Origin of the sequence: Chryseobacterium paludis (assembly GCF_025403485.1) — a bacterium.
Classification (GTDB): domain Bacteria; phylum Bacteroidota; class Bacteroidia; order Flavobacteriales; family Weeksellaceae; genus Chryseobacterium; species Chryseobacterium paludis.
In genome coordinates, this window is record NZ_CP099966.1 from 2,998,917 (window position 1) to 3,056,587 (window position 57,671).

At 34.2% G+C, this 57,671-nt stretch carries 50 protein-coding genes (2 of these 50 cut by a window edge); 32 read left to right on the top strand and 18 right to left on the bottom strand.

Going from position 1 to position 57,671, the window contains the following annotated elements; genetic code table 11:
• The 5 genes from NG806_RS13585 to NG806_RS13605 all read left to right on the top strand — a co-directional run.
• Positions 1-155: the 3' end of a hypothetical protein gene (locus NG806_RS13585; RefSeq protein ID WP_214831743.1), read on the top strand. It extends 634 nt beyond the left edge of the window; 155 of the gene's 789 nt are visible here — the last part of the coding sequence; its start codon lies beyond the left edge, outside the window; its stop codon occupies positions 153-155.
• Between the two features lie 179 nt (positions 156-334).
• A complete protein-coding gene (locus NG806_RS13590) occupies positions 335-1,111 on the top strand; it encodes a DUF6759 domain-containing protein (protein WP_214831744.1) in 777 nt (258 codons plus the stop codon).
• A gap of 85 nt (positions 1,112-1,196) precedes the next feature.
• Entirely contained in the window at positions 1,197-1,874 is a 678-nt protein-coding gene (gene trmB, locus NG806_RS13595; RefSeq protein WP_261510090.1) for a tRNA (guanosine(46)-N7)-methyltransferase TrmB, read from the top strand.
• Positions 1,875-1,894: 20 nt separating this feature from the next.
• Positions 1,895-2,491 (top strand): DUF6759 domain-containing protein, encoded by a 597-nt coding sequence (locus tag NG806_RS13600; protein ID WP_214831746.1) that lies wholly within the window; start codon positions 1,895-1,897, stop codon positions 2,489-2,491.
• Positions 2,492-2,557: 66 nt separating this feature from the next.
• Positions 2,558-3,001 carry a DUF6759 domain-containing protein gene (locus tag NG806_RS13605; RefSeq protein ID WP_214831747.1) on the top strand — a complete coding sequence of 148 codons (444 nt, stop codon included), beginning with the start codon at positions 2,558-2,560 and terminating at the stop codon, positions 2,999-3,001.
• A gap of 74 nt (positions 3,002-3,075) precedes the next feature.
• Here the strand turns inward: NG806_RS13605 and rpsB are convergent, their stop codons facing one another.
• From rpsB to rplM, 3 genes are all read right to left on the bottom strand, one after another.
• The gene (rpsB, locus tag NG806_RS13610) at positions 3,076-3,837 is read right to left on the bottom strand and encodes a 30S ribosomal protein S2 (RefSeq protein WP_214831748.1); all 762 of its coding nucleotides are present in this window, start codon (positions 3,835-3,837) and stop codon (positions 3,076-3,078) included.
• Positions 3,838-4,020: 183 nt separating this feature from the next.
• Positions 4,021-4,407, bottom strand: a complete 387-nt coding sequence (rpsI, locus tag NG806_RS13615; protein WP_072883409.1) for a 30S ribosomal protein S9 — start codon at positions 4,405-4,407, stop codon at positions 4,021-4,023.
• A 5-nt stretch (positions 4,408-4,412) separates the two neighbouring features.
• Positions 4,413-4,868 carry a 50S ribosomal protein L13 gene (gene rplM / locus NG806_RS13620; RefSeq protein WP_214831749.1) on the bottom strand — a complete coding sequence of 152 codons (456 nt, stop codon included), beginning with the start codon at positions 4,866-4,868 and terminating at the stop codon, positions 4,413-4,415.
• 389 nt (positions 4,869-5,257) lie between these two features.
• On the opposite strand from rplM, the gene NG806_RS13625 reads away from it, so the two are divergent.
• Positions 5,258-6,361 (top strand): DUF3667 domain-containing protein, encoded by a 1,104-nt coding sequence (locus NG806_RS13625; protein WP_214831750.1) that lies wholly within the window; start codon positions 5,258-5,260, stop codon positions 6,359-6,361.
• Here NG806_RS13625 and NG806_RS13630 read toward each other — a convergent pair.
• On the bottom strand, positions 6,358-6,690 hold the full coding sequence (locus NG806_RS13630) for a hypothetical protein (protein ID WP_261510095.1): 333 nt from the start codon (positions 6,688-6,690) through the stop codon (positions 6,358-6,360). The two genes, NG806_RS13625 and NG806_RS13630, sit on opposite strands and share 4 nt — an antisense overlap.
• A 182-nt stretch (positions 6,691-6,872) precedes the next feature.
• Between NG806_RS13630 and NG806_RS13635 the strand changes: the two genes are divergently transcribed.
• Positions 6,873-10,220: a methylmalonyl-CoA mutase family protein gene (locus tag NG806_RS13635; RefSeq protein WP_214831752.1), complete on the top strand. Its 3,348-nt coding sequence runs from the start codon at positions 6,873-6,875 to the stop codon at positions 10,218-10,220.
• 81 nt (positions 10,221-10,301) lie between these two features.
• Here NG806_RS13635 and NG806_RS13640 read toward each other — a convergent pair whose 3' ends face one another.
• Positions 10,302-13,034 carry a M16 family metallopeptidase gene (locus NG806_RS13640; RefSeq protein WP_261510096.1) on the bottom strand — a complete coding sequence of 911 codons (2,733 nt, stop codon included), beginning with the start codon at positions 13,032-13,034 and terminating at the stop codon, positions 10,302-10,304.
• A 109-nt stretch (positions 13,035-13,143) separates the two neighbouring features.
• Here NG806_RS13640 and NG806_RS13645 point away from each other — a divergent pair, with 109 nt between their 5' ends.
• Positions 13,144-13,857 (top strand): Dph6-related ATP pyrophosphatase, encoded by a 714-nt coding sequence (locus tag NG806_RS13645; protein ID WP_261510098.1) that lies wholly within the window; start codon positions 13,144-13,146, stop codon positions 13,855-13,857.
• A gap of 41 nt (positions 13,858-13,898) precedes the next feature.
• Here NG806_RS13645 and NG806_RS13650 read toward each other — a convergent pair whose 3' ends face one another.
• Complete coding sequence (locus NG806_RS13650; protein ID WP_261510099.1) at positions 13,899-15,308, bottom strand: pyridoxal phosphate-dependent decarboxylase family protein; 1,410 nt, start codon at positions 15,306-15,308, stop codon at positions 13,899-13,901.
• Between the two features lie 206 nt (positions 15,309-15,514).
• On the opposite strand from NG806_RS13650, the gene NG806_RS13655 reads away from it, so the two are divergent.
• Positions 15,515-16,663 carry a serine hydrolase domain-containing protein gene (locus tag NG806_RS13655; RefSeq protein WP_261510100.1) on the top strand — a complete coding sequence of 383 codons (1,149 nt, stop codon included), beginning with the start codon at positions 15,515-15,517 and terminating at the stop codon, positions 16,661-16,663.
• Positions 16,663-17,184: a 2'-5' RNA ligase family protein gene (locus tag NG806_RS13660; RefSeq protein ID WP_261510101.1), complete on the top strand. Its 522-nt coding sequence runs from the start codon at positions 16,663-16,665 to the stop codon at positions 17,182-17,184. The genes NG806_RS13655 and NG806_RS13660 overlap by 1 nt, the downstream gene beginning before the upstream one ends.
• Positions 17,185-17,232: 48 nt before the next feature.
• Here NG806_RS13660 and NG806_RS13665 read toward each other — a convergent pair whose 3' ends face one another.
• Both NG806_RS13665 and NG806_RS13670 read right to left on the bottom strand, forming a co-directional pair.
• Positions 17,233-18,597, bottom strand: coding sequence for a T9SS type A sorting domain-containing protein (locus NG806_RS13665; protein WP_261510102.1), 1,365 nt, complete (start codon positions 18,595-18,597; stop codon positions 17,233-17,235).
• Positions 18,598-18,599: 2 nt separating this feature from the next.
• Complete coding sequence (locus NG806_RS13670) at positions 18,600-19,091, bottom strand: hypothetical protein (RefSeq protein WP_261510103.1); 492 nt, start codon at positions 19,089-19,091, stop codon at positions 18,600-18,602.
• A 103-nt stretch (positions 19,092-19,194) separates the two neighbouring features.
• Between NG806_RS13670 and ruvC the strand changes: the two genes are divergently transcribed.
• A complete protein-coding gene (gene ruvC / locus NG806_RS13675; RefSeq protein WP_214831760.1) occupies positions 19,195-19,749 on the top strand; it encodes a crossover junction endodeoxyribonuclease RuvC in 555 nt (184 codons plus the stop codon).
• 8 nt (positions 19,750-19,757) lie between these two features.
• Here ruvC and NG806_RS13680 read toward each other — a convergent pair whose 3' ends face one another.
• Positions 19,758-20,204 (bottom strand): hypothetical protein, encoded by a 447-nt coding sequence (locus NG806_RS13680; RefSeq protein ID WP_261510105.1) that lies wholly within the window; start codon positions 20,202-20,204, stop codon positions 19,758-19,760.
• Between the two features lie 56 nt (positions 20,205-20,260).
• The gene (locus NG806_RS13685; protein WP_261510107.1) at positions 20,261-22,171 is read right to left on the bottom strand and encodes a zinc-dependent metalloprotease; all 1,911 of its coding nucleotides are present in this window, start codon (positions 22,169-22,171) and stop codon (positions 20,261-20,263) included.
• A 227-nt stretch (positions 22,172-22,398) separates the two neighbouring features.
• Here NG806_RS13685 and NG806_RS13690 point away from each other — a divergent pair, with 227 nt between their 5' ends.
• From NG806_RS13690 to NG806_RS13740, 11 genes are all read left to right on the top strand, one after another.
• Positions 22,399-23,469, top strand: coding sequence for a DUF4407 domain-containing protein (locus NG806_RS13690; protein ID WP_214831764.1), 1,071 nt, complete (start codon positions 22,399-22,401; stop codon positions 23,467-23,469).
• Positions 23,470-23,699: 230 nt separating this feature from the next.
• Positions 23,700-25,271 (top strand): T9SS type A sorting domain-containing protein, encoded by a 1,572-nt coding sequence (locus NG806_RS13695; RefSeq protein WP_261510109.1) that lies wholly within the window; start codon positions 23,700-23,702, stop codon positions 25,269-25,271.
• Between the two features lie 7 nt (positions 25,272-25,278).
• The gene (locus tag NG806_RS13700) at positions 25,279-28,032 is read left to right on the top strand and encodes a hypothetical protein (RefSeq protein WP_261510110.1); all 2,754 of its coding nucleotides are present in this window, start codon (positions 25,279-25,281) and stop codon (positions 28,030-28,032) included.
• Between the two features lie 80 nt (positions 28,033-28,112).
• Entirely contained in the window at positions 28,113-31,682 is a 3,570-nt protein-coding gene (locus NG806_RS13705) for a DUF6443 domain-containing protein (RefSeq protein WP_261510111.1), read from the top strand.
• A gap of 10 nt (positions 31,683-31,692) precedes the next feature.
• Positions 31,693-32,355 (top strand): hypothetical protein, encoded by a 663-nt coding sequence (locus NG806_RS13710; protein ID WP_261510112.1) that lies wholly within the window; start codon positions 31,693-31,695, stop codon positions 32,353-32,355.
• Positions 32,356-32,563: 208 nt separating this feature from the next.
• On the top strand, positions 32,564-32,938 hold the full coding sequence (locus NG806_RS13715; protein ID WP_261510113.1) for a helix-turn-helix domain-containing protein: 375 nt from the start codon (positions 32,564-32,566) through the stop codon (positions 32,936-32,938).
• A 116-nt stretch (positions 32,939-33,054) separates the two neighbouring features.
• A complete protein-coding gene (locus NG806_RS13720) occupies positions 33,055-33,366 on the top strand; it encodes a hypothetical protein (protein ID WP_261510114.1) in 312 nt (103 codons plus the stop codon).
• A 57-nt stretch (positions 33,367-33,423) separates the two neighbouring features.
• Positions 33,424-33,735, top strand: coding sequence for a hypothetical protein (locus NG806_RS13725; protein ID WP_261510115.1), 312 nt, complete (start codon positions 33,424-33,426; stop codon positions 33,733-33,735).
• Positions 33,736-34,382: 647 nt separating this feature from the next.
• Complete coding sequence (locus NG806_RS13730; protein WP_261510117.1) at positions 34,383-34,580, top strand: KTSC domain-containing protein; 198 nt, start codon at positions 34,383-34,385, stop codon at positions 34,578-34,580.
• Positions 34,581-34,692: 112 nt separating this feature from the next.
• Positions 34,693-35,157, top strand: a complete 465-nt coding sequence (locus NG806_RS13735) for a redoxin domain-containing protein (RefSeq protein ID WP_261510118.1) — start codon at positions 34,693-34,695, stop codon at positions 35,155-35,157.
• A 5-nt stretch (positions 35,158-35,162) separates the two neighbouring features.
• Entirely contained in the window at positions 35,163-35,681 is a 519-nt protein-coding gene (locus tag NG806_RS13740; RefSeq protein ID WP_214831818.1) for a DsbA family protein, read from the top strand.
• A 233-nt stretch (positions 35,682-35,914) separates the two neighbouring features.
• Here the strand turns inward: NG806_RS13740 and guaB are convergent, their stop codons facing one another.
• From guaB to NG806_RS13780, 8 genes are all read right to left on the bottom strand, one after another.
• On the bottom strand, positions 35,915-37,375 hold the full coding sequence (guaB, locus tag NG806_RS13745) for an IMP dehydrogenase (protein WP_214831828.1): 1,461 nt from the start codon (positions 37,373-37,375) through the stop codon (positions 35,915-35,917).
• Between the two features lie 169 nt (positions 37,376-37,544).
• The gene (locus tag NG806_RS13750; RefSeq protein WP_261510121.1) at positions 37,545-38,258 is read right to left on the bottom strand and encodes a protein kinase family protein; all 714 of its coding nucleotides are present in this window, start codon (positions 38,256-38,258) and stop codon (positions 37,545-37,547) included.
• A gap of 30 nt (positions 38,259-38,288) precedes the next feature.
• Entirely contained in the window at positions 38,289-38,789 is a 501-nt protein-coding gene (locus NG806_RS13755; protein ID WP_261510122.1) for a DUF4252 domain-containing protein, read from the bottom strand.
• An 11-nt stretch (positions 38,790-38,800) separates the two neighbouring features.
• Entirely contained in the window at positions 38,801-40,084 is a 1,284-nt protein-coding gene (locus NG806_RS13760; protein ID WP_261510123.1) for a DUF4252 domain-containing protein, read from the bottom strand.
• 64 nt (positions 40,085-40,148) lie between these two features.
• Positions 40,149-40,820: a hypothetical protein gene (locus NG806_RS13765; protein ID WP_214831837.1), complete on the bottom strand. Its 672-nt coding sequence runs from the start codon at positions 40,818-40,820 to the stop codon at positions 40,149-40,151.
• On the bottom strand, positions 40,795-41,304 hold the full coding sequence (locus tag NG806_RS13770) for an RNA polymerase sigma factor (protein ID WP_214831839.1): 510 nt from the start codon (positions 41,302-41,304) through the stop codon (positions 40,795-40,797). Before NG806_RS13770 ends, NG806_RS13765 begins: the two co-directional genes overlap by 26 nt.
• A gap of 93 nt (positions 41,305-41,397) precedes the next feature.
• A complete protein-coding gene (locus NG806_RS13775) occupies positions 41,398-42,564 on the bottom strand; it encodes a GlmU family protein (RefSeq protein ID WP_214831841.1) in 1,167 nt (388 codons plus the stop codon).
• 231 nt (positions 42,565-42,795) lie between these two features.
• The gene (locus tag NG806_RS13780; protein WP_002976190.1) at positions 42,796-43,047 is read right to left on the bottom strand and encodes a type B 50S ribosomal protein L31; all 252 of its coding nucleotides are present in this window, start codon (positions 43,045-43,047) and stop codon (positions 42,796-42,798) included.
• A gap of 186 nt (positions 43,048-43,233) precedes the next feature.
• Between NG806_RS13780 and NG806_RS13785 the strand changes: the two genes are divergently transcribed.
• From NG806_RS13785 to NG806_RS13830, 10 genes are all read left to right on the top strand, one after another.
• A complete protein-coding gene (locus NG806_RS13785) occupies positions 43,234-44,640 on the top strand; it encodes a hypothetical protein (RefSeq protein ID WP_261510129.1) in 1,407 nt (468 codons plus the stop codon).
• Positions 44,640-44,966, top strand: a complete 327-nt coding sequence (locus NG806_RS13790; RefSeq protein ID WP_089852986.1) for a nucleotide pyrophosphohydrolase — start codon at positions 44,640-44,642, stop codon at positions 44,964-44,966. The genes NG806_RS13785 and NG806_RS13790 overlap by 1 nt, the downstream gene beginning before the upstream one ends.
• Positions 44,967-45,060: 94 nt before the next feature.
• Positions 45,061-46,281 carry a 3-phosphoshikimate 1-carboxyvinyltransferase gene (locus NG806_RS13795; RefSeq protein ID WP_261510131.1) on the top strand — a complete coding sequence of 407 codons (1,221 nt, stop codon included), beginning with the start codon at positions 45,061-45,063 and terminating at the stop codon, positions 46,279-46,281.
• Positions 46,282-46,283: 2 nt separating this feature from the next.
• Positions 46,284-47,084, top strand: a complete 801-nt coding sequence (locus NG806_RS13800) for an SDR family oxidoreductase (RefSeq protein WP_261510133.1) — start codon at positions 46,284-46,286, stop codon at positions 47,082-47,084.
• 46 nt (positions 47,085-47,130) lie between these two features.
• The gene (locus NG806_RS13805) at positions 47,131-48,708 is read left to right on the top strand and encodes a BamA/TamA family outer membrane protein (RefSeq protein WP_261510135.1); all 1,578 of its coding nucleotides are present in this window, start codon (positions 47,131-47,133) and stop codon (positions 48,706-48,708) included.
• Between the two features lie 187 nt (positions 48,709-48,895).
• Positions 48,896-52,036 (top strand): SusC/RagA family TonB-linked outer membrane protein, encoded by a 3,141-nt coding sequence (locus tag NG806_RS13810; protein ID WP_261510137.1) that lies wholly within the window; start codon positions 48,896-48,898, stop codon positions 52,034-52,036.
• A 21-nt stretch (positions 52,037-52,057) separates the two neighbouring features.
• Complete coding sequence (locus tag NG806_RS13815; RefSeq protein ID WP_261510139.1) at positions 52,058-53,533, top strand: SusD/RagB family nutrient-binding outer membrane lipoprotein; 1,476 nt, start codon at positions 52,058-52,060, stop codon at positions 53,531-53,533.
• A gap of 77 nt (positions 53,534-53,610) precedes the next feature.
• On the top strand, positions 53,611-55,956 hold the full coding sequence (locus NG806_RS13820) for a phosphocholine-specific phospholipase C (protein WP_261510140.1): 2,346 nt from the start codon (positions 53,611-53,613) through the stop codon (positions 55,954-55,956).
• A 274-nt stretch (positions 55,957-56,230) separates the two neighbouring features.
• Complete coding sequence (locus NG806_RS13825) at positions 56,231-56,809, top strand: hypothetical protein (RefSeq protein ID WP_261510142.1); 579 nt, start codon at positions 56,231-56,233, stop codon at positions 56,807-56,809.
• Between the two features lie 99 nt (positions 56,810-56,908).
• Positions 56,909-57,671, top strand: partial view of a DUF916 and DUF3324 domain-containing protein gene (locus tag NG806_RS13830; protein ID WP_261510143.1) — the 5' portion only. 38 nt of this gene lie beyond the right edge of the window; the window shows 763 of its 801 coding nt (coding positions 1-763); its start codon is at positions 56,909-56,911; the stop codon falls past the right edge of the window.

A 57,671-nucleotide genomic window follows, 5' to 3' on the forward strand; every position in this document is an offset into this window, starting at 1 on the left:
TTGATAACTTCTTGCAATTCGTTTATTCTTCTGAAAATATACAGCCATATATACAGGCTGGAAATTTTGAAGCTGTAAAAATTCCAATTGAAAAGTATTTACCTATCTATCAGAGAAGACTGAGAAACTCTCATCTTCAGGATATTATAAAATAAAAGGCATATTTTTTAGAGATTACTTAAAATTATTGTTTGCTTGATAATATATTCTTAAATTTATCTCACGAACTTGTGTTTAAAATAAAAACATTTTTAGTTCGTTATCATATTTAAAACTAACTGGCCCGAACACAAATTAAGGAGAAACACCAAATTTTTAACTTAATATTTGTTGAATGAAAAAGTTGCTTTTATCTTTTTGTACAATTATGTGCTTTAGTCTCTCTGCCCAAAAAAAAGGAAAAGACTATACTAATATCATAAAAAGTAAAAACATTTATGAAATAAATGCTTTTCTAAGAGATGCTCACCCAGACGATCCACGTAGATCAGTACTAAAGCCAAAAGTAATGGATATGATGGCGGAATATATAAAAAACGCCCATCCTGCAGATCAAAAGGTTAAAGAAATGCAGGAAATGCTTGCCTTGCTAAAAAGGAGACCGTCTACCAAGATCACTTTTGATGAAATGAATGCTATCATTAAGCAAAAACAAATAGCAAAATATAAAGCAGAACTAGCAGCCAAACAATCTACAGTAATATATACCCCAAGTAATGCCCAAAACGCTATTGTTGTAAATGCATCATCAAATACAGTTGCTATTCCCGATGCTGAAGCTGAAGAATTCAATATGTTGATGAGTGTCTCTCCTGTTGAGCATAAAAATAAGACAGTGAAAATATTGAACTCTCTTTTTGACAACGATCCCATGAGCAAGGACTGTATTGTTCTTATCGAGAACAAATCTGATTGTAACATTATCGTAAGAATGGAAGGAGTTGGTATTACTAAATACAGACTTGCTGTTCCTGCTCATAACGAAAGTTCAATTGTCATAGACAAAGGCGACTATCTCTTTACCAGTATTGTTTGTGGAGCTCAATACGCTTCTCAAAAAACAATTCAAAAGCCCTTACTTGTTGCCTTAGGCTCTTCTGACCCTAAATAAACAAAATAGCGGTGTCTCTTTTATATCTAAAAGCACTATATTTTACTTTAATTTTGTTATTTTTGCCAGATTTTCATTTATACTCATGGGCAAAAATAAAATAGCAAGATTCGAAGAAAACAAGATATTACCTAATGTTATTCAACCGACAAGGGAAGAAGCTTTAACTAGTTTTGAACTCAAAGGAAAGTGGAGAACAAATTTCTTCAAGAATGACAATCCTATTGTTCTTGAGCTAGGATGTGGAAAAGGAGAATACTCTGTAGGTCTTGCTAAAGCTTTCCCTGAAAAGAATTTCATAGGGATAGATATCAAGGGTGCAAGATTTTGGTTCGGAGCTAAAGAAGCTGTTGAAAACAATATGTCCAATGTCGCATTCCTTAGGTCTCAAATAGAATTAGTTGATAACTTCTTTGCCGAAAACGAAGTAGACGAAATATGGATCACCTTCCCTGATCCACAAATCAAATACAGGCGTACAAAACACAGACTTACTCATCCCGATTTTCTGGATCGTTATAAAAAATTCTTAAAACCTGGTGGGATTATTCATCTAAAAACAGACTCTGAATTTTTGCATGGTTATACTTTAGGGTTTTTACAGGGTGCCGGTTATGAAATTATTACTGCTCACCACGATATTTATGGAGCTCCAGAATATGATCCAGACACAAAATATTTAAGAGATATAAAAACATATTACGAAGAACTTTTTTCAGCAAAAGGAAAGACTATTACTTATATAAAGTTCCGGATAAGCTGACCCCATTTTAAAAACATTTGATGAAAAAAAAAATTTTGACAATCTTACTCTTCTCTTTTCTAACTCCCACTCTCATTAATGCTCAAAAGAACAAAAGAGAGATTCTAAAAAGCACAAATATCATAGAAATTGAAGAGTATCTTAAAAACACACATCCTGAAGATCCTAAAAGAAACGTTTTAAAAACCAAGCTAATTGTCTTGAAAAATCAGCAATGGACACTTGGAAGGAAAGACGCAAAACCTATGGAAGCCAGACCTGTTATTAACGAAATCCCTTCTAGACATCCCCATGATCCAGAAGAATTTAAACGATTAATTTTTGAAAGTTCCAAAAATCACAAAGATAAAACTGTTAAGCTCCTGAATACCATGTTTAATGAGGATACCACCAGGAAAGAATCGATCCTGTTATTCAGAAACAACTCTGACTGCAACCTTGTGCTAAAGATTAAGGGTGAAAACTCTTATCATATGGCAATTCCAGCACATAACGAAGATTTTATTGTAATTGAAAAAGGAAATTATGCACTTGAAAGCAATGTCTGTAATGTAGAATATAATTCCCAAAAAGAGATCAAAAGAAATATTATTCTAACTATAAATAATAGTGACTAGCTAGGGAAATAGAAATTTTATAAATAAAAGTAAACTCTTACATTTACAATTCAAATTTTTTTTTTTATGAAAAAGAAATTAATTTTTTCAGCTATAACAATATCCCTGGTCTTAGTAAGCTGCAGTGTTAATTATAATAATTATCCTGTTAGAAAGACCTATCCCCCAACCTCAAATACATCTTCTTCATCTGTTAATACAGAAAGAGAGTATAATGAGCTTTTAAAGACCTATAAATCTGAAACTGCTGATGTACTAAATGATCTCTTAAATGGCTCTTCAGACAGTTCAAAAACATCCTTCTCTGTAGAAAATAAATCCCGCTGTAATATGGTTCTTACCATTAGCGGAAATAATTACTATAAGAAAATACCTATTGGTGCAAATAAAATAGGATCCGTAATGCTTCCAAAAAACCAGAGTTACAAATTATCCGGAATGGTATGCAATTCCGTATATCAATCCACAAAATACATCTCGAGCTCATATTCTATAACCTTATCTAATTAACAAATTAGAATAGTAGAATTAAAAAAAAACCGCTAATAAATTAGCGGTTTTTTTATTTTAAAGAAAATCTTTAATTATTCTGCATCGAAATCAGCATCTGTATCAGCAGATACTTTTTCTCCTTCTTCTTTAGATTTTTCTTTGTCAGCTTTTCTTTGAGATTGACCATCTCTGATAGAATCAGAAACAACGTTCAAAATCATATCGATAGACTTAGAAGCATCATCATTTCCTGGAATAACGAAATCTACTTTTCTAGGGTCAGAGTTAGTATCTACGATACCGAAAACTGGAATACCTAATTTCTTAGCTTCAGTTACAGCGATGTGTTCTCTTAAGATATCAACAACGAAGATAGCAGAAGGAAGACGAACCATGTCAGAGATAGAACCTAAGTTCTTCTCAAGGTTAGCTCTTTGTCTGTCTACCTGAAGTCTTTCTTTTTTAGATAAAGTTTCGAACGTTCCATCTTTTTTCATTTTATCGATAGAGTTCATTTTCTTAACAGCCTTTCTGATAGTAACAAAGTTTGTTAACATACCTCCTGGCCATCTTTCTGTAATATAAGGCATATTAAGTTCTGAAGCGTGCTTAGCAACAACTTCTTTTGCTTGCTTCTTAGTCGCAACAAAAAGAACTTTTTTACCTGCAGAAGTAAGTTTTTCTAAAGCGCTACAAGCCTCATCTAACTTTACTGCTGTTTTATGTAAGTCTACAATGTGAATACCATTTTTCTCCATAAAAATGTACGGAGCCATATTTGGATTCCACTTTCTAGTCATGTGACCGAAGTGTACCCCAGCCTCTAGGAGGTCTTTTACATTTGCTTTTGCCATGTTTTCTGTTTTTGTTAGTTTACTTTCCGTCTTTTAAACAATCAACAACTTCTTTAGATGGGAGAAGCGTTTGGATGCTAAACGTAACGGGCAATTTTTTTGTTTAGATAAATAGATTTTAGATAAAAGATAATAGATTGAAAAAATTCTGAAATCCAAAATCTTGAATCTGAAGTCTGAAAATTAACGTTTTGAGAATTGGAATCTCTTTCTTGCTTTTTTCTGACCTGGCTTCTTTCTTTCCACCATTCTTGCATCTCTTGTAAGTAAACCAGCTGGCTTTAATGCTAATCTGAACTCAGCGTTGATCTCGCATAAAGCTCTTGAAATACCTAATCTGATAGCTTCTGCTTGTCCTGTATTTCCACCACCGAAAACATTTACGGTAACGTCATACTGACCAACAGTTTCAGAAAGGATAAACGGTTGATTTAATTTATAAACCATTACGTCTGTAGAGAAATATTCTTTAGCATCTTTACCGTTTACTGTAATATTACCAGTACCTGGCTTTACGTAAACTCTTGCTACAGAAGTTTTTCTTCTACCAATTTTATGAACTGTAGACATATTAATTATTTAAATTCGTTAATATTAATTGTTTTAGGCTGTTGAGCTTCGTGCTTGTGTTCAGTTCCTTCATATAAATAAAGGTTTTTGAATAAAGCAGAACCTAATCTGTTTTTAGGTAACATACCTTTTACAGACTTTTCTAATACTTTCAAAGAATCTTTCTTTTGAAGTTCAGCCGCAGTCATAGATTTTTGACCTCCAGGGTAACCAGTATGCCAGATATAAGTTTTATCTGCCCACTTGTTTCCGGAAAGCGTAATTTTCCCAGCATTCAAAACAATAACGTTATCACCACAATCTACGTGAGGTGTAAAGTTTGTTTTGTGCTTACCTCTCAAAATCTTTGCAACCTTAGAAGCTAGTCTTCCTAAAGGTTGTCCTTCAGCGTCTACCACAACCCATTCTTTATTAGCAGTAGCTTTGTTCGCTGAAACAGTTTTGTAACTTAATGTATTCACACGTTTTAGTTAAAGATTAAACATAATTTTCCCCATAAGGGTGTGCAAAGATACAAATTAAATTTGTAATGGAAAAACATATTTAATTTAATATGTTGGTTACGTGTTTAGGTTAAACGATTCGACAGATTCTATCTATAGAAAATATTCTTGGCACAGATATTGCAAAATCATATACGATGAAAAAAAAGTTTTAGAAGATTCTAAAAACACAGGTGATAAAGTAAAGAGTTTAGTTACTAAACTCTTACTTTATTAACTTTTCCGTAAAAATTTCCGCATCCTATTATCATTTAACCATTCATTAAATTACAATTTACATTAATTTCATGTAAAAAATTATTTTTCATTCTCGAAATAATTATATTTGCCGCAAAGCCTTACTTACCATGAGTCACGGAAAAATAAGAGAAGAAAAAAACTGTCTCAATTGCGGACATACCGTAGAAGAAAGATTCTGCCCACATTGCGGACAGGAAAATACGCAGCCCCGCCAACCCTTCTATTTTCTTTTCACCCATTTTATTGAGGACTTCACTCATTATGACGGGCAATTCTGGAAAACGATACAATATTTGATAGGACGCCCAGGAAGGCTAACCAAAGAATATCTTGCAGGTAAAAGACAATTGTTTGTGCCGCCTGTAAAACTATACATCTTCATAAGCTTTTTAACATTCTTTGTTCCTACTCTTTTCCCAAAATCAGAAGACACTGAACATGAAAAAACAGAAAAACACTCAGCACAAAAAAATCTAGAAGAGAAAAAAAATCAGGTAGCTAAAATAGCAGACAGCATAAAACGGGAAATGATCGCAGAAGGTGGAGAGGACAGTATTATAATTAATAATAGCATATCCAAACTCGATAAAGTTAACAAAATTGAAGATTTGCTCTCTACCAAAAAAGTTTTTAGCAGTTCTAAAGATAAATTCTCTATTCTAGGTGCAACAACAAAGAAGCAATATGATTCTCTGAGCATACATGGAGGCAAAATATATGTTTCTTTAAGACCTTTTGCTGAAAAAATATTTTCTTTGCAGGACAGAGGCTTTAACAAGAAAGAAATAACTAACCGTTTTGTGGAAACTTTTATACACTCAGTTCCAAAAGCGCTTTTTGTTTACTTACCTATTTTTGCTTTTTTTCTATGGATATTTCACAGTAAGAAAAAATGGTGGTATTTCGACCATGGTATTTTCACACTTCATTACTTCTCATTCCTACTGCTAAGTTCGTTAATATTTATTCTTGGTAGCCATTTGGTATCCGTATTGCCGAGCTACAAGGTGTTAACACTTATCTTCGGATTATGTTATACTGCCTTATTCTTTTATACCTCAGCCTACTTCTTTATAGCGCATCACAGGGTTTATGAGAATAGCAAGAGAATAAGCATCTTAAAAGGATCAATCCTGTTTATCGTCAACTTTATAGGTTTACTTTTAATGCTTATGATATTAACCTATATCAGTTTTATAATGATGCATTAATTACGCAAAGACTTACTTCCTCTAAAACTGGCTATTAAATAATAGGCTACAAAAACAGTTGAAAATTTTAGGATAGAAGGAATTGCTAATTGCAAATTAAAAATAAGAAAACCTATAAGCACTAAAACGCCCATTGCGGCAAAAGATAATCCTAATTTTTGTGGCAATGTAAAATTAGGGGTATCCAGATAATAAGCCAATCCCCATGCAAAACCAAAAGCAGCTGCATAGTAGAAATCAAGCCCCAGGTTTTCGCTGCTTAAAAGAAAATAATTAATTAGAAAACTGATCACAGTTCCCAGTCCAAAATAAATCAAAGCTTTCTGCATATAATAATATATAATGCAAAAGTAAATAAATTACTTATTATTTCTAAGGAGCATATTCGTAAAATAGCGATTACTTAATTCAATCAAAACACCTAATGACCTGAGTTAAAGAAGCATAAAGTTAAATCTTATGTTCTATATTATTATTATATTTGGGAATTCAGAAATTTTCTAGATTTTTTATGGAAACCCAAAAATATACTCCTAAAAACAAAGTAAGAATTGTAACAGCAGCGTCATTATTTGACGGACATGATGCCGCAATTAATATTATGCGTCGTGTTATTCAGGGAACTGGTTGCGAAGTCATCCACCTTGGTCACGATAAATCAGCAGAGGAAGTTGTAAATACAGCTATCCAGGAAGATGCTAATGCTATCGCTTTAACCTCTTATCAGGGAGGTCATAATGAATATTTTAAATATATCTATGATCTTTTAAGAGAAAAAAACTCTCCACAGATTAAGATCTTCGGTGGTGGTGGCGGTGTAATTCTGCCTGAAGAAATTGAAGACATCATGTCTTATGGAATCGACAGAATCTACTCTCCGGATGATGGAAGAGAGCTTGGACTTCAGGGAATGATTGATGATCTGGTGAACAGATCAGATTTTGCAACCGGAAAAGACATCACGGTTGAAGACTTAGAATCAATTAATTTCGAAAACTCAACAAGCATTGCTAAAATTATCTCTGCTGTTGAAAACTTTTCTGATGAAAAGCCAGAATTAGTAAAAGCTATTGATGAAAAAGCGAAAGATCTTAATATTCCTATTATTGGTATTACAGGTACTGGTGGTGCCGGGAAATCTTCATTGACCGATGAACTGGTAAGACGTTTCCTACGTTCCAATACAGATAAAAAAATAGCGATCATATCTATTGACCCTTCGAAAAAGAAAACCGGAGGGGCATTACTTGGGGATAGAATCCGTATGAATGCCATCAATGATCCTAGAGTTTATATGCGCTCAATGGCGACAAGAGAAAATAACGTTTCAGTTTCTCCATTTATCCATTCAGCACTGAATGTATTAAAACTGGCACATCCTGATGTTATTATTCTGGAAACTTCAGGTATTGGGCAGTCAGGTTCCGAGGTATCTGATTTTGCTGATGTTTCAATGTATGTAATGACTCCTGAATATGGAGCATCAACACAGTTGGAAAAAATTGACATGTTAGATTATGCGGATCTCGTAGCCTTAAACAAATCTGATAAACGAGGGGCACTTGATGCTTTACAGGCTGTAAGAAAACAGTTCCAAAGAAATCACCTGTTATGGGAAAGTCCATTAGATGATATGCCGGTATATGCAACGAAGGCATCTCAGTTTAATGATCACGGAACAACAGAACTATACAACAGATTAATTTCTAAAGTTAATGACAAGTTTTCAGAACTAAAACTGAATGGGTTCGTTGAGCAGGAAATTACAGAAGAAGTAACGATCATTCCTCCAAAGAGGGTTCGCTATCTGTCTGAAATTGTTGAAAACAATAAACATTATGATGCAAATGTTATAAAGCAAGCTGAGCTGGCCAGAAAAATGTATCATATAGAAGGGGTTAAAAATATTCTTACTAATGAAATTTTAGACACCGAATACCAAAAAGCTGAAAAAGACCTTCAACAGGAAAATATCGATTTTCTTAAAAACTGGGAAGACACTAAAAAAGCTTTCCATGAGGAATTCTTTTCTTATTTCGTTCGTGGAAAGGAAATCAAAGTAGAAACCTCAACTGAATCTTTATCTCATCTAAAAATTCCTAAAATCGCTTTACCAAAATATACGGATTGGGGAGATCTTATTTTATGGAAGGGACAGGAAAACCTTCCCGGAAGCTTTCCATATACAGCAGGAATTTATCCGTTTAAAAGAACTGGAGAAGATCCTACAAGGATGTTTGCGGGAGAAGGAGGTCCTGAAAGAACAAATAGAAGATTCCATTACGTTTCTGCAGAAATGGATGCAAAACGTCTATCAACAGCTTTCGACTCTGTAACATTATATGGACAAGATCCGGCATTACCACCAGATATTTATGGTAAAATTGGAAATGCAGGGGTTTCGATTGCCACTTTAGATGATGCAAAGAAATTATATTCCGGTTTTGATTTAGTGAATGTTATGACCTCTGTTTCAATGACCATCAATGGGCCTGCTCCAATGCTGTTGGCATTTTTCATGAATGCTGCTATTGATCAGAATGTTGAAAAATATATTGCCGAGCATAAACTTGAAGCGAAGGTTGAGGCTGTTTTAAAGGCAAAATTTGATGATAAAGGTTTAGAAAGACCAAAATATAATGGAGAACTTCCACCTTCTAATAATGGTTTAGGTTTAAAACTATTAGGAATCACAGGAGATGAAGTTATTCCGGCTGAAGCTTATGCAGAAATCAAAGCTAAAACTATTGCTACAGTTCGTGGTACGGTTCAGGCTGATATTTTAAAAGAAGACCAGGCACAAAATACCTGTATTTTCTCTACTGAATTCGCCTTAAGGTTAATGGGTGATGTTCAGGAATATTTTATCACAGAGAAAGTAAGAAACTTTTATTCAGTTTCTATTTCAGGATATCACATTGCTGAAGCTGGAGCTAATCCTGTTTCTCAATTGGCATTTACATTGGCTAATGGTTTTACGTATGTAGAATATTATTTAAGCCGTGGAATGGACATCAATGATTTTGCTCCTAACTTATCTTTCTTCTTCTCCAATGGTATCGACCCTGAATATTCAGTGATCGGACGAGTAGCAAGAAGAATCTGGGCAAAAGCTATGAAAATAAAATATGGTGCTGATGAAAGAAGTCAGATGTTGAAATACCACATTCAGACTTCAGGACGTTCTCTTCACGCTCAGGAGATTGATTTCAACGATATCAGAACTACGCTACAGGCATTGTATGCGATTTATGACAACTGTAATTCACTTCACACGAATGCTTATGACGAAGCTATTACAACTCCAACGGAGCAGTCTGTAAGAAGAGCGATGGCCATTCAGCTGATCATTAACAAAGAATTAGGTTTAGCTAAAAATGAAAACCCTCTTCAAGGTTCATTCATTATTGAGGAATTAACGGATCTTGTTGAAGAAGCTGTTTATGCAGAATTTGACAGAATTACAGAAAGAGGTGGTGTTCTTGGTGCAATGGAAACCATGTATCAACGTTCAAAAATCCAGGAAGAATCTATGCATTACGAATGGCTGAAACATACAGGAGAATATCCTATTATTGGAGTTAATACTTTCCTTGGAAAAGATGGTTCGCCAACAGTACGTCCTGGAGAAGTTATCCGCTCTACTGAAGAAGAAAAGCAGGTTCAGATTGAAACCCTTCACAATTTCCAAAAATCTAATGAAGATAAATCTGAAGCAGCCTTAAAAACATTACAGTACGCAGCTATCAACCAACAAAACTTATTCCATGTCATGATGGATGCTGTGAAATACTGTTCTCTTGGGCAAATCACCAATGCTTTATTTGAAGTGGGTGGTAAATACAGAAGAAATATGTAATCTCTGTTGAACAGACAATTATAAATTAAATAAAGCCGCAGATTAATCTACGGCTTTACTTTTTTTAGTCTATTTAAAGAATTATTTCTTATTAAAATCTCCAGCGAAAATAGAGATAATATTATTTTCAGAAAGATACTTTTTCAAAGCAGCATTTACTTCAGATAATTTTAGATTCTGAATTTTTAAATTCTGTTCATCAAATCTTTCCAATGGAACACCAAAAAGAAGTTTTGTATTCTCAAGATTAATAAGAGTGCCATCTGATCCTAAACTTGTTGTTCTTTCATTGGCATAACTTTTCTTGTTAGAATCTAATTCTGCCTGTGTAAATCCAGAAGCAAGTGCCTTACTTACCTCTTCTTTTATAGCCGCTTCTACAGCATTTCTTTTCGTTGGGTTCAAATAGGCATAGTAATTCCACGAAGCTACATCATTCGAAACAGGAACACTGAGATAGGAACCTACACCATAAGAAATCCCTTCTTTTTCCCGTAGCCTCATCGGTAATCTGGCAGAAAGGAATCCTCCACTTCCTAAAATTTCGTTAGCCATTACTAAAGCTGGATAATCTGTATGCTCCTGTGTCATTTTGAAACTTGAAGTTCCCAGGGCAACTGCATTTTCTTTGTCTGGGGTTATGATGTTTTTGTCCTGTTTTTTTGTTTCAAAGAATGTAGGTTTTACCTCAACAAATTTTGATTTGGCGGTAAACTTTCCAAATGTCTTTTCTAGTTCTGATGAAGCTAGCTTTGGATCAATAGCACCTATCAAAGTTCCAACACCATCTGATGCGCCCATCATATTCTGATAGAAATCTGTCACCTGAGCCTTGGTCACTTTTTTATTTTCATCAATTTGTTCCTGTAAGGAAGCAACATAAAAAATACTTGTCTTCGGATATGGAGACGCCAGTCTTTGTAGCTCATTACTTGCTATAGCCTGTGGATCTTTTAGCTGTCCTTCCAGCTGTGTATTGATTTCAGTGATGGTTTTACCAAGCTCATTTTCAGGGAAAGTTGAATTCGTCAATATATCCTGTACAATGGCCATTACCTTCGGATAATATTGTTTATAAGTATTGATGCCAATAATTAAATTTTGTCCATAAACATAGGTATAAACAGATGATTTCATTTGATCCAAATCATCCTGTATCTGCTCTTTTGTTCTGGTTTTAGTTCCGGATTTCAATAAAGCAGCAGTAATGCCTGCAATAGCTTCTTTACCTTGAAGGTCTTTTTCATTTCCAATTCTGAAACGGAAATTCCCCTGAACTTTATCTCCCTTGAGCTCTTTGTTGATAAGTCCATATTTCATCCCATTGGAAAGCTTTCCTTCGGTAAGATTCTTTTTAACATTGGCAATTGAAGCTTCAAAAGGTGCAGGCTCTTTTTCTAAAGCTCTTCCTTTATAATCTTTTACCAGATCCGCAATCTGATTATCCCTAAATTCTGTTGGGAAAACTCTTTCTTCATTTGGAGAAGGGCGGAAAACACCCATTGTACGGTTATTATTTATAAAATACTTTTTAGCTACCTTATTGATATCTTCCAGTTTTAGGTTCTCAACATTATCCCGGTAAAGGAAGTTCAATTTGTAATTTCCGGCTCCGATAATTTCCGTAAGATTGATCGCAAAATTGATGGTGTTATTTTTCTGATCTTCTATTTCTTTAACCAATTTTGATTTGGCTCTTTTAAGATCATCTTCCGTAAACTGGATCAATGAAATTCTATCTAATTCCGTTCTTACAAGTTTCGTGGTTTCATCAAGATTTTTATCTTTTGGAACATCAAAATTAAAATAGATCATTCCGGGATCTCTTAAGGAAGGCCTGAATGTCCAGATAGAAGAAACCTTCTTAGCTTCTACCAAATTCTTGTATAAATATCCTGAAGGATCGGAAGTCAGAATTTCACAAAGTGCTGATAAGGCTGCAAAATCTTTATCCGCATACGCTGATGTATGATAACCTGCAGCTATGATTTGCTGATCATTATTTCTTTTTATCTCAAAGTATTTCTCTCCATTTTGAGCAGGCTCTACTGTATACGTTCCGCCCAGTTCACGAGTAGGCTTCTTGATAATAGAAAAATAATCTGAAATGTATTTTAATGCATTTTTCTCATCAAACTTTCCGGCAACAATAAGAGTTGCATTATCCGGCTGATAATATTTTTCATAGAACTTTCGTAAAGTAGGCGCTTTTACACGTTCAATATCTTCCTTGCTTCCTATAGTGCTGTTTCCATAGTTATGCCAAACATATCCATTGGAAAATACATTCTGTATCATAACTCTTGTAGGATTATTCTCTCCAATTTCAAATTCATTTCTTACTACTGAAAATTCTTTATCCAAATCAGTTTGTAAGATGGTAGCATTGATCATTCTATCCGCTTCCATTTGTAATGACCATTTCAGGTTTTCCTCACTGGAAGGGAAAATTTCGTAATAATTGGTCCTGTCATACCAAGTGGTCCCGTTGGCCTGGCCTCCTTTATCGGAAAGCTGCTTTTTAATATCTCCAAGGTTCTTGGTACTCTTGAACAACATATGCTCAAGTAAATGTGCCATCCCTTTTTCACCATAGCCCTCATCTTTCGATCCTACATTGTACACAATATTCACAACCATATTGCTTTGCGAAGGATCAGGAATTAAAAGAATCTTCATTCCGTTATTAATGGTATATTCTTTAACTCCTTCCGTATTACCGATAAATTTCGGAGCATCAGCATTTTGAGAAAAAACAGGACTGATACTTCCTGTAAAAAATAGGACTGCCGCCCCAAATACTAAGTTTTTCATCTAGTTTTTATTTAATTTCGTTTAAATTTAAAAAGTTTTCTGGTCACTAATTATAAGACAACTATGCCTTACAAAATGTTACAGAGATCCATAAAAATATCACTATTTAATGAAAAAACCAAAAGCCCTATTTAACTGGAGCAGTGGAAAAGATTCCGCACTTGCATTGTATAAAACTTTAAAAGAAAACAAGTTTGATATAGCTTATTTACTTACCAGCATCAATGAAGAATATCAGCGGATCTCTATGCATGGTGTTCATGTTTCTCTTTTAGAACAGCAAGCATCCAGCATCGGGTTTCCTTTAATTAAAATGGAAATTCCCAAAGAACCTTCTATGGAACAGTATCGGGATATTATGAATAAAACAATGTCTGAACTAAAGTCCCAAGGCATAACGTATTCCATTTTTGGAGATATCTTTCTGGAAGATTTAAGAAAATACCGTGAAGACCAACTTAAAGCTATTGATATGGAAGCAGTCTTCCCACTTTGGAAAAAAGATACCACGAACCTCATCCACGAATTTTTAGATCTGGGTTTTAAAACAATTGTTACCTGTGTGAATGAAACCTATTTAGATAAAAGCTTTGCCGGAAGAATTATTGATGAACAGTTTATTGCCGACTTACCACAGAATGTTGATCCTTGTGGAGAAAATGGCGAATTTCATACGTTTACTTTTGATGGCCCATTATTCAAAAATCCTATTAAATTTGAGGTTGGAGAGATTGTGAAGAAAACGTATCCAAAGCCAAAAACTGATAATAATGAGAGTAACGGTGATTATGTTTTCTGGTTCTGTGACCTGATCTCAAAATAACCCCCGCTGTTTTTTGAAATTTTGCGGGGCTATTATATCTTTTATTTAAATGTTGTCATGATTTCATTCATTAGATCAAATACCAGCTTCACATCTTTTTCATTAGTTTTCCAATTAACAAATGCTGCTCTTATTCCTTTGTGCTGATTATAGAAAGTGGGAGTCATAAATACCTTTCCGGTATTATTAAGTCTTTCAAGAAATTCATTAACCTTATCCTGATCTGCACTATCTTTCAAACTAAAACAAACCGTATTGAGTCTTACCGGAGCTAAAAGCTTAAAGTCAGTGCTGTTCTCAATTAGATTACCGAATTGTCGGGACAAAGACACATTGCTTTCAACAATTTCCTGATATCCATTTTTGCCATAAGCCATTATTGAAAACCATGCTGGTAAAGCTTTTAATCTTCTTGAATTCTCAGGTAAGAAATTTAAATAGCTGAAATTCTCCAGAGGATCACCCAGATAAGGGGCATTAGAATTCTGAAAAGTTTCAACCTGCAGTATTTTGTGTTGTTCTTTTACGAAAAAAACAGCACTTTCATAAGGAACATTCAACCATTTATGACAGTCTATTGTAATACTGTCTGCGGCCTCCCAGCCTTCCACGAGATGTTTAGTTTCATCGGAACAAGCTGCAAATCCTCCAAAAGCAGCATCTATATGCCACCAGAAGTTATACTTATTTTTAAGCTCTTTGATCGCTTTAAAATCATCAAAATCCACTGTATTTACAGTTCCACCGCTTGAAATCAGGATAAAAGGTTCACCATGTAATTCTATAATCTTACTTTCCAGATCATCCATACACATCGCTTCCCGGTTCCCTTCCATTGTTTTAATTTTTACAACATTTCCACTTCCGATTCCCAAGAGAGATAACGATTTCAAACTTGAAGAATGTGGTGTGGCGGTAAGTATCTTGAAAGGTACCGAAATACCGTCTTTTGCAATATCCCTTCCATTTTCTTTCCCAATCCATTGTCTTGCTACTGCCAAACAGGTAAAATTGGACATCGTTGCGCCGGTTACGAAACCTCCTAAAAAGCTTTCCGGAAGCCCTAAGAGATCAAGTATCAATTTGATCGTCTCCATTTCTATGACCGCAGAAACATCCCCCTGCCCTTTCGTCGATTGGGTATTCTGATCATATACAGAAGCTAGCCAGTCTCCGGCAATAGAGGCAGGAGTAGCTCCCCCTGTAACAAATCCCCAATATCTGGGACCTGATGATCCAACAATAACAGGTTCAAATCTTTCATTAAAAATTTCCAATACTTTTTCTGTTCCATATCCTGATTCAGGTACTGATTCTTCTTGAGATGAAATTTTATGATCAACAGATGTCTTTCTGTCGGATAAAGTTTTTAAATAAGATACTCCTTGTGTTTTTATTGTTTCTAATAAGTGATCAATTTCTGACCAATCATCTTCCAGGAATGTTTTCATATTTGAATTAATAATCTATTCAAAAGTATTAATTTCCGTAACAATTTTGCTTACATAATTTGTGGGTTATCAAAATTTCCAGAAGAAACTATTAGTCAATATTTTACCTGTTAAAAAGTAAACTTAGAATTCCCGGCTCATTATTTTTAGTCCTAAAATGCCCTGTTTGCATCCTTTTTGATGATATAGCATTAAATTAAAAACAAATGCTGAAAATTTCCCATTTATTGTTCCCCTTATTAGTCACCCTCTCTTTAACTGCCTGCAAAAATGCACCTGAGTATACTACAAAAACAGTTGATAGAAATGCAATTATAGATTCCACGATAACATCCTTCAAGAAAAAACTATTAGAGAAGCAGATCGATTCTGTTTTCACAAAATATGATTTTAATGGAAGTATCGCCATTTTTAAAGATTCAACAGAGCTATATCGAAAAGAAAATGGGTTTTCCAATTTCGAAAATAAAGCAAAAATAAATGACAGTACAATTTTTGCAATTGGTTCTGTAAGTAAGCAATTTACATCTGTTCTTGTTTTACTTCAAATGGAACATGGAAAGCTCAATATTGAGGATAAAGTTTCAAAATATCTAAAAGAATTTCAGACTAAAGAATATGAAAACATAAGTATCCATCAACTTTTAAATCATACTTCCGGCTTAAATACTTTAGGCGGAAAACTATTGTTTAAAAGTGGTTCAGATTTTTTCTACTCGAATGATGGCTTTAATACTTTAGGGAAGGTCATTGAAAAGGTTTCAGGAAAATCTTATGATGAAAATGTTCAGGAGCTACTTTCAAAAGTGGGAATGAAAAATTCTTCAACAGGAAATACATTCAAAGGCAAAAATTTCGCAAGTGCTTACCTTGGAAATAAGAAGAATGCCGAAAAGATACCCAATATGCCGAAAAGATTAAGTGGAAAAGAAATTGGGATTCCTGCGGGAGGTATTTTATCTACTACTGACGATTTACATCGCTGGAACAATGCATTATACGGTGGAAAGATCTTAAACCCGGAAACTCTTAAAAAGTTCATCTTAAAAAGTTCGGAAAGGCACCATGCTATTTTAGGAAAGATGGGTTATGGATATGGAATCATGCTGAATATAGGAAAACCAACCACTTATTTTCATAGTGGATATATTAAAGGTTCTCCTTCTTTAAACATCTATTATCCTGACTCTAAAACTTCGGTCATTATCCTATCTAATATTGCCGATGAAGCAAAAGGTAAAGGCTATATTTTCAGACCTCATCTTGAGGTAAAGAAAATTACAGATGCCATTGAAAATACAGTTACTGATCTGAGAAAGCAAATGATCAAACCCGATAAGCAAAATGAACTCTGATGAAAAAGTTGTACTTTATAGCTATTTATCCACCACAGCAGATTATTGATGAGGTGAAAGTCTTTAAACAAGATTTAGCCAACAATTACAATAATCCAAAAGCGATTAAAAATGACGCTCACATTACTCTTTTTCCACCTTTTTCAAGAGAACTTAAACTGGAAAATGATATCATTGCTGCATTTGAAAGAATTGATACAAATTTAGCTCCGTTTGAAATTAAGCTGAATGGATTTGGAAGTTTCCCCAACCCTAAAAACCCGGTGCTCTTTGTTCAACCTGAGCAAAACGCAAATTTGACCGATTTGTATCACAGGGTAAAACGGCAATTTAATTTTGGCAAATACTCTTTTACTCCCCATATGACCATTGGTTACAGGGATTTAAGCTATGAAAATTACTTAAAAGCGTGGGAAGTCTATAAAGACAAACCTTACAAAACTAAATTCATAGTTGATAAAATTCTAGTACTTCGTTATGATGGAAAATGGGTTCCAATAGCAGAAAAAAAACTCATATAAAAAAATCGGCCCTACAGCCGATTTTTTAAATAGATACAAATATGTAGATTATTCTTTTATGATTTTCTGAGAAATAACCAAGCCGCCCTCATCTGTTACACTTAAGGTATAAGTTCCTGTTGGAATCGCAGTGATATTAACACGAATCGTTGATGCATTGTTCATCTCAAATTTTACAGGGATCAGCCTACCCGATCCATCATACAATACCACTTTAGCATTTTTTGAAAAATCCTGTTTACCTTTAATATAAAATTCATTCTCAGCCGGATTAGGATATATTCCGAATCTTCTTTCTTCTGCATTAACGTCGGAAATTTTCAATGTTGATGTTTTATTCAATTTCCAGGTCACTGTAGCAAAATGAACAGCACTATGACCTGTAACTTTTATTAAAGACGTGTTATCAGTTACTGAAAAAATCAGGGTGTTAAGACCCGTAACTAGCTGTGATGGAGAAACTGTTAATGAGTTACTCGTTGAAGAAAGAGCAGTTCCATTCAGTTTCCATGAATTTACTAATGTATTTGGTATTGGTAAAACTTCATTCACAGTAAAGGTCACTGCTGCATTACCATTTAAATTGCTGCTATTTGCCGGCGTATAAGAATCTATCGGAGAAACCAGCGAGTGTATTCTTTCAATAATAGCTTCTTTACATACCGAACAGAATTGTCTGTCAAGATATCTCATCTCGCAATTCTGATGTGGACGATACCATGAAGGGCTTTCCGTATAAGGATACACTCCTACACTATTCAACCCTAACCAGTTTTTCCATTTGATGGTAGCGGTATTGGAGTTTTGAGTTTTATTAGGAGATTCTCCAGATCCTGAAAACCAATACTCATCAGCCAGTTTTCCAAAAGAATGCCCAAGCTCATGGACCACAATTTCATTGGCAGCACTGTTTAATGAAGCGAATGCATATGTTCCGCCACAACCCCCATATTCTGTAGAATTTCCAAGAACGTACGTAATATCATAATCCGGTACGTTAGCCGCTAAAACCTGCGCTACCGTGTTGGTCGAATTACTGTAAATACATCGGTGAACACCGAAATCAAAGGAAGATCCCAAATAGTTGGTAGGGTTAGATACGGGAATTACAGGCTCTGTAACATCTGTTGCTGTTCCAGGATGTTTCACTCCACTTTGTGTAGAAACAACTTTCACTGCATAAGCATTAAAATAATTCTTATATTCTGTGTAAGGACTCTTTGTAAAAAGATAATTGACCGTAGATTGTGCGGACGACACAAAATTAGTTTGCTGTGCAGAGGTAAAACCATCACCTAAAACCGCAATATTAATACGATTGGCATTAGATCCGTTATTAAGAAGCGATACAGTCTGAAATGTCTGTGAAAAACAGAACGTACTGACAAGTAATAGAAATAAAGTTTTTTTCATGGCTATAGTTTTTGGTTAAATAATAATTGGTTACCGGCATTGGTGATCTTCTCTACTTTTACCACCTGGATTTCCGCAGAGTGAGAATAGCGAATACTAAATTCAGCAGCTTCTGTAGAAACTTTATGTCTGCTGATCCCTTCCTTTTCAAAACTTTCCATGTTTTGGTTCAATGGATCTTCTACAATTTGTTTCACAAATTCTTTTCCATTGGCATCAGTCAGAGAAATAATAAAATCCCCTATCCCCGCTGAATTTCTATCAAAAGAAGGGGTTGATTTAAGTTTTCCATCTGCTAATTTCTTTGATTCCAAAGTAATTTTTTCTGGTCCGGATTTCGTTTTTTCAACTTTAAAAAACAGATAGCCAATCTGGTTTTTGTCCCGCGAAAAATTTTCGTCTTTAAGCGATCCTCCAATATTTAAATCATTCATTTGCAGAAAACTACAAAAAATAAAAGTTGGAAGGATAAAAAAGTTTAGTAAGTTTTTCATAATCAATTTTTGATGAAGTTAAGAATATTTCACCAATTTAAGATTTGATTTTATTATTTTTTTTAATGACTATAAAAATTCAGAAAGTCCTATCTTTGACCCAATGATTGCAGAAAAGATAATTTTAGGAATTGACCCGGGCACTGCCATAATGGGTTTTGGGATTATTTCCGTTAAAAAAGGTCAGATGGAAATGATTTCCATCCATGAGCTTATTCTCAAAAAATATCCTAACCACGAAACGAAACTGAAATATATCTTTGATAAGACTTTGGCATTAATCGATGAGTATCATCCGGATGAAGTAGCGCTTGAAGCACCATTCTTTGGTAAGAACGTTCAGAGTATGCTAAAGCTGGGGCGTGCACAGGGCGTAGCTATGGCAGCAAGCCTGCATAGAAATATTCCTATTACGGAGTATTCTCCGAAAAAAATAAAAATGGCGATCACAGGAAATGGAAATGCCAGTAAAGAACAGGTTGCGGGAATGCTTCAAAATCTTTTAAAGCTAAAAGAATTCCCCACGAAATATCTTGATGCATCAGATGGTCTAGCCGTAGCTGTTTGTCATCATTTTAATTCCGGAACAATTGCAAATACCAAGTCATTTTCCGGTTGGGAAAGTTTTTTAAAGCAAAATCCGGATCGGTTAAAATAGCCTACAAATTATTGCCTTTCATAAGTATCTTCTATATCGGTAACTTTTCCATATATAATATCACTATAGAGAATTGAAAATTTGTTTTTTGAAATAATCTTAAACTGTTTGCTTTCTTTCAGATCTGCATCCATATAATTGAAAGAGCTTCCTTTTATGGTCACTAAGTTTCGGGCTGATGAACTTTTTATTTCACAGTTCTTTCCGCTTGCAAAGTTCTTCGTTAAAAATATATTCTCTTTTTCTTTTTCAAATAACAGGGTATAAAACTTTGTACATTCGTGGAGTGGATATACTTTATCTGCTTCCCCATCCTTGTAAGTTTCTCCAATAAACTTCCATGTTCCCACAAAATAATCTTTTTCATTCTCTGCATCTATAGCTTTTACCGTTTGAGACTGCGATTGGCAGTTTAATATAAAACTACAGCATAGTAAAAAAAATAATCTCTTCATTGTTTCAACATTTTTTAGCATAAAAAAAGCCCTTTTTTAAAGGGCTTTCTACTCTATTAGTTATTTGTAAATTTCTTTGATTCTTTTTTATCAGAGTAATTAATAATGTATACTCCTTTTGGCAACGTTTGGTTGATTTGAACTTCATTTGTTTTAGAAGTACCTTTCTGTAATACTTTACCGCTCATGTCATAAATCTGGTAATCTCCAAATGTGGCATTCTTCCCACCTACAAGTTGAAGTTTATTATCAGATTTTGTGTAAACGATCTTAGTATCTGAACTTTCTTTAACTTCAGATGTTCCTAATGTACTTACAATTCTTACTGCATAGTCTTCCATTTGTCCATATTGTAGCTGAGAACATGGTGTAAGATCAGGAAGGTTTACTGAATTGAAAGTGGCTGCATCTACTGCAATTCTCATTCTTAAATAAGTATTTTTTATTGCACTGGCAGGAGGTGTAATAGGAGTAATGATCTCCATTCCCGTCCCTGACAAGTTACCCGACAAATGATTAACAACAAGTTCAGAATCTTCAAAAGATCCGTTGTTATTATAATCTATCCAAACCTTTGTTCTAAACTTATCAGGTTGATTGTTAAAAGTATATGAATAGGATACGTTTAATTCTGTACTTGTAGTAGCAGAAATATCTGTATAGTATGCAGGTCTAATACAGTTTGCAGAAGCGAAATCATCGTAAAATGAAGGAGATGCCTCATCAGAATCATATCCATTAGTCACACTGCTTATGGTACCGAACTTCACACGTGTAGCTCCGATCGCAAAATTATTATTCGTTGGATGTGCAGTACTTGGCGGATTACACTGTGCTGCAACTATAGAAACAGGCGACGGAATTACAACTGATAAGTCCTTACCTGCTGTTGAATTAAGTAAATCTTTTCTATACTCCATCATTAGTAAAACAGCTCGGTCTCTTTGTCCCTGAGTAAACTTTCGATTGGTATTACTATAATTCATAATATTATACTGTACTCCCTGATAATTTTGGGTAGTACAAGGGTTGATCTGAGAGTTCGAAGGTGCCGGAAATTGATAATAAGCAGCTCCCGCTCTTTCCGTATCACACACCCTATCATCATCTACTGTACAATCACCAGTAGTTACAGGACAATAGTCTGGATCACCACTGTGAATTGTATAATTGGCATCTCCGAAAGTATGGTATAAACCGAATGCATGTCCTAATTCATGAGTTAATGTTACATTGTTCTGGCTTTTTATGGTAGCAACTTTCATAAAGCTTTCGTACTCATATGCATAAGAGTTTGGGAAATTGGCATATCCCATTAATCCTCCACTTTGCTGTTGTTGACCATCAAAACCGATTACAACATAAATATTAAAATAAGAATTTTCTGGCCAGTGGTGTGCTAATTCATTTTTAATTTGATAATCATTCACCCCACTTGTACCCATTACCTTTACTCCCCTAGTGTCATAAGAGGGAAGAGTACTTCCATTATATCTTACAATACCTGTAGTTGGAGTACAGCTTGGAGACCTTTTAGCCAATACTAGTTTAAAGGGAATTACATTTCCTCCATCTGCTCCGGGACCTTCTGCATAAAAACCATTCCCAAAAGTTGTAGCATACATTTTATTTGCTCTGTCGATCCAATCAATGATCTCCTGATCAGTGACATGTAAATTTGCATTAGCCGTTGCTTGAGATTCGATAACATGCACAACAACAGGGATTTCATATACCTGACCAGTATAAAGGTTATTCCAGGAAGTTGTAGCTCCTACTTTATTAAGATAAGCCTGTTTGTTCATAGCAACTAATTTTGCTTCCACAGCCTCTCTATCCTTTTTTAATTCCGGATGTCTTGCATCCATTTTTTTCATGATTTGATCAAAACCACAAATATTTTGTATGTTTTGAGAAAATGCATTAACAGAAAACATTAACGCAAAACATAAGATAATTTTCTTCATATTAAACTCATTTTTTAATTTATTCGATGCAAAACTATTATTTATTTTAAAAAATCAGCAATTTACAATCCATTAACTTTGAGAATTATATTATGTTAATCTAAATAAACAATAACTCACTGATAAACATAATTATAACAAAAACAAGCGACCATACTTGGTAAAACATATTACTGTCTTTAACATTGGTATGATTTTTAGTATTACTTTTGTATAAATTTTCAATAATGAAAAATCAACAACAAACTATAAATCAGACGAATCATAAAATAAATTGGTTTCAGAAGTTTCTCATGGTATGCTCCGGAGGAAACATTCATATCTTAAGGAAGACCCCTAGCGAATGGAACAAATTTGCGGGTATCGGGGGTATTGTTCTATTTACTGCTGTTTTTGCTACCCTTTCAGCAGGTTATGCCATGTATACCGTATTCGATAATATATGGACTTCAGTAGGATTCGGAATTTTATGGGGATTAATGATATTCAATCTGGACCGTTATATTGTTTCTTCTATAAAAAAAACGGGAACATGGTGGAATCAGATTTTGATGGCTATTCCCCGTTTGATATTGGCTACTTTTTTAGGAATCATTATTTCAAAACCTTTGGAACTTAAAATTTTTGAAAAAGAAGTTAACAAACAGTTGAATACCATTATTCAACGCAATAAAAAACAACTTCAGGGTGAGATGAGTGGAAGGATCCTTCAACAAAGCGGACCTTTTGAAACGGAGAAAAAACAAATTTCAGAAAAGACTGCTCAGTATCAAAAATCATATGACTCCGCTTCAGTAGAACTGGAAAAAGAAATCTTAGGAAAACAGTCTGGTTTAACCAGTGGAAAAGTAGGTTTCGGATCCAATGCTAAACGGAAGCAAGAACTTAAAGAACAGAGAAGACAGGATTTAGAAAACTACCAAAAACAAGTAGGGCCTAGACTCGAGTATCTAGATAAAGAAATTTCAAAAGTATACACCAACCTTGAAACAGAGAGAAAATCATCAGAAACATTTGAGGATAAATTCAATGGATTCGCCGCACGATTACAGGCATTAGATGAATTAGGAAAAAATTCAGCGATCATTGGTTTAGCTGCGGCCTTCATCATGGGACTTTTTATTTGTCTGGAAATCTCTCCTGTATTGGTTAAGTTAATTTCGCATATTGGACCCTATGACCATCTACTGGAAAAAACAGAAAATGACTTCCGTCTGTATTCAAAAGAGAAAATTGAAAAAGGAAATGCATTGACGGATTATCGGATTGATGATTTTAAAGAGAATTTGAATAAGTAATACTCAAATAAATAGATAACAAATACCTTTCACAATTGTGAAAGGTATTTGTTTTTACAGATAATACGTCATCTTTTGTCGCTTTGTTGGAATAGCTTTGCATTGAACATAAAACATGATGTAATTCATATTAATTCTTTTTAATGTGAAATTAATCAGTCTTAAAAAACGTTAAATTTGCAGGATTTTAAAAATCAATTACAAACTAAAATAAAAATATAATAATAAACATGCATAAACTCTACATAAGTGCATTAACTCTATGCGCTACCGCCTTGTTATACTCACAAGAAGTGGTTTGGCAAAAAGACATTAAATCCAATACACAGGATTTTCTTAGTCAGGTTACGACAACAATAGATCAACAGTATTTGATTACTGGGAGTGTGATTCAGGGAGGTAGCCTTCGAGAACCTCAGGCTACATCGAAGCAGAATAATGGGTACGATTTTCACTTGGTGAAACTGAACCAACAAGGAGATCAGGTTTGGGAAAAATATTTCGTAGGGAACAATCATGATTATTTATCCGCTACAGCGTCAACACAGGAAGGAGGTTTTTTGGTATCAGGTACCACATATTCTTCGAAAGGACTAGATAAAAAGGAAGATTCTAAAGGTGGATCGGATATCTGGCTCATCAGATTGAGTGAATTTGGTGATGAATTATGGCAAAAAACTTTAGGAACTTCTTCTGATGAAGAAGCCAGGGCTGTTATTCAAACAACTGATCTTGGGTTTTTTGTAGCTGGAAATGTCCAAAACACATCTAAAGGTTATGGTTCCAAAGATGTTTTGATCATCAAGCTTGATAAAAACGGAAAAGAGATTTCACAATTAGTTTTAGGTGGAAAAGGGCTTGATGAAGTGGAAAAGATGATCCCTACGAAAGATGGTGGAGCATTATTAGGTATTTATTCCAGAAGTAATGTTGGGGGATCGAAACAAACTGAAAACTTTGGCGAAGGTGATTACTGGATTGTAAAACTTTCAAAAGACGGAAAAGTAGAATGGGAAAAGAATTATGGAGGGAAAGGTGATGATCATTTAAGAACATTAGCACTAACATCTTCAGGCTATATCATTGGAGGAGAATCAAGATCTGAAAGATCTGGAAATAAATCGGTTGGAATTGAAGAAGGAACTGATGTTTGGTTAATCTCTTTAAATGAAAGGGGTGATGAAGAGTGGCAGAAATCTTACAATTTCAAAAACAGGGATATCTTAATGGGAATGAGTGTTATTCGTTCCGCAGATGATAAAACAAAAGGAATTTTATTAGGTGGCTATACGCAGGCCGAAGGAAGAATAGAAACCGATGATGAAACATTTTGGATGTTATATCTGAATGATAAGGGTGATGAACAATGGAGAAAACATGTAAAAGGAGAATCCAGAAAAAGAGAAGAAAGGTTATCCGATATTAAACTCAACAGAGATGGCTCAATCATTTTAGCAGGAACCAGTGCTGAGGAATTAGGAAAAGAAAACTGGAAGATTATAAAACTGGGTGATAAGCAGATTGATCAGCTCATTGTAAAACAAGATATCAAGATCTATCCGAATCCTGTTTCAGATTATGCCTATGTAGAAATAGGTTTCGACACTTCGACGGGCTCAGGGCAGGGCTTCAAGGAAGCTGATATAACTTTGTATGATATGGGTGGAAGACAGTTGCAGACTTTGAAAACAAAGAATAAAGTAACAAAGATTAATACGCAGGCTCTGATTCAAGGAGCTTATCTGGTTGTTGTGAAAACAAATGAAAATAAAACTGCTAATGCTAAACTGATTAAGAAATAATATTACAATGAAGACCATATATAAATTATTATCATTCTCTATATTGATCTTTGGCTCTGGAAAAGGTCAAAGAAATTTTGGGAATACTCCCGAACCGGTTCCTTCCGTTTCTTCTTTTTCGTCCTATGTCAATACGCCCGTTTCATTATCTACAGGAGTACCGGATATATCACTTCCTTTATTAAGCCTTCCTACCAGCAATAAAAGCTTGGAAATTCCAGTAGGACTTAGTTATCATGTTGCCAATGTTGTTAATAATAAACCTGGTAGTGAAGTGGGTCTTGGATGGTCCTTAGCTAAGGGTGGGAATATCTCCCGAGTTATCAATGATTATGTTGATGAGTTTTATGATAATGCATCAAAGCCTGGTTACATAAAAAATGAATTCAATGATGTCTATTATTATAATATTCCTGGAAATTCTGGTAAATTTACTTTCATCAGAGATATTACGAATAATACCTTTACCGTAAATCATATTTCAGGGAACAACATAAAAATTGAGTATACAAGAGATGCTAATACGGCTACTTTAATTATAAATTCTTTTAAAATTACAGATGAAAAAGGATTTAAGTATATTTTTGATGATTACAGTAAGTCTCTAAATGACCCTCTTTTTTATTTTAAATCTGCGTTTTATTTAAGTAAAATTCTGGATGAAAGCAATGTTGAAGTCGCCACTTTTACCTACCAAAAGGATAATATTAATAAAAAAGGAACATCAATTTTATTGTATCAAAGCTGTAAATTAAAAGAAATTTCATCAGACTTTGGAAAGCTTAGTTTTGAAAATGAGTATGAAACTATTAAAGAAGAGGGGATTGATGATCCTTATAAGATAAATAGCATATCACTTTTTGATAAGTCGAACAGGCTTATTTCCAAATATAAGTTTTTGTATCAAAGTGGAACAGATAGAAGAGACTTAACTGGCCTTGAGAGGTTTAACAGTATCGAGGAGAGAATTGAAAGAAGGGACTTCAATTATGCAGATCTTTCATCTTCGGGATATAAGGATATTGGTGGTGGTGATTATGTATGCTCTAATGAATATAGTAACCCAACTATCTATAAAATCCGAACGTTACAGAGTATAAGCCTTCCGGAGGGAGGGTATACCAACTATAATTTTCAATTTAAGGATATTTATCAGAACAACAGCTCAATCCAGTTGAACAATAATAGTTTAACTAATCCTGCTTTCCAAAAATTAAGTGAAGAAGAGAGAATATTTTTTGACACGAATCAAAGCAGCATATATAATCTTCATGTAGATGCGACAAGAGCTTATTATCTCATGTTTTTATATGATGAACTGTATGATGATAAATACCCTATTCATATGCCTCATGTTATTAATTATAAGCTTAAAAAAGCTGGTGTAGAGGTTACCCCGGTAACTTCTAACTGTAGTAAGTATATCCTGACTCCAGGTGACTATACATTTGAAATCAAAGGTCAGGGAAACAATCCTGGCTTTGGGAATGGAAATATAATATACCGCACCATCATTACTGCACCACAGCCTTATAAAAATGCTGCGCCGGCAGCAGGTGTCAGAATAGCCAGTATCGAGCATTTTGACGTTGACAATGTTTTAAAAAAGAAGACAAGCTATGAATACAATTCATTTGTAAATCCCAATGACTCAAGTGGCGGCACATATACTGCTGAAAATTGTGGGATTAATGATGAACTTTTTGATAATACAATTATCCTTTACAAAAATGTAAAAGAAATTTATGGAGATGCCACGAACAACCTGGGATATGCGAAATATTACTTTAAAATGCCTGAAGATTACACCTCGACTGTATCAATGTTCAAACCTTATTATAATATTACTTCTACAGGGCTTTTGTATAAGCAAGAAGTATATAACCAGCAAAATGCAATAACAATTTCACAAAATACAGATTATGTAATGGATGAAATCTCTGGCGCTCCGCAATATAGTATCTGCTCTGGGTATAACTCAAAAGCAGCATGGATCAAATCTACAAAGGTAACTTCCAAGACATTTTTCGATAATTCATCAAGCCTTGAGAGTATTTCTGAAACGACATTCAGCCCCTACAACTTTTCAATATCAACTGTAAAAGAAACCTCCCCTGAAGGGATTATCACTGAAAAAGCAGTAAAGTATGCGTCGGATCTTTCCAATACTAAACTCATTAACGCACGTATGCTTACCACTGCTTTACAGACAGAAACTAAAATTAATGGAAAACTGGTAGAAAAATCAGAAACTAAATTTGACAATGCTTCCAACCTATATCCTAGCTCTGTACTTTCTTTTGACCTTAAAAATCAAACTCCGGTAACAGAAACTGCCATTAACAACTATGATACTAAAGGGAACCCAAGAGAGCTTGTTTCAAAATCAGGTATTTCCACTGCTATTATTTACGGATATAAAGGAACCCTGCCAATTGCAAAAATAACAGGAGCTTCTTATAGTCAGATTGCATCTCTTGCTACGGTTACAGCAGCTATTACTGCCTCTGATGCAGATGCGGTTGATCCAACTAAGGAACCGGCTTTACTCGTGGCTTTGGAAAACCTTAGAAAAGATACCGCAATAAAAGATTATTCTATTACTACCTACACGTATGATCCCTTAATAGGAACGACTTCCATTACACTCTCCAATGGGATAAGAGAAGTGTACAGGTATGATAAATCCAACCGGTTACAAAGGGTGGAAGATAAGAATGGTAAACTATTAAAAGAGTATGAGTATAACTACAAACATTAAATGTACAATGTATTAAAGTACAATGTATTCATGTAGAATAAGCATAAATGCACCATACTATAATACAAAAATCAAAACTTATGAAAAGAATTTTAAATATATTCAGCATATTGTTTGTAGCAGGATCATCTTATGCGCAAACAGGCCCAAGTACTAACGAAAACTATATACAAAGCAGAACTTACCTTGAAGAGGTTACTTCCTCAAGTCCCAATGCCAGACAAATTCAGGCCATTCAGTATTTTGATGGATTGGGAAGAGCTAAGCAATCAATCATTGTAAAAGCTACACCACAAGGAAGAGATATAGTAAAACCCATCTTTTATAACGATAATGAAAATGGAAGACAAACCAAGGAATACCTTCCTGTTCCCCAACCAGGAACTCAGGGCGGAGCTATTTATAATACCCCTTTAGATAATGTTACAGCTGTTTATGGAAATGAAAGGATTTATGGAGAAAAGACACTGGAAAAATCTCCAACCGGGAGAGTGAAACAAGTTACTTCGATAGGAAATAACTGGGCCACGCATCCCTCCCAGTTTACCTATGCTGCTAATGCCGCTGGAGAAGTAAAAAAAATAACATCTGTTACCGCATGGGCGGGTGAAACAACTTCCACTGAAATTTTTTATAGTGGAGTGTATGCAGCCAATACCTTATCAAAAAATACAGCAACAGATGCAGATGGAAATACCACCATTGAGTTTACCAATGGTTTGGGACAGGTAATTTTGGTAAGAAAAAATGATGGAACTAAAAACACAGACACCTATTATGTGTACAATGAGTATGGTCAATTAACCTATGTAATCCCTCCATTGGCCGTTACTGCCTCTATACCAGATCAGACTACATTAGACAATTTATGCTATCAGTATAGATATGATAGTCTTGGAAGAATGGTAGAAAAAAAACTTCCAGGAAAAGGATGGGAGTATATGGTGTACGATAAAGCTGATCAACTGATCATGACACAAGATGCAGAATTGCGTAAAACAGGTAAATGGTTCCTCACAAAATATGATACATTTGGAAGGATAATTTATACTGGAATTATACCGGGTGTGGACAGACCAAGTCTGCAAAGTCTACTTAACAATTATGTAATTACCGAATATAGAAACACTCAGGGTTTTACCAGAAATGGAATGCAGATCTATTATACGAATGATTGGTGCAAGGAAGTAGAAACTATTTTATCCGTTAATTATTACGATACTTATCCGACCTATTCTTTTAATCCTCCATTCCCTACCACTATTTTGACTAAACCAGTCATTCCTCATACACAGAATGTTACAGTAAACACCAAAAACCTACCAGTGATGTCTTTAGTGAAAAATATTGAGGATGATAACTGGACGAAAAGTTACGTGTATTACGATGCTAAAGGAAGATCAATTGGAGGTTATGAAATCAATCATCTGGGTGGATATACAAAAACAGAGACAGAACTTGATTTTGCAGGAGTACCAAAGCAATCCAAAGTGTATCATAAAAGGCTTTCTACAGATACAGAAAGAATCATCACTCATACATTTGAGTATGACGCTCAAAATAGACTAAAAAAGCAATGGCATCAGGTGAATGGAGGAGCTCAGGAACTTCTTGCAGAGAATACCTATAATGAACTCTCTCAGCTTTCCAATAAAAAAGTGGGAAATAATCTGCAAAGCATTGATTATACCTATGACATCAGAGGCTCGGTTATCAAGGTCAATAACCCAGCCATTCTCAGTGGAAAATTATTTGGATACGAAGTGAAGTATACCAACCCGATCGGAACTTCGCCAAAGTATAACGGGACTATTAGTGAGGTAGATTGGAAAACAACAAGCGATAATGTTTTAAGAAGATATACTTATACTTATGATGGGTTGAACAGGCTGAAAAAAGGGACCTATTCAGAGCCGAGCTCATCAGTTCCTCAAAATGGTTTCTTTAATGAAACTATAGGATATGATATGAACAGTAATATCACCAGTTTGCAGAGAAATGGAAAAAGCTTTGCAGGAACAGCTGCACTGATAGATAATCTTACCTATTCTTATACAGGGAACAGGCTTAATTCTGTTAAAGATGCATCTGGAAATTACATTGGCTATCCCGATGTATCAGGAAATACAATAGTCTATGATGATAATGGAAATATGACAGACCATGTAGATAAAGGAATTCTACAAATCAAATATAACTTCCTTAATCTTCCAGATTACATAAAGTTTGATAAGACTTATATTCCGAGACCATCAAGTATGGAAAGTGACTTTAATGTTAGTACTAAATATTTATATCGGGCAGATGGGACAAAACTTAGAAAGACTTATATTTTTGGTTCTGGAAAGTCGAACATGGAAACTTATGCCCTAACTGAATATTTAAATGGATTTCAATACGAAGATCAAGTCAATATTCTTAGCCCTACTACTATGCCTCTGACTTTAAAGTTTGTTCCAACTTCTGAAGGCTATTACAATTTTGAAAATAACAAGTATATTTACAGCTATAGAGACCATCTAGGAAATGTGAGAATAAGTTACTCTAAAAACTCAACTGGTGGAACAGAGATCATTGAAGAAAACAATTATTATCCTTTTGGATTAAAACATGAAGGATATAATGCACTAGTTGGAAATCCTGCCTATAACTATAGATATAATGGTAAAGAACTTCAAAAGGAAACCGGATGGAATGATTATGGCGCCAGAATGTACATAGCTGACATTGGAAGATGGGGGGTTGTAGATCCATTAGCAGAAACAAGTAGAAGATTTTCACCTTATAATTATGTTGTAAACAATCCTATCAGCTTTATTGATCCAGATGGAAGAAAATTTGCAATGCCATATGAAGCTAGCGGGATCGAAGCTACGAATCCAAACTCTTACTGGTGGTTGGGACTTACAGGCACAAGAGCAGATAAGATGGTACCAATTGGTAAAAGTGGCGGCGCAGGAGGAGGATATATGATTGCTAATAGTCCAAAATTTGGAGACACGCAGGCGTTTAGAGATCTTATGGATGCTGCAAAAGCTGGCAATGATCGATTTAAACTAATTAATCGAGGTAAATATCTAGAATGGTGGGAAGATGGGGAACCTGCGCAAAATAAAAATGATATAACCGGTTTAGATGGTCATAGGTTAAAACTTGGAGGGAATCCAACAAAAACAACGACATTTGCAGGAGTTACAAGTCTAATTAACGAAAATCCTTTCATAAAAGCAGAAAATACGATGTATCATACGAAAGGAAGGGCAGGAATATCAAATATAGATTATAGAACGGTAAGAAATTTTAATACGGGTAATCTAAGTGGCTTAATATCTATGCAGTTGAATTTATCATCTCTTAACTTATATAATGAACTTACGAGCAGTTCGGATACCAATGGATTTATGATTAGTATTGGAAATTATTCGTTTGGTGGTTCGGGTACTTTATCATTTGACCTTATTAACAGCGACATTTCATTAAATTTTGGACAAAAACTTGACAATAACAATTCAAGCATAAATTCATATGGAATAAAACCTCTTACAGCTGCAATGGTTATAGTAGGGTATGTAGTTGAGAGATTTACACCTCCAACTGTGGTGCCTGTCTTACCATCAGGCGGAGTCATTAATGATCATTTAACCTTATAATTTATTAACTATGAAAAAGAAATTTTTATTAATATCCTTTTTTATTGGACTTACTGTTATCATATATCTTATCTACAGAACAGTTCTTTTTTCAGAATATAACAACAAATTAATAGTAAGTAATTCAAAACCAAAGTTTGCACTAGAAGATTTGCTTAATAACCGTAATATAAAAGTAGCTTACCTAAAAAGCTTTAATTATGATAATAATAATATCGGATTTGATGCAATAGTGAATGATAAGTATTATATTAAAGTTACAAAACTTGGAATGCTTAATAATACCCCATTTGCTATTAATAAGTCAAATAACGATTTTGCTATTAATTATGAAATAACACGTTTTCCAATTGATGCTGATGTTCAAATTGGACAATATTTTAGTTTTTACGACTTTCCATTTCATATAAAAGAAACAAAATATTATCTAGATGGTAAGGAATTAAAAAGAATTGATGATCATTTTGTAGAAATTATTTTTCAAGGCAATTATATTAATTTTTCCTTTAATAATAAGGGGAAAAAGGATTTTGGCTATCTTACACCCAATGAAGAAATGTCTGTTAGCTTTATTAATTATAAAAATGAATTGTATGCAGTCAATACAAAATCATATAAAAACTATTCTTTTAAAAGTTTGCATTCTTTATTAAATGAAAATATTGAGAGGTAAAAAAGGATAATGTTTCCCCCTGCTGGCGCATTCTATGACAAAAAGCAAATAAAAGATAATAACCAGCTCCGAGAAAGTATCCTTTCTCGGAGCTTTATTTTAAAACATCTTTCGAATATTTCTACAATCCCCTCACAAGAAATCCTCCCCAATAAAACTAAAAACAACAATTTTCTTTATATTTGTGGAAAGCACATACACAACCATTATGGAAAAGCTAAAAAGTCTAAGAAAGCAAAGAGGGTATACTCAGGAATATATGTCGAACATTCTTTCAACGGATGTTTCCAATTATTGCAGAAAGGAAAATGGAGATGTAAGAATATATGATGATGAATGGGAAAAACTGGCTAAAGCTTTAGAGGTTCCAGTTGAGGATATTAAAGAAGAAAGAGTGTCAGTTGTGCTGCATAATGATACAGCAACTTTTAATGATAATTCTGGCAACTATCAATCTAACAACTACCATTATTATAATATCCCAGATTACATCTTAGAGAATCAACAGGAATATATTAAAATATTGAGAGAACAAGTTGACTCATTGAAACAGGAATTGGAGAAATTCAAGTCCGGAAAATAATAAACCTTCAAAAAAAATCTACTTTGAGTTCAAAATAGCAAAAGCCAATTTTTAAGAAATTGGCTTTTATGATAGAATACATCAGCAAGTGAGATTTAGGATCTAACAAAACTATAATGAAAAATAAATCCTTTTTTAAACTATTTGAATACATTACAGAAATAGTAGGTTGGATTCAGATTTTTATATCCCCACTAATTGCAGGATGTGTTATAGGCTATATTGCTTACTACTTTATTCAAAATACTTTAGGTATAATTATAGGAATTTCAATTGGACTAGTGGGTTTTATATTGGGAATTATTTTAGCCAATCGTTCATGGAAAAAAGGAGGGACCGTTAAATTTCTTTCAAGGGTTATTTCTACGCCTGATATTGATAAGGACCTCGATGATTCAAAGAAGCAAGCAAAAATTAATAACAAATAATAAAAATGTCGTAGAGAGGATTATATATTGTCTTAGCTAATCCAAGAAATATTAATTATGGAAAATGAAAGATATATAGAACTGAGAAGAGACGTGTTAATTTCAATTCAAAGAGCATTATGGGGAATGATATATTCTTCAATTAGAGCAATTGCTATAGGATTTGAAAACACAGAAAAACTTACAGTTATTTATTATTTAGATAAAGAACCCGAAGAAGAAGATTATGAAAATATAGCCGAAGTAACTAGTGAGGTCTGTTCAGATATTAACTTTTCTACAGTAGAAGAACTTTGTATATATACAAATGAGCCATTTTCAAAACTGGACAATTTGGTTTCCTGGGTTTATATGAGAAAAGAAGAATAGAATCACTTTTAACAACATTTCTAATATCAAAAATTGTGAGCTACATTGTATTAAAAAAAATGGAAGGATTTAAAATCTACACTAAAACACAAAGAGCCTACTCCTGACATCTACAATTTCGTAGATCTTTTATTAGTATGGTCAACAGAAATCAAAAAAATAAATGACAAACAAATAAAACAATTATATTCAGAATTCCTGGAATACTACGAAACATTAAATATCAAAAATATTTTATATACTGGAGATCATGTTTGGTATTCTTTACAAGAAATAATAAAAATTGATATACTTTCAGCTGACTATAAATTTTATCAACAACCAATCACAAGAGTAAGTAATATCCTTCATAATATCTTAATTTTTAAATCTAATAAAGAATGTCCTTGTGGTAGTGATAATCTTAGAGTTTATCTAGAGGAAACATCGGAAAAAATAATTTATGAATGTGATGTTTGTTTATGTATTGTAAATGAAAATGGGGATAGAGAAAGTAATATCGATAAAAAGGTAATTCCCCTTCCTATCAAATTTGTAAAAATTAAAAATTTAGAGTCCGATAATTTTCTTAGCTAAATAATCCCACCTTGTGGTTTTATAACCTTGGTAACATACCCTAATAGGAATGTTTTTTGTACAATTAAAACATGCCTTCCTCAGTTGTACATAGTTATGAATATTTTCCGGAGACTGAAATATTACGAATTGTATATCAGTCGGGAGCAGTTTATGATTATCTGAAGGTTTCCCAACGCATCGTTGATCAATTCAAAGCCTTTCAATCTAAAGGAACATTTCTCAATAAGGTTATTAAGAAGAAATTTAAATATGTAAGAATAAAATAATATCAATGGGATTATTTTAACATTAATTTAAGTCAGCAAGGACTATCAATTGATTTCTTATTCCTAATTTTAATTTTTAATTCGAATTCTTTATTTAACCAAATCCAAAAATATGATATTAGAACAAGGAACCTCAGCCCCGGATTTTGAACTTCACGCTACTCCAGATCAGAAATTAAAACGTTCTGATTTCTTAGGAAAGAACCTAATACTCGTTTTTTATCCTGCAGACTGGAGCCCGGTGTGTGGAGATCAGGTGAGTTTATATAATGAAATGCTTTCTATTTTTCATAAATACAATGCCGATATTCTAGGTATTTCTGTTGACAGTGCCTGGTGTCATGATGCTTTTATGGAAAACAGAAAACTGCATTTTCCTTTATTGGCAGATTTCAATCCAAAAGGTGAAATCTCAAAAGCTTATGGTGTGTACAATGAAGAAAACGGGACTTCAAAAAGAGCGTTGTTTGTTATTGATCCGGAAGGAACGATCCAGTGGAGCTATCTGTCACCAGATGGAATTAATCCCGGTGCTGACGGAATCATTGATGCATTAGAAAATTTAAAACAAAAATAATATTTATGTCTACTTTAAGAATTCCTATTGGTCCTCATGATCATGTTCAGGGAAATCCGGATACTGCAAAAATAGTTTTAGTCGAATATGGCGATTATCAATGTCCTTATTGCGGACACGCTTTTCCTTTGGTAAGAAAATTTGTGGAAGAAAATATAGATGATGTCGCATTTGTATTTAGAAATTTTCCTTTAACCGATGCTCACGAATATGCTATGGCAGCGGCAACAGTAGCCGAGGCCGCAGGAAAGCAGGGGAAATTTTGGGAAATGCACGACCTCATCTACGACAACCAAAATTTATTGAATGAAGCTTTGCTCAAGGAGTGTGTAAAAGTTTTGAAACTGGATGTCAATAAAATCGAGAATGAGATCAATACCGCAGAACTTCAGGGTAAAATTGAAGCCGATTTTGAAGGTGGTGTGCGCAGTGGGGTAAATGGCACTCCATCATTTTTTGTTAATGGAGAAAAATGGGAAGACTATGATGGAACATATGATTCTTTCATTGACCTACTTTCTTAGTTGAAGCTATATTCTAAAAAATTAGTGATATCATTTCGGGTATGTTTTGGATAAAAACCGTATTGAGAAATCTTTGTATGATCAGATCTCGATACATTTTTCTTCTGAACTACGTTCGCAGGATTACATCCTGTATTTCGAAAAACACTCGATCTGACGACAGTCATTCTTACTTATAATAAATAAGGCTACCTCAACAATGAGGTAGCCTTATTTTTATATTTAATTTATTATTACAAAGAATAATTCGGAGCTTCCTGTGTGATGATCACATCATGAGGGTGGGATTCTTTTAATCCGCTTCCTGTGATCATTACCATTTTGGTGTCTTTCTGTAAAGCTTCAATATCTTTCGCCCCACAGTAACCCATTCCAGCTCTTAATCCACCTGTCAACTGGAAAATAACATCTTCCAATTTTCCTTTGTGTGGAACTCTACCTTCAATTCCTTCCGGAACGAATTTTTTAGCTTCACTTTGGAAATATCTTTCTTTACCTCCTCTCTTCATTGCTGAAAGGCTTCCCATTCCCTGGTAAGATTTGAATTTTCTTCCCTGGAAGATAATTTCTTCACCTGGTGCCTCGTCAGTTCCTGCTAAAAGAGAACCAAGCATTACTGCTCCTGCTCCACTTGCAATTGCTTTTACAATATCTCCGGAAAGTTTGATTCCACCATCTGCAATTACGGCTACATTTTTAGATTTAGCGTATTCGTAAACGTTATAGATCGCTGATAACTGAGGAACTCCAACTCCTGCCACTACTCTTGTCGTACAGATAGAACCAGGTCCAACACCTACTTTAAGAACATTTGCTCCTGCTTTGATCAAATCTTTCGCAGCGTCAGCTGTTACAATATTTCCACCAACGATATCCAGATCCGGATATGCTTTTCTGATTTCTGAAATTTTATCTAAAACTCCTTTAGAATGTCCGTGAGCAGAATCAATAGCAACAATATCAACACCAGCTTGTACCAATGCTGCAATTCTGTCCATAGTATCTTCACCCACTCCAACTCCTGCACCTACAATAAGACGGCCTTTCTGATCTTTATTTGAATTTGGATACTCTAATTGATTATCGATATCTTTAATCGTAATTAATCCAACCAGTTTATTGTCCTGATCTACGATAGGAAGCTTTTCAACACGGCTTTTAAGAAGAATTTCTTTTGCCTTTTCAAGATTGGTATTTTTATCAGAAGTGATCAGATTTTCTTTAGTCATGATCTCTTCCACTCTTGCATCAAGATTCTCCTGATATTTTACATCTCTGTTGGTAATGATTCCTATCAATACATTATTCGGATCTACAACCGGTAAACCTGAAATTTTATATTTAGCCATCATTTCTTTAGCCTGAGCTAAAGTGTGATCTTTTGAAAGAGTAACAGGATCAGAGATCATACCATTTTCAGAACGCTTTACACGGTTTACCTGTGCAGCCTGTTCTACGATCGTCATGTTTTTATGAATGAAACCTAAACCACCTACTCTTGCTAATGCAATCGCAAGATCGCCTTCAGTAACTGTGTCCATTGCAGCAGATACTATCGGAACATTCAGTGTGATTTTATCGGTAAGTCTTGATTTTAATGATACCTGGTTAGGTAAAACTTCTGAATAAGAAGGGACTAGAAGAACGTCATCGAAAGTGATGGCTGTCTCTACAATTTTGTTATGAATAGACATCTTTACTTTCTTTGCAAAATTAGGCTATTTTAGTGAGATATGAAAATCCTTTTCAATAGTTTAAATAAAAATTAATAATCAATAAGTTAAATCGAAAAACCGCTCTTAATTAAAAGCGGTTTTCGACAAAATAAAATGAGTTATATGAATATGAATATGAAATTATCTTTTAATGAGCTGCTGGTTGTCCCTTTTCATCAATATTTTCAATGTGGGTCTGATTGTTTTTATCCACATAGATCTTTAAACGTAATCGTCCTTTGTCATCGCGGATAAAAAGTCCAACATCTCCGTTTGAGGTTTTTCCTGCAAAAAAACGTTCATTACCAAGCTTGCCTTCTTCCCTCAATTTTGCAAAAGCTTTCTTTACGGCAACAGGATCATTTAACTTTTGTAAAGAATCATCGAACTTCAAGACTTTTTCCAATGGGAAATCATCTGGCCTGTCCCATAGCTTCAAGCCATAAGCCCGTTTCTTATCTGAGCCTGTACCTTCAGTATACTGCAACTGCATGATCTGATCTGTTTTTCTCTGATCCACAGAATATACCATTCCGGAACCCTTTTCATCAGAATCATAAATCAGTCCGCCACATTCATCCCCCAATGAGTTAAAGAAAATTAACCCCGCTTCTCTTTCTCTTTCTCTTTCTTTAAGAGGTTTGCTATTGAGTAATCCCGGATGTTGGCGTTTCTTATTACTGATCACCATTTTTAAGGTTCCATCCTTCTCAACGATATTAATTCGTTCCACATCAATTTCCTCAAACCTTTGATGTTCATTACTGGATTTAAAAGCCAGTAAAAAAAGTAAAACGAATGCGATAGTAAGTGAAGCTGCATATATCTTAAGCATATGCACTTCTCTGATTAGTTTTTCCATGAATAAATAATTTTATTTTATAAAAATAAATTATTTATCTGAAGCTGAATTAATGAATTTTGAAATATCATCCGGAGTAAAGTTCCCTCTCACATCTACAAACACCAATTCTTTATCTGAGTTTACTGTGATCAGCATATTTTTGATGTTTTCACCGGATTGTTTTACCCGGACATTTACATTATCTCCATCATGCTTTATCGTTGCCCAATCTTCATAATTGTTATTGTTAAGATATTTCGCATAATCTGCCAGCATCTCTGGGTCTCCATTCTCTACAGTCAACACTTTGACTTTCGATATCTTCTTGATAAGATCAACAACTTCTTCATTATCTCCATCTTCTCTCAGCGCTTTTTTTATAAAAGGCTTGGCTAAGAACATGGGTACATTGATACTTTCAAACTTTGCCCCTTTAAAATCATATCCGGAGTCTGAAAAGAAATCCATATTAGGCCGATGTGAAACTACACAAGACTGAAGCAGAAGTAGCGTACAACTAATAAATAAAATGGTTTTTAAGTTTTTCATGGCGATTGGTTTTAGTCGATGGGCTTTAAAGTTCCACCTGACATTTTACTGATTTTAGAATCAATTTCCGGGTTTCCTTTATATTTCACCAATCCACCTGATGAAGCCCTTACTTTAAGTTTACGATCCACATTAATGCTAAGACTTGCTCCTGATGTAGATTCCGCCTCAACTTCGTTTATTCTTAAGTTTTCAGCTTTACATACCGCCCCACTGCTTATATCCATTACTCCAGAATTAGCTTGCCCTTCAAGCTTAGTATCTGATCCGCTTGATGCTTTAACAACGATAGAGGAAGTACTGATTGTTGCTTTGATATTAGCACCTGAAGTTGAACTGACATTAGTAACATTAGAAATATTAAACTTTCCATTGATAACGGCTCCCGATGAAGCTTCGATATCCATATTATCTTCTTTCACTGTATTTACTGTTACAAAGTTTGCTCCTGAAGATGTTTTTATATTATTCATTCTTGGAGAAGAAACGTTAACATTTAAGTTTTTAAATCTCAAATTTTTCACCCCTTTATTATCAACATACACCTTCAGAATACCATTTTCCACTTTGGTAATAACATACTGAAGTTTATCAGCATCAGCAATTACTTTTACACTGATCGGGCTTTCCTGTTTATAAACCACATTTACACCTGTGCTTACCTGAATTCCTGAGAACTCACCCACATTTCTGGCCTCGCCATTCAGGTATGAAGTGCTGTTACTCGAAGTAACGCTGCTTGTCCTGGTATTGGTGATCGAGCTTGTTTTCGTTTCACTGGACTTAATAATTTTATTAAGATCATCCATGGAGAGCTTTCCATCCAGCATTACCAAGACATTACCTCCATCTCCACTGTCTATACTTAAGAGTACATCATCCAGTATACCGTCTTTAGCTTCTGACGAAAGAAACTTTATTTTGTTTCCACTACTGTTTACGGTCATAATCTCATTGTAATTCAGGTGGCTAAGGTAAGAGGAGATATCTTTATTGATCTGGGACAAACTATTTTGCACCTTCCTCCCTACGCTGCTGTCCGCATTTTCGGGATTTTCTGTGATCAGAATTCTCAATCCATTGATCTTGGAGAGTAATGGCTTGATCTGATCCAGCTGAGAGTCATCGATATTCAGACTGCTAAGCATTCCAAACATTGGTTTTGCAATCTTAATAGAAGTTACACCTTCTACTTGTTGATATTTTTCAAAAAGTCTATCGAACTTGTCTTCCTGCCCATATGCAGTAAAAAAATGGGAAAAAGCAAGCGCGAATATTATCAATATTTTTTTCATGAGTCAATTTTTAATTTTAATCTGATAATTAATGCCTGATCAGGGAGTAATCTCTTTTTTTTAGTTAATAGTCATCGTCCATCACTTTAGGTTGTGCTAACTTTTCACTAACGTTATTTGCAAATATTTGAAATGAATATTTAGTCACATTAATAGCCTCTTCTACATTGTCGATTCTTTTTCCGTTTACAATCACATAATTGTTATTGTATCCCGTAGAATCTTTTTTAGCGGCATTATATTTTTTATAAGAAGAATTGTATGTAAATTTTGGTCTTACTTCTTTTTTCAATCTTCCTCTTTTTGGAAGAATTTCATCCATCACGTCTTTCTCCGCAATTGTATTCTCCTGAATCAGGGAATCTTTTTTCGCACCCTCAATGGTATCTGTATTATTTACGGCTACCTGTTGTTCAGGCTCGTGATTTTCTTCAATAAAATCCTTTTTTTGTTGTAGCACCTGATTTTCTACCAATTTAGATTGATCATCTACATCAGAATTTCCCAGATTGTAATTAACAATAAATCCAGCACTTAAAAGAACCACTACACTGGCGGCCATCCAAAACCATTTTGGAAAAGAAGGTTTTTTACTTTCAAGGGGGATGATCTTAGTATCATCATTATTTACGCCTTCTGCTTTTTGAAGAAAATCTTCAAAATCCCAATCCATTTTCTCTTCCTTTATTTCCTGGAAGATTTTTTCGTACTTATCTTGAAATTGATCGTTGTTCATAATTCATCAGTTGTGAGATTTGTTCTTTTACTTTTTGTCTTGCCCGCATAAGATTTACTCTTACCGCATTTTCTTCCATTTCCAGCATTTCAGAAATTTCAGACACTTCATACTCTTCTACATCTTTTAAATGGATAACCATTTTTTGTTTCTCAGGAAGCTGATTAATAAATCCAATAATATGATCCTTGAGGTTATTAACTTCCATACTATAGAGCTCTGACCGATGAAGCTGCATATCTGCAAAACCAATCTTTACATCATGGTGCTTCAGTCTGTTCAGACATTCATTCTTTACTGATTTCAGTGCATAGGATTTTAAATTTCCAAACTGCTCCAGCTCATCTCTTTTCTGCCAAAACTTGACCATTAGATCCTGCACGACATCTTCTGCTTCATCACTGCTCATGACAAACCTTTTCGCAAAACGATACATCTCATTTTTGAGAATAAACACCGAATTTTTAAAGGTTTCCTGGGTCATAAGTTTTGCTTCTATTAGTAAGACAATTAAAAAATTGATTTTATTACATCATTAAACAAAAAAACTTCAAAATAATTGAAGTCCTTTTTATAATCAGGTCTGATAAGTATCAAAAATATGTTTTAAAATCCCCTTGTCATCTTCTGTTAAAGGGACTTTTCTTCTTGCCATTGCTCTCTCTGCAACTTCGTAAGCTTTATCTAATTTAAATCTTTCATCTCCTTTAAATCCACCCCACGAAAAATTTTCTATAAGGTTCGGAGGAAATCCTTCTTTAAAAATATTAGATGCTACACCGATTACCGTTCCGGTATTAAGTTGTGTATTAATAGCCGTTTTAGAATGGTCTCCCATAATTAATCCGGCAAACTGTAATCCTGTATCTTCAAAAGCCTTGGTTCTGTAGCTCCAGAATTTTACATGTCCATAATTATTCTTCATATTTGAAGAATTCGTATCTGCTCCGAAATTACACCATTCTCCAATAACAGAATTTCCTACAAAACCCTCATGGCCTTTACTGGAATATCCAAATACAATAATATTATTAACCTCACCACCAATTTTACAATGAGGACCAATTGTGGTTGCTCCGTAGATCTTTGCTCCAAGATTAAATTTAGAATGATCACAAAGTGCAATAGGTCCACGAAGGTGGCAGCCTTCCATTACTTCTGTATTTTTTCCGATGTAAATTTTACCGGTTTTTGTATTTAATGTAGAAAACTCAATTTCTGCTCCTTCTTCTATGAATAAATCCTTTTTATCACCTAAAAAACCATTGGTTGAAGAAAGTTCCTGTGATACTTTTCCTTCCGTTAATAAGTTAAAATCGAAATCAATAGCTTTATGATTATAAGTAAACAGATCTTTTGGTTTCTTAAAGAAAACAAGCTCTTCTTTAATATCCGTCATTTTTTCAATCTGACTTAATGAAAAACCTTTCATATTGATCTTAGCAGCAATCAGTTCATCTTCATATACTAAAGCTTCTCCTTGTTTCAGATCTTTTATTTGCTGTAATACACTTTCAGTTGGAAGAAAATTAGTCACAAGAAACAGACTCTCTTTTTCATCGGGATTTTTAAATTTCTTTTGTAAGTAATTTTCTGTGAAATAAGAAACTTCAGAATTTTCTAATAATTTCTGCCATCTTTCAGAGAAGGTAAGAATCCCACAACGCATTTCTGCAATAGGACGTGTAAAAGTAAGCGGAAGAAAATCTTCCCAATATTGTGCATCTGAGAATACTAATTGCATTTTTTAAGAAGTTAGAGGTTAAAGATCCGAAGCTAGAAGTTCGAAGCTGAAAGTCATGATATACCATTGATATAATAAATTTTCAGATTTTAAGTTCTAATTTCTATCTAAAACAAAAATACAAATAGTAAGACTAACTTTTTACTTCTGATCTCGAATTTCTATTTAAAAAACAATAAAAAAGTCTTCCAAAATATTTGGAAGACTTTAATATCTTTTATTTTCAAAAAATTACTTAGCGAATTTTTTGTATTTGTTCATGAATTTATCTACTCTACCTGCAGTATCTACCAACTTCACTTTACCAGTGTAGAAAGGGTGAGAAGTAGAAGAGATTTCCATTTTGATTAAAGGATACTCCTGTCCTTCATACTCGATAGTATCTTTTGTCTCTGCAGTTGATTTGCAAAGAAACACCTCGTCGTTACTCATATCTTTGAAAACAACAAGTCTATAATTTTCTGGGTGAATTCCGTTTTTCATAATACAATTTTTTAAAAAATTAAAGTTCTGCTTTCGAAATAGTAATGGATATTTCTCTGCTAATTTTAGGCTGCAAAAATACAATATTTTTTTAAATATCCAAATAGCTAATCCAATATTTTTTAATTGATAAGAAATTTAAAGTATTTTCGTTAAATTTGAAATCTATATTAAACTTTAATTTCGATGAAATTCAAATTATTACTGGCTTTTTCTTTTTGGATGCTTCTCATGATGGTATCATGTAATAAAGATGATATTAGTTTTGACGCTCCTTCCCAACAATTAAGATTCTCCAGAGACACGGTATTTTGTGATACAGTATATCACCAGGTCCGTTCTGAAACTTATGTTGTGAAAGTATATAATAATGAAGACAAAGATATTTCTATTCCGAGAATTAATCTGGAAAAGGGATCTGCTTCTTTATATAAGATCAATGTAGATGGAAAATCAGGTTTTGATTTTAAGGATGTTCCTTTAAGAAAAAAAGACAGTTTATATATTTTCGTTGAAATTGCACCTCAAGCAACAGGGCCAGAAGCAATCGCTGAAGACCGTGTCGTCTTTACAAGCCTGGCAGGACAGCAACATGTAACTTTATTTTCTGTAGTTCAGGATGCTGAATTCTTTATTCAGACTCCAACCAATCCAAATGTGATCAGCAACCATACCACCTGGAATAATACTAAAGCCAAAATCATTTATGGTGACCTTACTATAAATCCTAATATTACACTGGATATTGAACAGGGTACTAAAGTTTATTTCCATAAAAACAGCGGAATGAAAGTAGCTACAGGTGCTACTTTAAATATCAATGGAACATTGAATAATGAGGTTGTTCTCCGTGGAGACCGTAACGATCCTTATTACGACACCATTCCTAAGAACTGGAATTCTATAAGAATGGATGTAGGATCTACTCTTCATATGAATTACGGAAGGCTTTTCGGAGGGACAAGAGGCTTAGAAATGAAACAGACCAATGCAACCATCACCAATTCATTTATCCACACTTTCCAGGAATATGGGATCTATGCTATAAATGCTACGGTAAATGCAAAGAACCTTGTCATGAACAATTGTGGTGAATCCGCAGTAGGTATTTTTAAAGGAGGTAATCATAGTTATGTTCACTCTACAATAGCGAATTACTCAAGAACCATGAATTCATCCAATAGAAATGGCATTTTTGCCACTAACGAATGGAAAAATGATGCAGGACAAGCAGAGCAAGGCGCCTTACAATTGAATGTAAAAAACAGTATTGTATACTCTGACAGGGATAATTCAGTTAATTTTGAACAAACTCCAGGTCAGCAATTTAATTTTCAATTTCAAAATTGTCTGTTGAAATATTCCGGAACCTCAGAGGCCGGATTTAATTTTGACAGCAATCCAAATGTGATTCAGAGTTTAAAGAACGAAGATCCTCAATTTGTTAACTACTTTACGGCTCATCAGAATCTAAGGGTAAAAACCACCTCACCTGCAAAAAATAAAGGAGATGTTACGGTGGCAGCAACGGTTCCAACAGATATTGCTAATGTATCAAGAACGGCTAACCCAACTCTTGGAGCTTATCAATAATGGAGATTACCAATTTACAGCAGCAGGTCGACGAATGGATCAAAACAATTGGGGTTCGCTACTTTAATGAGCTGACCAATATGGCTATGCTAACGGAGGAAGTAGGAGAAGTTGCCAGAATTATCGCCAGAAGATATGGTGAACAAAGTGAAAAAGAAAGCGATAAAAGCAAAGATCTGGGCGAGGAATTGGCCGATGTTTTATTTGTAACATTATGTTTAGCCAACCAAACAGGAGTCAATTTACAGGAAGCTTTTGATAAAAAAATGAAGATAAAAACTGACCGTGATAAAGAGCGGCATCAGAATAATGAAAAACTGAAATAAAGATTTCAGATACTAGATCCCAGATATCAGACTCTTGAAAGTTTGAAGTACCTGTCTGGCCTCTGATGTCTGAAATCTGAAATCTTAAGAAACAATGAAGTTAGAAAAATTCAACCTAATAGGAAACCAAACAATACAGATCAGCGGTTCGAAAAGTATTTCGAATCGTTTGTTGATTTTGGAAAGTTTGTTTAATAATATAAAAATCGGAAATCTCTCAAATTCTCAGGATACGGATATGCTTAGTAAGGCACTATCCGGGAATTCTGAATTAGTAGATATTCACCATGCAGGAACTGCAATGCGTTTCCTTACTTCTTACTTTTCAATTTTTGAAGGTAAGAACACCATTCTTACCGGTTCCGGAAGAATGAAGGAAAGACCGATCAAAAATTTAGTAAGCGCCTTAAAAGACCTGGGAGCTGAGATTGAATATATGGAAAATGAGGGCTTTCCACCTTTAAAAATCACTGGAAAGAAAATTACTCAGTCCAAAGTCAATGTTCCTGCTAATATTTCAAGCCAGTTCATTACTTCCTTATTGCTTATTGCAGGAAAATTGGAGAATGGATTAGAGATCAACCTTGTCGGTGAAATTACTTCAAGGTCTTATATTGAAATGACTCTGGATATTCTGACAAAATTCGGAATTAAAGCAAGCTTTACCGGAAATATCATAAAAGTAGAACCTTTCACCAATCCATCTTCTGTGATCTGTTATGAAGTGGAAAGTGACTGGAGTTCAGCGTCATACTTTTACTCCATTTGTGCACTGGGAAGAGAAACAATACATCTGAAGAGTTTCTACAAACAATCTACTCAAGGAGATTCAGCCATTGCAAAAATTTATGAAGAGTTTTTTGGTATTAAAACGATCTTCTCAGAAGATGACCATAAGATCACCTTACAGCCTGATCCTAATTTTATATTTCCAGAAAAAATTGAATTGGATATGAACAACTGCCCCGATATTGCACAGACTCTTTGTGTAACAGCAGCGGCACTAAAAATTCCTTTTGATATTTCAGGACTTGGAACGTTAAGAGTAAAAGAAACGGATAGACTTCAGGCTTTATATAATGAACTTAAAAAATTAGGAACTGACACAGAGATCACCGATTTAACGATTAAGTCTATCAGTTTTGGAGAACCGGAAGAAAATATTTCCATTAAAACCTATCAGGATCATAGAATGGCGATGAGTTTTGCTCCATTCTGCCTGATTAAAGAATTGAATATCGAAGAGGAAGATGTTGTCGAAAAATCATATCCTAAGTTTTGGGAAGATCTAAATACTATTTTAATTAAAAACTAATAATGTCACAACATAAAACTATAATCATCACAGGAACCTCATCGGGAATAGGTTTCGTTCTTGCTGAATATTTCGGAAAGAAAGGTCACAAGGTATATGGTTTAAGCAGAAAACATACGGAAAGTCAACATTTCAAATCTATTCCTACAGATATCACTGATAATGATGCCGTTCAAAATGCTATTGGAGAAGTTTTAAAAACAGAAACAAAAATTGATATCCTGATCAATAATGCAGGAATGGGAATGGTAGGTTCTGTTGAAGATTCATCCAAGGAAGATATTTTGAAATTATTCAATCTGAATCTGGTAGGCTCTGTTCAGATGATGAGCGCTGTCATGCCTAACATGCGTGAACATAGATTCGGAAAGATCATCAACATTTCCAGTATCGGAAGTGAAATGGGCTTACCATTCCGTGGATTTTATTCGGCTTCAAAATCAGCATTGGACAAAGTAACTGAAGCAATGCGTTACGAAGTATACCCATGGAATATTGATGTTTGTTCACTTCATTTAGGAGATATTAAAACAAGTATTGCAGAAAATAGAGTGAGAACCAAAGTTTCTGAACCCTATAAAAATGTCTTTGACAAAGTATATGCTTTAATGAATTCTCATGTGGGTGATGGAACCGAGCCTCTGGAAGTTGCAGAATATATTGAAAATCTTTTAAGTAAAAATAAATGGAAAGCTCATTATTATTTTGGTAAATTCGGACAAAAGATAGGAGTTCCTTTGAAATGGATACTTCCACAGGGAACTTATGAAAATCTAATGAAAAAATACAATAAACTGGATTAGTTTCAGTTTTTAAAAGAGTTTGAAGCTTTTACTTAAAATATTTTTCGTGCTGTTTTGCGTTCTTGTTCAGGCGCAAAAGAAGATGTATTGGCTTACTGATGTACAAACTAAACAAACGAAAAAAGTAAAAGATTCTGCTTCTGCAGCAAAGTTTCTTGATTCGCTGGCACAAAGCAATTATTTCTTCACCCAATTAAAAGATGTCAAAATAAAAGGCGACAGCACAGAGATCTTTTATGATAAAGGCAAAAATTTTAATGAGACCTACGTTAATCTCTCTGATTCTATTGTTGGAAAATTGAAAATTAAAAAAGAATTCTTCACTAAGAATTTAGATTCAACAAAGAAAAACATTAACAAAAGATATATTGATGATGGCTATTCATTTAGTAGGATCAAGTCCAAATACAAAGGCCAGAAGGATGGCTACCCTATTGTAGAGCTGGAGATCAATAAAAATGATAAAAGAACCATAAATGGTTTTGTGGTAAAAGGCTATGAAAGGGTTCCAAAAAGATTTATAAAAAATCTTGAAAAGGACTTCAAAGGAAAAACTTATGACGACAAGAATCTGATCGCCATCAACAAAAACTTTCAAAGCCACCCTTTTGTCACGTTAGAACGACCTCCTCAGACCCTTTTTACAAAAGATTCCACACAGATTTATCTTTTTATGGAAAAGAAAAAAACCAATACTTTTGATGGAGTTATTGGTTTTGGAAATGATAAGACAGACAAATTTACTTTAAACGGAACATTGAATGTAAGTTTCAGGAATATGTTCAATGGTTTTGAGGCGATCAATTTATATTGGCAGCGAAATCCTGATAAAGGACAAACCTTTGATCTACAGACCGACGTCCCTTATCTTTTTAAATCAAATGTGGGTTTAAACATGAAAGTGAATATCTTCAGACAAGATTCTACATTCGCTAATGTAAAACTACTTCCTGCACTTTATTACCATATTAATAACCGATATAAAGTAGGTCTGAGAGGAACTTTTGAAACGTCAAGTATTATCGATACTTTATATGTTCAGGGTAAAGATTACAACAAAAAAGGGATTGGAGTCTGGCTTGATATGACAGAACCTACTGATATTGACCTTTTTCTTTATAAAACAAAAATAAATGCCGGGTATGACTTTCTTACCACTACATATACGAAAGATAACATCAAGGCCAATCAAAACCAGTTCTATTTCTTTGGAGAGCATAATTACCATATTTCAGGCAACCACTTCCTCAATATAAAGGCAGAAGGAGCCATGATGGATTCGAAGATTGAATTTTCTGCCAATGAATTATATCGTTTTGGAGGCTGGAACTCAATGCGGGGATTTAATGAAAAATCCCTCGCCGCCGACTTTTATTATTACGCTGGTTTAGAATACCGATATCTGATAGGAAATCAGGCATTTTTTGATTTCTTTGGACAATATGGGCAGCTCAACAATAAATCTCTAAGTGTAAAACCCAAGCTCTACAGTGTCGGGCTCGGATTTAACTTCTTTATTCCAATTGGCTTAATGAGCTTCCAGATTTCGAACGGTAATGAATTTGGAAATCCATTCAAGTTTAATGACATTAAAATTCACTGGGGGATCTTAAGTAGATTTTAGAGAGAAACTCCTTTTATTCCTACCCATATCTGTCTTTTAAAATAAAGTAAAAAAAGTGATATAAACAGCTTTTTAAGCTTTATAATTATATTAATTTATTTTATCCGAAAAGGTGAAATCGTATTTTTATCTTAATATATCATTAAAACCCTGGTAACACTACACGGCTAAATTTGTCCTCAAAAAAATGAAGAAGACTTTAGCTACTTTTGCGATTTTTTTACTCCCCCTTTATTTAACTGCCCAGGAAATTAATATTTCCGGAAATGTAAAATCCGAAAACGGCACTAGTGTTTCAGGTGTAAATATTACTGACAAAAACACTGGAAAATCAGCTATAACTGATGAAAATGGTAATTTTACAATTACTGCAAATCCTAAAGATATCCTTGAGTTCTTCTCTCCGGAATACTCTTCTTATAGTATAGAGGTATCTTCCAGAAGACAATATTCGATTGTTCTAAAAAAAGTAAATGAAAAACAGATTGAAGGTGTTGTTATTACAGCTTTAGGTATTGCGAAAAAGAAAGAAAAAATCGGGTATTCTACTCAGGAAATAGGAACAAAACAATTTGAATCTATTACAACACCAAGTATAGGAAACTTATTTTCCGGACAGGTTGCCGGATTAAATGTTTCAAACCCTACCGGAATGCAGCAGGCTCCTGAATTCACTTTGAGAGGTAATTCTAATTTGGTATTTGTCATCGATGGTGTTATCGTAGAAAAAGAAGTTTTCCAAAATCTTGATCCAAACAATATCGATAACATCAACGTATTGAAAGGTGCAACAGCTGCCGCATTATATGGATCACGAGGAAGATATGGTGCTGTTTTGATCACGACAAAGAGTGCGAAAAAGAAAGGTTTTACAGTAGAGTTTTCACAAAACACTATGATTACAGCTGGTTTCACCAACCTTCCAAAGACTCAGACTCAATACGGAAACGGTTCTCATGGAAAATATGAATTCTGGGATGGTGCAGATGGAGGTGTAAATGATGGTGATATGATCTGGGGACCTAAATTTGTTCCAGGATTACAAATAGCACAATGGAATAGTCCAATTAGAGATAAAACAACAGGGCAGGTTATTCCATGGTATGGCACTGTAGCAGGAAGCCAGTACAATGACAAATCAAGATATGAAAGAGTTCCTATCGATTGGGAATATCATGATAACTTAAATACTTTTTTAAAACCAGCAGTTATCAATAACAATAGCTTTTCTATTAGTTATAAAAATAATAAAGACACCTACAGACTTTCCGGTAATTTCATGAATTATGATGACAGAATTCCGGAAGCTTATTTACAACGTTATGGAATAAATTTCTCTTCTGAAAATCATATAACTGACAAGCTAATCTTTGATACGAAGTTTAATTTTAATCAAACTTTTACCCCAAACATTCCTAATTACGATTACAATCCAAGTGGGCATATGTATACCATTCTTATCTGGATGGGAGGTGATGTAAACGGAAAAGATTTAAAAAACCACATGTGGGTTCCTGGTCAGGAGGGACGAACACAGGCTAACTGGAACTACGCATGGTACAATAACCCATGGTTTGGAGCAAATTATTACAAAAATAAGAATAGAACCGATGTGATCAACGCACAAACAGGTTTAGAATATAAAGCAACTCAGGATTTCTCTATTAAAGGTAAAATATCTATTGTTGAAAATCACAATACGCAAGAGATCTTAAGTCCTTATTCATATTTCAATTACAGTGCACCAAGAAGTGGAGGATATCTTTTGAATGACACAAAGACATGGAATCTAAATTCTGATTTTTTAGCCACTTATAAGAAAAAGATCTCTGAGAACTTTGACTTTACAATTAATGCCGGAGCTTCAACATTTTACTATAAGAACGATGTAGATAATGCTTCAACAGATGGATTAAAAATTCCTGAACAATACACACTAGACAATTCTGTGGGAGCGGTAAAATACTATGACTATCTTAAGGAAAAGCTAATTTACAGTGCGTACAGTACCATAGATATTGGCTTATACAATGCATTCTTCATTAATGTGTCCGGACGTAACGACTGGTCTTCTACATTGCCAAAAGCTAACAGGTCTTATTTCTATCCTTCTGCTTCATTAAGTGCAGTGATATCGAATCTCGTTAAAATGCCTGAAGCTATTAACCTGTTGAAGCTATCTGCTTCATGGGCGAAAGTGGCTTATGACTTTCAGCCTTACTCGATCAGAAATTATTATTTAAATAATGATGGTATTACTTTCAATGGAAATCCTACCAATTATTATCCAACAACCTTAAATTATGAAAACTCTCTGAAACCGGAGCAAACCAAATCTTATGAACTAGGTTTAAGTGCAGGTTTGTTTAAGAACAGAGTAACATTAGATGCTACTTATTTCAGAACATTAGATTATAATAATATCCTTCAGTTTCCAAGTGCAGAATCTTCAGGCTTTAAGTCTCAATATGTAAATGGTAACGAATATACCACAAAGGGAGTCGAGATTTCCTTAGGGCTGGTTCCAGTAAAGACGAAAGATTTTATGTGGAAATCACTGATCAACTGGAGTAAGTACGAACAGAAACTAACATCTATCTATGAAAACATGCCTAATTACAACAACATTAAGCTAGGCGAAAGAATGGATAGTTATTATGATTATACGTGGCAAAAATCGCCGGATGGAAAAGTAATTCTGAATGCAGAAACCGGAATGCCAACAAAAGCGAACACTCCTACTAATCTTGGACATTTCAACCCAGACTGGACTTTTGGATTTAATAATACATTCAAATACAAAAAGTTGAGTTTAAACATTGGCATCGATGGAAGTATTGGGGGAGTAATGAGATCTCAGGTTGTGGAAAAAATGTGGTGGGGAGGAAAACATCCTAATTCTGTGGCATACAGAGATGAGGAATATGCTAATCCGGGTACTTATTATTTTGTACCGGATGGCGTAAATTATAATGCTGCTACCGGTACTTACACTCCGCATATAAAACCTATCAGTTTCCAGGACTGGGCACAAAATTACCCTTATCAGGCAAGGGTAACAGAAGATGAAAGTGAAGAATTTGCCAATGTTTTTGACAGGACTTTTATAAAATTAAGATCAGTAGTTCTGGAATATGATTTCTCTTCTTTGTTAAATCCAAAAGGATTTGTAAGGAATTTTACTGTAAATGTATCAGCCTATAATCTTGCCATGTGGAAAAAATCAAAAAACCTCTACTCTGATCCGGACTTCCAGGTAAAAACAGGAAATGACATTCAGGATCCTTCAAGCAGATGGTTTGGAATTGGATTCAATCTTAAATTTTAATTAAATAACATTTCAGTCAAAATGAAAAATATTATAAAATCATTAGTTGTTATAGGAGCTTTTGCACTTACTTCGTGTGAATCAAATCTTGATAAGATCAACGAAAACCCAAACGATCAGGCTACTATTGATCCTAAATCTCTTTTAACCTATGTTTCAAAATCGGCTTTTCAGGTAAACGGAGATAATATGTATGCATCAAGAATGTTGATCGGAATCGATGGTGAAAATTCATATCAATATATGAAATGGAATGATTCTTCTTTCGAAGCCTATACGGGTGGTCTTCTGAATACCGTAAAAATGATGCAGGAAGCGGAAAGGATCAATAATAAAAATTATATCGCTATAGGTAAGTTTTTAAGAGCCTATTATTTTTTTAATCTAAGCTTAAAATCCGGAAGTATTCCTTATTCAGAAGCAGTAAAAGGAGAATCAGGAATTACCCAGCCTAAATATGACAATCAGGAATCTGTAATGTCAGGGATTTTAACAGAGTTGAAAGAAGCGAATGATCTTATTAATACCACTGATAAGATAGAAGGTGATATTATTTATAACGGTGATGCAATGAAATGGAAGAAATTAATCAATTCTTTCCGATTGAAAATTTTAATTACACTTTCAAAAAAGACAAGCGTTGGAAACTATACGATTGCAACAGAATTCGCCTCGATTGCAGGAAGCCAGCCATTAATGTCTTCCATTGCTGATAATGGGGAGTTAAAGTTTGCAGACGTTGCTGACAGCAGATATACCATGTTCAATAACAGTGGTTATGGTTCAAGTTTGTATATGGCAGATTATTTTATTAATCTTTTTAAAACCAGACAAGATCCCCGTTTGTTCACTTTCGCAGCTCAAACTACGTCAGCTAAGGAAGCAGGAAAACCGGTTACCGATTTTACAGGATACAATGGTGGAAATCCTACCTCACCTTATTCTGATAATGCCGCATTGGTTGCTGCGAAAAATATTTCTAAGATCAATGACCGTTTCTATAAAGATCCAACAAACGAACCTTCTTCGGTATTAAGCTATCCTGAATTAGAATTCATTTTAGCAGAAGCTACAGCAAGAGGATGGATTTCAGGATCTGCAAAAACTCACTATGAAAATGCTATCAAAGGTAGTTTTAGTTTCTACCAAACCTATGTAAAGAATCCGAATCTTTATTTTGCAGGTTTTAATGTAAATAATTATTTAACGACTTCTTTAGTTTCTTATGATAATTCAGCTTCGTTAGCCAGTCAACTGGAAAAAATTATGACTCAGAAATACATGACGATGTTTCATCAGTCACAATGGACATCTTATTATGATTATCTGAGAACTGGTTTTCCTAATTATCCTTTACAAACCGGAGTTTCTGCGCCTTTACGATTCAGATACCCACAGACAGAGTACAATTACAACAGTGTAAATCTGAAAGCTGCACTGGCCGCACAATATGGAGGAACTGATAATATCAATTCTAAACCTTGGTGGTTACAATAACAATTTAACATTTTAATCTACATAAAAGAAATCGCAGGAAATATTATCTTGCGGTTTCTTTCTTATTATAATTCAACATGAACAGAAAAGAATTTTTAGCAAAGTCAGGGCTTTTATTAGCAGGTCTTGGAACTTCAAGTGTTTTACATCCTTCAATTTTAAAAGCATTAGCTATTGAACCTGCTGCTTTATCTACATTTTATGATGCCGAACATGTCGTTATTTTGATGCAGGAAAATCGTTCATTTGACCATGCTTTTGGTTCATTAAAGGGTGTAAGGGGATTTCTTGATAAAAAAGCTTTCGTAAAACAGGATGGACATTCTGTTTTCTTTCAGAAGGGTAATGATGGAAAATATGCTTCCCCTGCCCGTTTGGATCTAAGAAACACAAAATCTACATGGATGAGCTCACTACCACATTCGTGGTCGGATCAACAAAAGGCTTTTAATAAAGGAAAATATGACCAATGGTTACAATCAAAAGCTTCAGGAAATAAAGATTATAAAAATATCCCACTTACTTTGGGATATTATAATCGTGAGGATCTCCCGTTTTATTATCAGTTGGCAGATGCGTTTACGATATTTGATCAATATTTCTGTTCTTCCCTTACGGGTACTACTCCGAACAGACTTTTTCATTGGTCGGGAACTCTTAGAGAGCAGCAAAATGGTAAAGTAAAAGCTAATGTCTATAATGAAAATATAGATTATGATAAAAACCATCAGGCAAGATGGAAAAGTTTTCCGGAAATATTAGAAGAACAAAATGTCTCATGGAAAATATATCAGAATGAAATCAGTCTGCCAAAAGGAATGTCCGGAGAACAGGAAGCATGGCTGAGTAATTTTACAGATAATCCTATAGAATGGTTTTCAGCATTTAATGTAAAGTTTTCCGAAGGATATTATAAAAATATTCCAAATGTTATTAATTATCTGAAGCAGGAAATTGAAAAGAATCCCAGCCATAAAGAAAGATTAGAAGATCTGATCACAGAGCTTCAGGAAGATCTGGTTAAATATCATCCGGATAATTATTCAAAATTATCTCAAAAAGAAAAAAACCTCCATGAAAAAGCATTTACAACCAATTCCGGAGATCCCAATTTTTGGAATTTAGAAATTGGAAATGATGAACATGGTGAAAGATTGGTAGTACCAAAAGGAGATGTACTATTTCAGTTCCGCAAAGATGTTGAGGAGAAAAAACTGCCACTGGTTTCATGGCTTGTAGCTCCAGAACATTTTTCCGATCATCCCGGATCACCATGGTATGGAGCGTGGTATATTTCAGAAGTTTTAAATATTCTTACCAAGGATCCTGAAACGTGGAAGAAAACCATTTTTATTATCAATTATGACGAAAATGATGGATATTTTGATCATGTTTTACCTTTTGCTCCACCATTAAATCCAAGTCAACCTGTCGATATGAATGGAAAAGAAGGGGTAGATTATGTCAACAAAAATCAAGACTACATGGCTGACCGTAAATTAAAAGACCATGAGCGTATTGAAGGAACAGTTGGTCTGGGTTATAGAGTTCCTATGATCATTGCATCTCCATGGACGAAAGGGGGATTTGTAAACTCAGAAGTTTCAGATCATACTTCTGTCTTACAGTTTCTGGAAAAATTTATTAATAAAAAATTAAATAAAAATGCCACAGTAGAAAACATTAGTGATTGGAGGCGGGCAATTTGTGGAGATTTAACTTCAGCTTTTAATTCTTCAAATATTAAAGCACCACAGATGGATTATTTAAATCAAAAAGAATATGCAAAAACCATCAATGCGGCCAAAAACAAACCTGTTCCAAATTTGAAGTGGCATTCAGAAAATGAGCTAAACAGCAGTTTATTGGAAATTCAGGAAAGAGGAACAAGACCTTCCAATGCATTACCGTACAACTTTATTGTTAATCTAGATGGTGATCAAATTAAAATGCAGAACTTGAGGGAAACCGGAATTCCTTTATTGATCTATGACAGATCAAAACTAGATAGTGAAAGCTATTACTTTTCATATGCTCTTTATTCAAAACAGGAATTATCACATTCTTTAAATCTGGATCACTATAATTACGAAGTTTTTGGTCCAAATGGTTTTTATAGAAATTTTAAAGGAGATCAACAACCTGGATTTGAAATACATTTATTAAATGATACGAGGAATAATGAAGTTCAGTTACTTTTCAAAAAACATATAAAAGAAAGTATTTCTGTTATAATAAATGATATGTACGAGAAGAATCAAAGAAAAATTACTTTAAACAAAGCTCAGGAAACGATCATCATAAATCTTAATAAAAATAAAGGCTGGTATGACTTGAAAATAACCGAAAATGATCATATCTGGCAATTTTCGGGCAGAATAGAAACAGGAAAAACATCGATCTCTGATCCTCATTGGATGTAATAATATACATTTAAATAAAACTTAAGCCTTACCTTATTTGTGTAAGGCTTTTTTGTGCGCTACCAAATAATTTTCGTTCTTACATAGATCAAATAATAAAAATTTAGGCATTATTCTTGATGCCATTAAAATATTAAATCCAAGCTATGTGAGTAAATATATACTATGCAACGCATACTGGAAAGTAAATTGCTGTAATTATTAAAAAATTAAAATTTTCATTGTTTATCTTAATTTCACTAACTTCACTTAAAATTAACTATAACTAACTATCATGAAAAAATTTAAGTTTACATTATCACTTGCTTTAATTGCCCTTGCAATTTCGGCTAATTTAAGTGCACAAGACACTAACACTGACAATCACACCATCTCGGTTACGATTCCCGAAGTTGCGCTAGTAGATATTGAGCCTGCAGCTACAAAAAACATTACTTTAGGTTTTACGGCTCCAACAGAAGCAGGGTTACCAATCATTCCGTCCACTTCAAATAATACACTTTGGTTAAACTATTCCTCAATTAAATCAGTTGCAGATGCTACCCGTAATGTTTCTGTAAAATTAAATGCCATAATTCCAGGAATAGACATCCATGTTACAGCTGCTGCTGCTGCTGGAGCAGGTGCCGGAACATTAGGGACACCATCAGCACAATTAACTTTGAGTGCAGCAGATCAAACAATTATTTCAGGCATTGGCAGTGCGTATACAGGAGATGGAGCTAACAACGGACATAATCTCACCTATGCTTTAGCAGCCGGAAGTGGTCCTGGTGGAGTTGCAAATTATGCTGATCTTCAAGCAACAGCTACGGCTGTCGCTACAGTGACCTATACCATTTCGGATAATTAGAAGCTAAAAATCTTATATAATTTTAGTAAGAAGAGATCATACAGATTATTTCTTCTTACTATTTTGTTGCCGTGTTTTAATCTCAAACTTTACATAATTATGATAAAGCGTATTTTCATTTTTACATATCTTCTTTTACCACTTGTATTTTTACACGCGAGTATTGTAATTCTTAATGGTCTTACTCATAACTATAAAGTAGAAAACGGGCAGGTTTATAAAGGAAAAATTGCAATAGAAAATACAGATAATAAACCTCAGAGCATAAAAATATTCTTACAGGATTTTACCTATCAGGCAAATGGAACTATAAGTTATACTGCACCCCATACGAATGAGAAGACCAATTCGGATTGGATCAAACTTAATACGAATTACCTTAGTCTAAAAGCCAAAGAAAAAACAGAGGTATATTATGAGATTACTGTACCTGACCAAATTTCCGAGGCTGGCAGCTACTGGAGTGTCATCATCGTAGAACCAGTAGATGATATAAAACCAAGTAATAATAGTGCAGGAGTCAATATAACGTCTATTGTTCGGTATGCCATTCAGGTGATTACCGATTATGATTCTGAGAAGTTAAGACCTGACCTTAAATTCGAAACAGTGAAAATTGACAAGGAAGAAGGTAAACAATTATTAAAAATTGCAATTGCTAATAAAGGGAAAATTTATTGCAAACCAACAGCATCTATTGAGATATATAATAGAAAAAATGGACAAAAAATAGGCAATTTTTCAAGCCAGGCGATGGGATTATTACCAAGCACATCGAAATCCTTTTACATTGATATCAGTAAAGTTCCACCTGATAAATATAATGCCGTCGTCATCGCAACAGATGAAGACGAAAATGCTT

Coding starts and splice junctions, on each gene's coding strand:
- NG806_RS13590 (WP_214831744.1), top strand. CDS start 335: ATGAAAAAGTTGCTTTTATCTTTTTGTACAATTATGTGCTTTAGTCTC.
- trmB (WP_261510090.1), top strand. CDS start 1,197: ATGGGCAAAAATAAAATAGCAAGATTCGAAGAAAACAAGATATTACCT.
- NG806_RS13600 (WP_214831746.1), top strand. CDS start 1,895: ATGAAAAAAAAAATTTTGACAATCTTACTCTTCTCTTTTCTAACTCCC.
- NG806_RS13605 (WP_214831747.1), top strand. CDS start 2,558: ATGAAAAAGAAATTAATTTTTTCAGCTATAACAATATCCCTGGTCTTA.
- rpsB (WP_214831748.1), bottom strand. CDS start 3,837: ATGGCAAAAGCAAATGTAAAAGACCTCCTAGAGGCTGGGGTACACTTC.
- rpsI (WP_072883409.1), bottom strand. CDS start 4,407: ATGTCTACAGTTCATAAAATTGGTAGAAGAAAAACTTCTGTAGCAAGA.
- NG806_RS13625 (WP_214831750.1), top strand. CDS start 5,258: ATGAGTCACGGAAAAATAAGAGAAGAAAAAAACTGTCTCAATTGCGGA.
- NG806_RS13630 (WP_261510095.1), bottom strand. CDS start 6,690: ATGCAGAAAGCTTTGATTTATTTTGGACTGGGAACTGTGATCAGTTTT.
- NG806_RS13635 (WP_214831752.1), top strand. CDS start 6,873: ATGGAAACCCAAAAATATACTCCTAAAAACAAAGTAAGAATTGTAACA.
- NG806_RS13640 (WP_261510096.1), bottom strand. CDS start 13,034: ATGAAAAACTTAGTATTTGGGGCGGCAGTCCTATTTTTTACAGGAAGT.
- NG806_RS13645 (WP_261510098.1), top strand. CDS start 13,144: ATGAAAAAACCAAAAGCCCTATTTAACTGGAGCAGTGGAAAAGATTCC.
- NG806_RS13650 (WP_261510099.1), bottom strand. CDS start 15,308: ATGAAAACATTCCTGGAAGATGATTGGTCAGAAATTGATCACTTATTA.
- NG806_RS13655 (WP_261510100.1), top strand. CDS start 15,515: ATGCTGAAAATTTCCCATTTATTGTTCCCCTTATTAGTCACCCTCTCT.
- NG806_RS13660 (WP_261510101.1), top strand. CDS start 16,663: ATGAAAAAGTTGTACTTTATAGCTATTTATCCACCACAGCAGATTATT.
- NG806_RS13665 (WP_261510102.1), bottom strand. CDS start 18,597: ATGAAAAAAACTTTATTTCTATTACTTGTCAGTACGTTCTGTTTTTCA.
- NG806_RS13670 (WP_261510103.1), bottom strand. CDS start 19,091: ATGAAAAACTTACTAAACTTTTTTATCCTTCCAACTTTTATTTTTTGT.
- ruvC (WP_214831760.1), top strand. CDS start 19,195: ATGATTGCAGAAAAGATAATTTTAGGAATTGACCCGGGCACTGCCATA.
- NG806_RS13680 (WP_261510105.1), bottom strand. CDS start 20,204: ATGAAGAGATTATTTTTTTTACTATGCTGTAGTTTTATATTAAACTGC.
- NG806_RS13685 (WP_261510107.1), bottom strand. CDS start 22,171: ATGAAGAAAATTATCTTATGTTTTGCGTTAATGTTTTCTGTTAATGCA.
- NG806_RS13690 (WP_214831764.1), top strand. CDS start 22,399: ATGAAAAATCAACAACAAACTATAAATCAGACGAATCATAAAATAAAT.
- NG806_RS13695 (WP_261510109.1), top strand. CDS start 23,700: ATGCATAAACTCTACATAAGTGCATTAACTCTATGCGCTACCGCCTTG.
- NG806_RS13700 (WP_261510110.1), top strand. CDS start 25,279: ATGAAGACCATATATAAATTATTATCATTCTCTATATTGATCTTTGGC.
- NG806_RS13705 (WP_261510111.1), top strand. CDS start 28,113: ATGAAAAGAATTTTAAATATATTCAGCATATTGTTTGTAGCAGGATCA.
- NG806_RS13710 (WP_261510112.1), top strand. CDS start 31,693: ATGAAAAAGAAATTTTTATTAATATCCTTTTTTATTGGACTTACTGTT.
- NG806_RS13715 (WP_261510113.1), top strand. CDS start 32,564: ATGGAAAAGCTAAAAAGTCTAAGAAAGCAAAGAGGGTATACTCAGGAA.
- NG806_RS13720 (WP_261510114.1), top strand. CDS start 33,055: ATGAAAAATAAATCCTTTTTTAAACTATTTGAATACATTACAGAAATA.
- NG806_RS13725 (WP_261510115.1), top strand. CDS start 33,424: ATGGAAAATGAAAGATATATAGAACTGAGAAGAGACGTGTTAATTTCA.
- NG806_RS13730 (WP_261510117.1), top strand. CDS start 34,383: ATGCCTTCCTCAGTTGTACATAGTTATGAATATTTTCCGGAGACTGAA.
- NG806_RS13735 (WP_261510118.1), top strand. CDS start 34,693: ATGATATTAGAACAAGGAACCTCAGCCCCGGATTTTGAACTTCACGCT.
- NG806_RS13740 (WP_214831818.1), top strand. CDS start 35,163: ATGTCTACTTTAAGAATTCCTATTGGTCCTCATGATCATGTTCAGGGA.
- guaB (WP_214831828.1), bottom strand. CDS start 37,375: ATGTCTATTCATAACAAAATTGTAGAGACAGCCATCACTTTCGATGAC.
- NG806_RS13750 (WP_261510121.1), bottom strand. CDS start 38,258: ATGGAAAAACTAATCAGAGAAGTGCATATGCTTAAGATATATGCAGCT.
- NG806_RS13755 (WP_261510122.1), bottom strand. CDS start 38,789: ATGAAAAACTTAAAAACCATTTTATTTATTAGTTGTACGCTACTTCTG.
- NG806_RS13760 (WP_261510123.1), bottom strand. CDS start 40,084: ATGAAAAAAATATTGATAATATTCGCGCTTGCTTTTTCCCATTTTTTT.
- NG806_RS13765 (WP_214831837.1), bottom strand. CDS start 40,820: ATGAACAACGATCAATTTCAAGATAAGTACGAAAAAATCTTCCAGGAA.
- NG806_RS13770 (WP_214831839.1), bottom strand. CDS start 41,304: ATGACCCAGGAAACCTTTAAAAATTCGGTGTTTATTCTCAAAAATGAG.
- NG806_RS13775 (WP_214831841.1), bottom strand. CDS start 42,564: ATGCAATTAGTATTCTCAGATGCACAATATTGGGAAGATTTTCTTCCG.
- NG806_RS13780 (WP_002976190.1), bottom strand. CDS start 43,047: ATGAAAAACGGAATTCACCCAGAAAATTATAGACTTGTTGTTTTCAAA.
- NG806_RS13785 (WP_261510129.1), top strand. CDS start 43,234: ATGAAATTCAAATTATTACTGGCTTTTTCTTTTTGGATGCTTCTCATG.
- NG806_RS13790 (WP_089852986.1), top strand. CDS start 44,640: ATGGAGATTACCAATTTACAGCAGCAGGTCGACGAATGGATCAAAACA.
- NG806_RS13795 (WP_261510131.1), top strand. CDS start 45,061: ATGAAGTTAGAAAAATTCAACCTAATAGGAAACCAAACAATACAGATC.
- NG806_RS13800 (WP_261510133.1), top strand. CDS start 46,284: ATGTCACAACATAAAACTATAATCATCACAGGAACCTCATCGGGAATA.
- NG806_RS13810 (WP_261510137.1), top strand. CDS start 48,896: ATGAAGAAGACTTTAGCTACTTTTGCGATTTTTTTACTCCCCCTTTAT.
- NG806_RS13815 (WP_261510139.1), top strand. CDS start 52,058: ATGAAAAATATTATAAAATCATTAGTTGTTATAGGAGCTTTTGCACTT.
- NG806_RS13820 (WP_261510140.1), top strand. CDS start 53,611: ATGAACAGAAAAGAATTTTTAGCAAAGTCAGGGCTTTTATTAGCAGGT.
- NG806_RS13825 (WP_261510142.1), top strand. CDS start 56,231: ATGAAAAAATTTAAGTTTACATTATCACTTGCTTTAATTGCCCTTGCA.